Annotated in this window: 40 protein-coding genes, 2 tRNA genes and 1 pseudogene (2 of these 43 cut by a window edge); 20 read left to right on the top strand and 23 right to left on the bottom strand. The window is 41.7% G+C overall.

Features of this window, described 5'->3' with window-relative positions:
* Window positions 1–3847: the 5' portion of a CusA/CzcA family heavy metal efflux RND transporter gene (locus HMPREF0106_RS20755; RefSeq protein ID WP_009039010.1), read on the bottom strand. Its footprint begins 479 nt before the window's first position; only the first 3847 of its 4326 coding nucleotides appear in the window; it begins with the start codon at window positions 3845–3847; its stop codon lies off the left edge, out of view.
* 211 nt (window positions 3848–4058) lie between these two features.
* On the opposite strand from HMPREF0106_RS20755, the gene HMPREF0106_RS20750 reads away from it, so the two are divergent.
* Window positions 4059–4601: a glutathione peroxidase gene (locus HMPREF0106_RS20750; protein ID WP_008642023.1), complete on the top strand. Its 543-nt coding sequence runs from the start codon at window positions 4059–4061 to the stop codon at window positions 4599–4601.
* Here HMPREF0106_RS20750 and HMPREF0106_RS20745 read toward each other — a convergent pair.
* The 3 genes from HMPREF0106_RS20745 to HMPREF0106_RS20735 form a co-directional block, all read right to left on the bottom strand.
* Window positions 4579–5097, bottom strand: a complete 519-nt coding sequence (locus HMPREF0106_RS20745) for an NUDIX hydrolase (protein ID WP_004323622.1) — start codon at window positions 5095–5097, stop codon at window positions 4579–4581. The two genes, HMPREF0106_RS20750 and HMPREF0106_RS20745, sit on opposite strands and share 23 nt — an antisense overlap.
* A 44-nt stretch (window positions 5098–5141) precedes the next feature.
* Window positions 5142–6362, bottom strand: coding sequence for an S-adenosylmethionine:tRNA ribosyltransferase-isomerase (locus tag HMPREF0106_RS20740; protein WP_009039011.1), 1221 nt, complete (start codon window positions 6360–6362; stop codon window positions 5142–5144).
* 57 nt (window positions 6363–6419) lie between these two features.
* Window positions 6420–6494: transfer RNA gene (locus HMPREF0106_RS20735), tRNA-Pro, on the bottom strand.
* 463 nt (window positions 6495–6957) lie between these two features.
* Here HMPREF0106_RS20735 and HMPREF0106_RS20730 point away from each other — a divergent pair.
* The gene (locus HMPREF0106_RS20730) at window positions 6958–7827 is read left to right on the top strand and encodes a helix-turn-helix domain-containing protein (RefSeq protein ID WP_009039012.1); all 870 of its coding nucleotides are present in this window, start codon (window positions 6958–6960) and stop codon (window positions 7825–7827) included.
* A 112-nt stretch (window positions 7828–7939) separates the two neighbouring features.
* Here the strand turns inward: HMPREF0106_RS20730 and aroB are convergent, their stop codons facing one another.
* The gene (gene aroB / locus HMPREF0106_RS20725) at window positions 7940–9001 is read right to left on the bottom strand and encodes a 3-dehydroquinate synthase (RefSeq protein ID WP_009039013.1); all 1062 of its coding nucleotides are present in this window, start codon (window positions 8999–9001) and stop codon (window positions 7940–7942) included.
* A gap of 80 nt (window positions 9002–9081) precedes the next feature.
* Here aroB and HMPREF0106_RS20720 point away from each other — a divergent pair, with 80 nt between their 5' ends.
* The 3 genes from HMPREF0106_RS20720 (at window position 9082) to cls (ending at window position 14063) form a co-directional block, all read left to right on the top strand.
* On the top strand, window positions 9082–9486 hold the full coding sequence (locus HMPREF0106_RS20720) for a hypothetical protein (protein WP_004305412.1): 405 nt from the start codon (window positions 9082–9084) through the stop codon (window positions 9484–9486).
* An 83-nt stretch (window positions 9487–9569) separates the two neighbouring features.
* Window positions 9570–12491, top strand: a complete 2922-nt coding sequence (locus tag HMPREF0106_RS20715; protein ID WP_004311007.1) for a TonB-dependent receptor — start codon at window positions 9570–9572, stop codon at window positions 12489–12491.
* 132 nt (window positions 12492–12623) lie between these two features.
* Entirely contained in the window at window positions 12624–14063 is a 1440-nt protein-coding gene (gene cls, locus HMPREF0106_RS20710) for a cardiolipin synthase (protein ID WP_009039014.1), read from the top strand.
* A gap of 24 nt (window positions 14064–14087) precedes the next feature.
* Here cls and HMPREF0106_RS20705 read toward each other — a convergent pair whose 3' ends face one another.
* Genes HMPREF0106_RS20705 through HMPREF0106_RS20695 form a run of 3 tightly spaced genes read right to left on the bottom strand, consistent with a single transcriptional unit; the run spans window position 14088 to window position 16068 of the window.
* Window positions 14088–14621, bottom strand: coding sequence for an RsmD family RNA methyltransferase (locus tag HMPREF0106_RS20705; protein WP_009039015.1), 534 nt, complete (start codon window positions 14619–14621; stop codon window positions 14088–14090).
* Window positions 14612–15382, bottom strand: a complete 771-nt coding sequence (locus tag HMPREF0106_RS20700) for a DUF3822 family protein (RefSeq protein ID WP_004323629.1) — start codon at window positions 15380–15382, stop codon at window positions 14612–14614. The genes HMPREF0106_RS20705 and HMPREF0106_RS20700 overlap by 10 nt, the downstream gene beginning before the upstream one ends.
* A complete protein-coding gene (locus HMPREF0106_RS20695; RefSeq protein ID WP_004301363.1) occupies window positions 15382–16068 on the bottom strand; it encodes a hypothetical protein in 687 nt (228 codons plus the stop codon). Before HMPREF0106_RS20695 ends, HMPREF0106_RS20700 begins: the two co-directional genes overlap by 1 nt.
* Window positions 16069–16163: 95 nt before the next feature.
* Between HMPREF0106_RS20695 and HMPREF0106_RS20690 the strand changes: the two genes are divergently transcribed.
* The 8 genes from HMPREF0106_RS20690 (at window position 16164) to HMPREF0106_RS20655 (ending at window position 29324) form a co-directional block, all read left to right on the top strand.
* Window positions 16164–17582 (top strand): ATP-dependent RecD-like DNA helicase, encoded by a 1419-nt coding sequence (locus HMPREF0106_RS20690; RefSeq protein WP_009039016.1) that lies wholly within the window; start codon window positions 16164–16166, stop codon window positions 17580–17582.
* A 97-nt stretch (window positions 17583–17679) separates the two neighbouring features.
* Window positions 17680–18822, top strand: a complete 1143-nt coding sequence (locus tag HMPREF0106_RS20685; RefSeq protein ID WP_009039017.1) for an AAA family ATPase — start codon at window positions 17680–17682, stop codon at window positions 18820–18822.
* A 386-nt stretch (window positions 18823–19208) separates the two neighbouring features.
* Entirely contained in the window at window positions 19209–22592 is a 3384-nt protein-coding gene (locus tag HMPREF0106_RS20680) for a SusC/RagA family TonB-linked outer membrane protein (RefSeq protein WP_009039018.1), read from the top strand.
* 16 nt (window positions 22593–22608) lie between these two features.
* Window positions 22609–24222 carry a RagB/SusD family nutrient uptake outer membrane protein gene (locus tag HMPREF0106_RS20675; protein WP_009039019.1) on the top strand — a complete coding sequence of 538 codons (1614 nt, stop codon included), beginning with the start codon at window positions 22609–22611 and terminating at the stop codon, window positions 24220–24222.
* 24 nt (window positions 24223–24246) lie between these two features.
* On the top strand, window positions 24247–25323 hold the full coding sequence (locus HMPREF0106_RS20670; RefSeq protein WP_009039020.1) for a glycoside hydrolase family 18: 1077 nt from the start codon (window positions 24247–24249) through the stop codon (window positions 25321–25323).
* 8 nt (window positions 25324–25331) lie between these two features.
* Window positions 25332–26486 (top strand): DUF1735 and LamG domain-containing protein, encoded by a 1155-nt coding sequence (locus tag HMPREF0106_RS20665; protein WP_009039021.1) that lies wholly within the window; start codon window positions 25332–25334, stop codon window positions 26484–26486.
* Between the two features lie 33 nt (window positions 26487–26519).
* The gene (locus tag HMPREF0106_RS20660; RefSeq protein ID WP_008760902.1) at window positions 26520–27950 is read left to right on the top strand and encodes a BT_3987 domain-containing protein; all 1431 of its coding nucleotides are present in this window, start codon (window positions 26520–26522) and stop codon (window positions 27948–27950) included.
* Between the two features lie 30 nt (window positions 27951–27980).
* The gene (locus tag HMPREF0106_RS20655; protein WP_009039022.1) at window positions 27981–29324 is read left to right on the top strand and encodes a DUF4989 domain-containing protein; all 1344 of its coding nucleotides are present in this window, start codon (window positions 27981–27983) and stop codon (window positions 29322–29324) included.
* A 135-nt stretch (window positions 29325–29459) separates the two neighbouring features.
* Here HMPREF0106_RS20655 and HMPREF0106_RS0124305 read toward each other — a convergent pair whose 3' ends face one another.
* From HMPREF0106_RS0124305 to alaS, 7 genes are all read right to left on the bottom strand, one after another.
* On the bottom strand, window positions 29460–30116 hold the full coding sequence (locus tag HMPREF0106_RS0124305; RefSeq protein WP_009039023.1) for a Fic family protein: 657 nt from the start codon (window positions 30114–30116) through the stop codon (window positions 29460–29462).
* An 843-nt stretch (window positions 30117–30959) separates the two neighbouring features.
* Window positions 30960–33230 carry a GH92 family glycosyl hydrolase gene (locus HMPREF0106_RS20650; RefSeq protein ID WP_009039024.1) on the bottom strand — a complete coding sequence of 757 codons (2271 nt, stop codon included), beginning with the start codon at window positions 33228–33230 and terminating at the stop codon, window positions 30960–30962.
* A 104-nt stretch (window positions 33231–33334) separates the two neighbouring features.
* On the bottom strand, window positions 33335–35641 hold the full coding sequence (locus tag HMPREF0106_RS20645; RefSeq protein WP_009039025.1) for a GH92 family glycosyl hydrolase: 2307 nt from the start codon (window positions 35639–35641) through the stop codon (window positions 33335–33337).
* 44 nt (window positions 35642–35685) lie between these two features.
* The gene (locus tag HMPREF0106_RS20640) at window positions 35686–36693 is read right to left on the bottom strand and encodes a FecR family protein (protein WP_009039026.1); all 1008 of its coding nucleotides are present in this window, start codon (window positions 36691–36693) and stop codon (window positions 35686–35688) included.
* A gap of 34 nt (window positions 36694–36727) precedes the next feature.
* A complete protein-coding gene (locus HMPREF0106_RS20635; RefSeq protein ID WP_004310994.1) occupies window positions 36728–37285 on the bottom strand; it encodes an RNA polymerase sigma-70 factor in 558 nt (185 codons plus the stop codon).
* A 27-nt stretch (window positions 37286–37312) separates the two neighbouring features.
* On the bottom strand, window positions 37313–39550 hold the full coding sequence (locus HMPREF0106_RS20630; RefSeq protein WP_032851005.1) for a GH92 family glycosyl hydrolase: 2238 nt from the start codon (window positions 39548–39550) through the stop codon (window positions 37313–37315).
* 523 nt (window positions 39551–40073) lie between these two features.
* Window positions 40074–42692, bottom strand: a complete 2619-nt coding sequence (alaS, locus tag HMPREF0106_RS20625) for an alanine--tRNA ligase (protein ID WP_009039028.1) — start codon at window positions 42690–42692, stop codon at window positions 40074–40076.
* Between the two features lie 171 nt (window positions 42693–42863).
* On the opposite strand from alaS, the gene HMPREF0106_RS20620 reads away from it, so the two are divergent.
* Window positions 42864–43832 (top strand): M23 family metallopeptidase, encoded by a 969-nt coding sequence (locus HMPREF0106_RS20620; RefSeq protein WP_009039029.1) that lies wholly within the window; start codon window positions 42864–42866, stop codon window positions 43830–43832.
* Window positions 43833–43852: 20 nt separating this feature from the next.
* Window positions 43853–44197 carry a MerR family transcriptional regulator gene (locus tag HMPREF0106_RS20615; protein ID WP_009039030.1) on the top strand — a complete coding sequence of 115 codons (345 nt, stop codon included), beginning with the start codon at window positions 43853–43855 and terminating at the stop codon, window positions 44195–44197.
* Window positions 44198–44233: 36 nt separating this feature from the next.
* Here the strand turns inward: HMPREF0106_RS20615 and HMPREF0106_RS20610 are convergent, their stop codons facing one another.
* From HMPREF0106_RS20610 to HMPREF0106_RS20590, 5 genes are all read right to left on the bottom strand, one after another.
* Window positions 44234–46474, bottom strand: coding sequence for a RelA/SpoT family protein (locus HMPREF0106_RS20610; protein WP_009039031.1), 2241 nt, complete (start codon window positions 46472–46474; stop codon window positions 44234–44236).
* A 72-nt stretch (window positions 46475–46546) separates the two neighbouring features.
* Window positions 46547–47842, bottom strand: coding sequence for a lytic transglycosylase domain-containing protein (locus HMPREF0106_RS20605; RefSeq protein WP_004315140.1), 1296 nt, complete (start codon window positions 47840–47842; stop codon window positions 46547–46549).
* 33 nt (window positions 47843–47875) lie between these two features.
* A complete protein-coding gene (locus HMPREF0106_RS20600) occupies window positions 47876–48763 on the bottom strand; it encodes a DUF5683 domain-containing protein (protein ID WP_009039032.1) in 888 nt (295 codons plus the stop codon).
* Window positions 48764–49654: a ParB/RepB/Spo0J family partition protein gene (locus HMPREF0106_RS20595; protein ID WP_004301392.1), complete on the bottom strand. Its 891-nt coding sequence runs from the start codon at window positions 49652–49654 to the stop codon at window positions 48764–48766.
* Between the two features lie 15 nt (window positions 49655–49669).
* The gene (locus HMPREF0106_RS20590; protein WP_004310990.1) at window positions 49670–50434 is read right to left on the bottom strand and encodes a ParA family protein; all 765 of its coding nucleotides are present in this window, start codon (window positions 50432–50434) and stop codon (window positions 49670–49672) included.
* A 355-nt stretch (window positions 50435–50789) separates the two neighbouring features.
* Between HMPREF0106_RS20590 and surE the strand changes: the two genes are divergently transcribed.
* The 3 genes from surE to HMPREF0106_RS20575 all read left to right on the top strand — a co-directional run bounded on the left by surE (window position 50790) and on the right by HMPREF0106_RS20575 (window position 53672).
* On the top strand, window positions 50790–51557 hold the full coding sequence (gene surE, locus HMPREF0106_RS20585; RefSeq protein WP_009039033.1) for a 5'/3'-nucleotidase SurE: 768 nt from the start codon (window positions 50790–50792) through the stop codon (window positions 51555–51557).
* A gap of 92 nt (window positions 51558–51649) precedes the next feature.
* Entirely contained in the window at window positions 51650–52786 is a 1137-nt protein-coding gene (gene lpxB, locus HMPREF0106_RS20580; RefSeq protein WP_009039034.1) for a lipid-A-disaccharide synthase, read from the top strand.
* Window positions 52787–52880: 94 nt separating this feature from the next.
* Window positions 52881–53672, top strand: coding sequence for a NigD-like protein (locus HMPREF0106_RS20575; RefSeq protein ID WP_004310987.1), 792 nt, complete (start codon window positions 52881–52883; stop codon window positions 53670–53672).
* Between the two features lie 105 nt (window positions 53673–53777).
* Here the strand turns inward: HMPREF0106_RS20575 and HMPREF0106_RS20570 are convergent, their stop codons facing one another.
* From HMPREF0106_RS20570 to rsfS, 3 genes are read right to left on the bottom strand one after another with little or no spacing between them, the layout of a single operon-like run.
* Window positions 53778–54626: a phosphatidate cytidylyltransferase gene (locus tag HMPREF0106_RS20570; protein ID WP_009039035.1), complete on the bottom strand. Its 849-nt coding sequence runs from the start codon at window positions 54624–54626 to the stop codon at window positions 53778–53780.
* Between the two features lie 16 nt (window positions 54627–54642).
* A complete protein-coding gene (gene ftsH / locus HMPREF0106_RS20565) occupies window positions 54643–56793 on the bottom strand; it encodes an ATP-dependent zinc metalloprotease FtsH (RefSeq protein ID WP_009039036.1) in 2151 nt (716 codons plus the stop codon).
* A gap of 9 nt (window positions 56794–56802) precedes the next feature.
* Window positions 56803–57162, bottom strand: a complete 360-nt coding sequence (gene rsfS / locus HMPREF0106_RS20560; RefSeq protein ID WP_009039037.1) for a ribosome silencing factor — start codon at window positions 57160–57162, stop codon at window positions 56803–56805.
* A 264-nt stretch (window positions 57163–57426) separates the two neighbouring features.
* On the opposite strand from rsfS, the gene HMPREF0106_RS20555 reads away from it, so the two are divergent.
* Both HMPREF0106_RS20555 and HMPREF0106_RS27665 read left to right on the top strand, forming a co-directional pair.
* Window positions 57427–57497: transfer RNA gene (locus HMPREF0106_RS20555), tRNA-Gln, on the top strand.
* A 137-nt stretch (window positions 57498–57634) separates the two neighbouring features.
* Window positions 57635–57671 (top strand): annotated as a pseudogene (locus HMPREF0106_RS27665) (transposase); its annotated part runs 188 nt beyond the window's last position; the annotation flags it as partial.

Below are 57671 nucleotides of genomic sequence, written 5' to 3' on the forward strand. Positions count from 1 at the left end.
TTTGAAAGTAGGCAGTATGTGCTCCCGACAGGTTTCCATCCGAAATGCCGGTATAGAATAAGGATAAAGTGGAATCCACCGGAACAATGGGATCGTTGGAGTAGCAACTCCATTGGAAACGTGCCAATGCCATTTTCTCTTCTTCTTTTGCTTGGAACCAGCGGTTATGCAGATCGGCAGCTATGGTGGTCATCATATTTTTCTCTAGCAAGGTGATCTCTCCTTGTTGGTATCGTAATTCTCCGATGCGCTGCAGTTCTTCTGCCATTTTATCCTGATCCCGATACATTGAACAGAGATTAGTGGCATATTGGTAGTAGGCCCACGCCCTTTTCACTTCTGCTGTGATTTCTTTCTCTACCATCTGCCGATAATAGGTGTTCGTTTTTACCTGACGGTTGACTAACGCATTCTTGTAGAATGGCGTTAGAAGGGAGCCCAGACTTTGCTCGAAAGCCAGTTCCTTGTCTTTTTTGTTTTCTCCGTTAAGTTGACCCCAGGAATAGCTGAACGAGGTAGGCGTTGCTTCTATCACTTCTCCGCGAGTGGCTTTGGCTTGTTGAATAGCATTATTGGCTATTTTCAGGCGAGGATGATTTTGTTTGGCTATTTCTATCGCCTGTTCGAGACTGACTGTTTGTGTCTGTTGAGCGGAAACGAACGCGGGAAGAAACAAGAATAGGAGATACAATCCCCCGAAAGGCCAGCGCAGTTTGATTCCCGGACGTTTCCAGGTAGCAAATGAATTTACAATTTTGTAAAACACCGGAATGATGAGTAAAGTCAGTACGGTAGAAATAATCAAGCCACCGATGACCACTGTTGCCAACGGACGTTGTACTTCTGCGCCGGCTGAAGTGGCTATTGCCATCGGGACGAATCCCAGAGATGCAACCAGTCCTGTCAGGAATACAGGACGGAGCAAGTGTGGAGTCCCTCTTTTGATAATCTGGTTTGTAGTCATGGAATAGGTATTTTGTTTACGAAGTTCGTTGAAGTGATTTACCATCAGGATACCATTCAATACTGCCACCCCGAACAAAGCGATGAATCCTACTCCGGCCGATATGCTAAACGGAAGTCCGCGTAGCCAAAGTGCGGCGATACCACCGATGAGCGATAGGGGGACGGTTGAGAATACCATCAGGGTATAGGTGATGTTCTTGAATGCGAAAAACAGAATCAATAGAATGAGCATTAATGCCACGGGGATGACCACCAGTAAGGTATTGATGGCATTTTGCAAGTTTTCGAACTGGCCGCCGTATTCGAAGTAATATCCCGGTTTCAGTTTTATGTTCTTGTTCAGTGTCTCTTGAATATTGGCGACAACTTGCTGGATGTCTGCGTCACGCACATTGACCCCGATGACGATGCGCCGTTTGGTTGCATCCCGGTTGATTTGCAGTGGCCCACTGACAAGGTCGATGCTTGCTACCTCTCCAACAGGGATTTGAATTCCTTCTGAAGTGCGTACAAACAATTTATCAAGATTCAAGTCGGCCACTTTCTCCTGGTCAAGCCGGACCACGAGATCGAATCTCCGTTCGTTTTCAAAGATTACACCTGTTGACTCTCCGGCATAGGCAGTTCGGATAATGGTGTTAAGCTCTTGTATGTTGATGCCGTAACGGGCTATTTTGCCACGGTTGTATTTCACTACTAATTGGGGTAATCCCATCGTCTGCTCAACGATGACATCCGCTGCTCCCGGCACTTTTTCTACAAAGGTAGCTGCTTCTTTGGCTCTTTCATATAATTCGTGCGTGTCTTCTCCATATAATTTGATGGCAATATCTGCTTTTGCTCCCGTCATCAGCTCGTTGAAGCGAAGCTGTATCGGTTGCGAGAAGTTGAATTCGGCGCGTTCGGAGAGCGGAGCAAGTGCGTCTTTCATTTTATCCACCATTTCTGCACGGCTTCCGGCACTTGTCCATTCTTTAAATGGTTTCATGATAATCATCACATCGGCATCTTCCACCGCCATCGGGTCAGTGGGAACTTCCGCCGTTCCTATTTTGGCTACAACATGTTTGATTTCAGGGAATTTATCCATTAATGCTTTCTCTGCCAAGCGGGATACTTCGATACTTTCGGTCAGCGAACTTCCTGCGGGTAGTGTCATTTGCATGGCAAAATCTCCTTCGTCCAAAGTAGGAATGAATTCTGCTCCCAGGCGGGTAAAGAGAAAAAGTGAACCGATCAGCGCAGAGAAGGCTACGATGACGGTACGCCATTTGTAACGAAGACAGGCGCGCAGGGTGTGCTGGTAGATCTTGTTCAGTTTCTCGAAGAAGCGGTCGGCAAGGGTGGGTTTCACAACAATGGTATGCTTCAGAAAGAGGGAGGCCATCATAGGAACATAAGTCAGTGAAAGAATTAAGGCTCCGATAATGCAGAACACAAGTGTTTTGGCCATGGGGGTGAAGTATTTCCCTTCAATCCCGTTCAATGTAAGGATGGGGAAGAAGACGATAAGGATAATTAATACAGCAAAGGTGGCGGAACGTGCAACGCCGGAAGCTCCTTTTTCCACTTCTTTGTCCATCTCTTTGCGGGTCAGTGTGCGGCCTCGGAATTGTTTTCCGTAAATGTGGGCGAGGATACCTTCCAATATAACGATAGAGCCATCTACTACAATACCAAAGTCAATGGCACCGAGACTCATTAGATTGGCGGTGACATTGAATACACGCATCATGATAAAAGCGAAGAGCATTGCCAGCGGGATGACGGATGCTACAATCAGTCCGGCACGGAGGTTGCCGAGGAAGAGGATGAGTACAAGGAAGACGATAACCGCTCCTTCAATCAGGTTGTTGACAACCGTAGAGATGTTTCGGTTTACCAGTTCCGAACGGTTCAAGTAAGGTTCTATACTGACTCCTTCGGGTAATAGCTGCTGTATTTTTTCTACCCGTTTTTCGAGTTCTTGAGTCACTACATTTGCGTTGGCACCTTTCAGCATCATGGCAATTCCGCCGACACACTCGCCCTCACCATCCTTTGTCATGGCACCGAAACGCTTTGGAGAACCGAAGCGGACAACTCCTACATCACTGATATGTACCGGAATCCCATTCCGGTTGGTCACTACAATCTGTTCAATATCCTTGATGCGGGTAATCATACCTTCCGACCGGATATAGTAGGCGTTCTTTATCTTTTCAATGTAGCTTCCGCCGGTATTTTGGTTGTTGCTGCTAAGTGCTTCGAACACCTCGCCGATAGTGATATTCAAAGAAAACAGGGCGTCCGGATCGACGGCTACTTCATATTGTTTCAGGTAACCGCCGAAACTATTGATTTCTACTATACCGGGTATACCGGACAACTGACGTTTCACCATCCAGTCTTGAATGGTGCGGAGTTCCATTGCGTCATATTTCTTCTCATATCCGGGAGCTACCTTCAATATATACTGGTAAATCTCTCCCAAACCGGTGGTGATGGGCATCATTTCCGGTGTTCCGAGTTCGGAGGGAATCTCGCTTGTTACGCTTTGTATTTGTTCATTTATCAACTGCCGTGCATCGAGTGTGGGGACACTTTCTTTAAAAACGACCGTTACGACCGATAACCCGAAGCGGCTGACAGAACGGATATCTTCGACATTCATAATATTGCTCATCGCTATTTCGATAGGCATAGTGATGAGTTGTTCCACCTCTTGTGGCGCGAGTGTAGGGGATACGGTCACTATTTGTACCTGATTATTGGTAATGTCGGGCACGGCATCAATAGGTAGTGTCAGCATCGCATAGATACCTCCGATAAACAGGAAGAGAGTAGTGAGTCCTACAAATAGTTTCTTCTTGATTGAAAAACGTACAATAGCTGTAAACATGACTTTCGTTGTATTATTATTTCACAGTACAAAATTACTGCCTATCTTCATCCGTTATCACTAAGAATAAATGAAGCGGAAAGATTGTGGGGTGAAGTGACGGATTTGGGAATTGAAAGATGTAAAATCATAGCTCTTGTTTCACTGCTGAACAAACATTTCTTTCAGTTTACTCGTTTAATATAAAAAACAAACTAAATGTATATTCAGCATGAAAACATTCGTCTTGATGATGGTAAGCCTGTTGTTTGCAATTTCTTCGGAAGCGCAAAACAAGTCTTTTTATGATTTTACAGTGAAAACTATTGATGGTAAGGACTTTCCTCTATCTTCATTGAAAGGTAAGAAAGTGCTGGTAGTCAACGTGGCATCTAAGTGTGGGCTGACGCCCCAGTATGCTCAACTGGAGAAACTATATGAGAAATATAAAGAAAAAGACTTTGTTGTTATCGGTTTTCCGGCGAATAACTTTATGGGACAAGAACCGGGTAGTAATGAGGAAATAGCCAAGTTCTGTTCTTTGAACTATGATGTTACTTTTCCGATGATGGCTAAGATTTCCGTTAAAGGAAAAGATATGGCTCCTCTTTACCAATGGTTGACGGAGAAAAAACAGAATGGGAAAGAAAACGCACCGGTTCAGTGGAATTTTCAGAAGTTTATGATTGATGAGAACGGACATTGGGTGGGAGTTGTGTCTCCGAAAGAAAGTCCGTTCTCTGAAAAGATTATTACTTGGATAGAGAAGGAATAAGAGATACTTTTTTCAGCTCTTCTTCGAAGTTGGGAGTGAAGATTCCTTTACCCAGATTTTCTTTTATTTCTTCGATCTTCCAAAATCGTCCACCGTCCAGTTCGTCGCTGGGATGGATTTCTTCCTCATAAACGGTTTTGTGGACAAAAACAAGCTCTTTTTCACGGCTGGATTCAAAAACATAACTGGTGAGAAGCTCGGGGGTGAAGTCTGTGATGCCCAATTCTTCACGGACTTCTCTCTTTAGGGCGATTTCTACGCTTTCGCCCAAATCAATATGTCCGCCCACAGCCGTATCCCATTTCCCCGGTTGAATGTCTTTCCATTCGGGGCGTTTCTGTAAGTAGATGTCTCCTTGGGCATTGAATACGTGAAGGTGAACTACCGGATGAAGCAGTTTGCTACCGCTGTGACATTCTCCGCGAGTGGCGGCTCCGGTGATATTTCCCTGTTCGTCTACGATAGGGAACATTTCCTGGTTATTATCGCTTGGCATAGTGTCTTTTATATTGCGTAAAATCTTTCGGAGAGGAGGATTTCTTATGGTATTAATAAAGAAGAATCTCCATAACTTAGGAATCGGAAATCATGCGCCAGTGCATAATCATAAATTGTGCGCCAATTCCCTTTTACAAAAGCTGAAACTAAAAGCAGCAAGGTACTTTGCGGCTGATGGAAATTAGTAACCATCGCTTTCACTATTTTATAATTGTATCCCGGTGCTATGATAATCTGTGTACTGGTGTGAAGGGTTTCCAAACCATTCCTGTCGAGATATCCTAATATCTTTTGCAACGCAACAACGGGAGGAATCTGGTCGTACTTTTCATAAGGCTGCCATTGTTTGACACGTAGTTCTTCTTCCGTAGCATACGGATTTTCAGCCAATGTAACTCCAATGTGATACAGGCTTTCCAGAGTCCGTACAGAAGTAGTCCCTACTGCAATAGCACAACCGTCGTGGTCAATCAGTTTTTTGATGGTACTCCGATTGACCGATATATATTCCGTGTGCATCTCGTGACCTTCGATTTCTTCACTTTTTACAGGTTTGAATGTGCCTGCTCCTACGTGTAGAGTTAATTCTTCAAGATCGATGCCTTTCTCTTGAAGTGCATCCAATACTCGTGGAGTGAAATGTAATCCCGCCGTAGGCGCAGCTACCGAACCTTTAATCTTAGAATAAACAGTCTGATAAGTTTCCTTGTCACTTTCTTCCGTATCCCGGTTCAAGTAAGGCGGAATAGGAAGTTCTCCGAATACTTCAAGGATATCGGCAAACGTCACTTCCGGATTATCCCATGCAAAATCTACCCAATGGCTGGTTCCTTTACATTCTCCTCGGGTAGCGGTCAGAGTAATAGGGAATCCTTTGACGGTCATTTCGCGTTTCAATTGTCCGTCTTTCCATTTCTTCAGATTGCCGATCATACAAAGCCAGGCGGCATGTGCTGTCTGTTGGAAATTCAAGACATAATCGTTTGGCTGAATCGGTTCAAGACAAAACACTTCGATCAGTGCTCCCGTCTCTTTTCGAAAATGGAGGCGTGCCTGGATGACTTTTGTATTATTGAATATCATCAGACTGCCTTGCGGCAGATATTCCGGCAAAGAAGTGAAAACATCTTCACTAACTTCTTCACGACGGTATATTAAGAGTTTGGACTGGTCGCGGGTAGGCAACGGGAATTTAGCAATACGTTCATCCGGAAGAGGATAACTGTATTCACTGATATGGATATGTCTAGGATCTTCTTTCATTGTTTTCTAAAATAAAAAGAGGTTAGAACCCATTCGGTTTCTAACCTCTTTAACCAGTCGGGGTGACTGGATTCGAACCAGCGACCACACGCCCCCCAGACGCGTACTCTAACCGGGCTGAGCTACACCCCGAATTGCGGATGCAAAAGTACAGATTAATTTTTAATTAGCAAATAATCCGTTGATTTTTCTAGTATGAATTGTGCCGATTTATAGCTATTATTCTGATTATTAGTCTTTCTTGTGAACATACAAATCTTTATTTCAATGAGTTAGTAGTTTTTTTGATTGCCTCTTATGTGATATAAAAGTACATTTCTTTAATTTTGCTTGAATTAGAAAACAATCTGCTTATTTTTCATTTGAAAGCATTAATCCTTTTCTTGTCCTAAAAACACTATAAAAAACAGGTCAGTCTATAATAAAACGAAATAGGAAAATGATAAATGAACTAACAATCAGAGAGTTTGTTTATAAATTAATGCAAATAAAAGGTGTTTGACTTCCTTAGTATGATACTATATTTCCATTTTTGGTGCGTAGTAAATTAGGAAGTTATACATTTGTAAAAAGACTTAGTTTAGAAAGGTGTTAAATGTTAGACATTAAAAATAGAGAGACATTAGAGATATACGTCCTGGGTGACGATTTTAAATTTTATCAAAATCTGAAGTATCTTCCTTTGACTTCTTATCCTTCTAATAATCAATCAGCTTTGATTATATATTGTTTAGGTGGAAAGGCCAAAATTACAGTGCATGAAGATGTACATTGGATACAACCGGAGGAATTGATTATATTATTACCCGGACAATTTGTCTCATTTAGTGAGCCAAGTGAAGATTTCTCGACCGTTACGATGGTTATATCTACTTCACTGTTTAGTGATGCGTTAAGTGGTGTGCCCAGATTTTCTCCGCATTTCTTTTTCTACATGCGGACTCATTACTGGTATCCGCAGTCAGAACGAGATATTCCCCGGATATATAATTATCTGGGTATGATAAAAGATAAAGTTACCTCTCAAGATATATATAGGCGGGAGCTGATTATTCATTTGTTGAGGTATCTGTATCTGGAACTGTTCAATGCTTATCAGAAGGAATCTACCTTGATGACTGCCCGCAGGGATACCCGTAAAGAAGAGTTGGCTAATAAATTCTTTGGGCTTATCATGAAGCATTTTAAGGAGAATAAGGATGTGGCTTTTTATGCGGATAAACTGTGTATTACTTCCAAATACCTGACTATGGTAATTAAGGAGACAAGCGGGAAGTCTGCTAAAGACTGGATTGTTGAATACATCATATTAGAAATCAAGGCTTTGTTGAAAAACACAAACCTGAACATTCAAGAAATAGCGATTAAAACGAACTTTGCGAATCAATCGTCGCTTGGACGTTTTTTTAGAAAGCATACAGGAATGTCGCTTTCACAATATCGAATGAGTAACTTAGAACAATAGTGCGGACAATTGCCTCACAATAGGCAATAATATCTATAGGGATTGGGAAGAGAAAGGGAATGAAGTCTATTTCATTCCCTTTTATTATGCGGTATATCTGATGTAGGATGGGTTAAATTCCCATACATTCGCGATAGAAGTCGAGCATTTCGAAGATAGTGTCCTTATTGGCAGTCTGATTGATGCAAATGTCTCCAATATCTTTCAGTAAGGTGAAATTGATAGTACCTGAAGTATTCTTTTTATCATGCGTCATAAATGCATACAGTTGGTCATATTTCTTGCAGTCGAAAGTAAATACACCATAATTATCCTTGATAAACTGGATCGTTTGCCTCATTTTCTCTTTCGGGAAACCTACTTTGAGATGAGAAAGATACAGTTCGCACACAATTCCCCAAGCTACTGCATATCCATGTAATACAGGACGGTTTTCTGCCAGTGCCATACTTTCGAACGCATGTCCTACGGTGTGTCCTAGATTTAATGCTTTGCGAATTCCATGTTCGAAGGGATCTTGTTCTACAATATCTTCTTTCACTTGTACCGATTGGCCTACCAATTGTTTGAGAGCTGCATAATCAATACTAGAGGAATCGAAATTGAGCAATTCTGCCCAATGTGCCGTATTGCTAATCAAACCATGCTTCAACATTTCAGCATATCCGGAGAAGAAATTGTGTGTATCCAATGTGCGTAGGAATTCAGTTTCAATCAATACACTGTTTGCCGGAGCGAAAGCACCGATTTCATTTTTCAGTCCGTTGAAGTTGATTCCTGTTTTACCCCCTACTGATGCGTCCACCATAGCGAGCAGAGTGGTTGGTATATTGATATAGGAAATGCCCCGTTTGAATGTAGCTGCGGCAAAACCTCCGAGATCTGTCACCATCCCTCCTCCAAGATTGATAAGTAAAGAGTGGCGGGTAGCCCCTTGAGTGCTTAATGCCATCCAGACGGAAGCGAGTGTTTCCAGAGTTTTATGCACATCTTCTGCTCCGATACAGATTTCTACAGCATCTTTCAACAGCCCCGATTCCTTTAGAGAGGGGAGACAAAGACGCTGGGTATGCTCGTCTGTGAGGACGAATAATTTGTCATGCGGACATAGCTCAATGGCACGACCGAGGCTCGTTTCCAAGCTTTCGCAGAGAATAACTTCTTGTTTACTCATGATTCTTTTGCTTTTTTACTCTGCAAATGTATATAAAATATCTTTTTTTACTTACTTTTGTCTCATTAAAACGTTTAATCATGAAAGCATTATTACCTGTATATTGTCGTCCTTTAGGATATGTTGTCTTGTTGGTAGCTCTGTTTATCCCTTTTATTTTGGTGATGCAGGGAGTAGTAACTGATACTAATTTGCTGTTTTATAAAGAATGTACAAAGTTGTTGATGATGGCAGGATGCTTGTTGATAATCTTTGCATTGAGTAAGAATGAAAGCCGTGAAACGGAGCAAATCCGGAATTCGGCTGTTCGTAATGCTATCTTTTTGACATTCTTGTTCGTCTTTGGTGGTATGTTGTGGCGTGTTATGCAAGGAGATGTGATAAACGTCGATACTTCCTCTTTCCTTACTTTTCTGGTTTTTAATGTGCTTTGTCTGGAGTTTGGTCTGAAAAAAGCGCTTGTTGATCGATTCTTTAAAAGATAATTTTCTTTTCAATTAAACCTTTTACGATTCGATTTGTCAAAAAGACATTGTTATTGCTACTAATATAATCGTAAATAAGGTAAATGAAAAGATTTTCAGCAGGGTTGGTGCTGATGTTGCTATGCACCTTCTCAATTTTTGCACAGAATAAGGTTATTACCGTTTCGGGACGTGTGGTGGAATCCGATACTAAAGAGCCCGCAGCGCAGGCTACAGTTCAATTGTTGTCATTACCCGATAGCGCTTATGCCGCCGGTATAGCCAGTAGTAACCAGGGATGGTTTACTCTCCCCAAAGTAAAAGCCGGAAAATATGTGTTGAAAGTTTCCTATATTGGATTCCGAACCAAGCTCGTACCGGTACAATTATCTGCTAACGCCACTGATAAAAAATTGGGAACCATTACATTGGACCCTGATGCTGTCATGCTGAAGGAAGCGGTGATTACTGCTGAAGCTCCGCAGGTGGTCGTGAAAGAAGATACGCTGGAATATAACTCAACAGCTTACCGTACTCCCGAAGGGGCGATGCTCGAAGAGTTGGTGAAGAAACTTCCGGGAGCAGAAATAGACGATGACGGTAACGTCAAAATCAATGGTAAAGAAGTAAAGAAGATTATGGTGGATGGTAAAGAGTTCTTTGGCGGTGATGTGAAAACCGGATTGAAGAACTTACCGGTCAACATGATCGACAAACTGAAAACATACGATAAAAAGTCTGATTTGGCACGTGTTACCGGAATAGATGACGGAGAAGAAGAAACTGTTCTTGACCTGAAAGTGAAGAAAGGTATGAATCAAGGTTGGTTTGGTAATGCAAGTGTTGCCGGTGGTACAGAAGATCGTTACGGAAGCAACTTGATGTTGAATCGTTTTGTCGATAATAGCCAATTCTCTTTAATCGGTTCTGCTAATAATGTGAACGATCAGGGATTCTCCGGTGGAGGTGGCGGACCTCGTTTCCGGAACAGCAATGGTTTGACTGCTACCAAGATGTTAGGGGCTAACTTTGCTACCCAGACTGAAAAATTGGAACTGGGAGGTAGTGCCCGTTATAATTTCAGTGATCGGGATGCAACATCTACAAACTACTCGGAACGTTTCCTGCAAAATGGAAATTCTTATTCAAATTCGAACAGTAAGGGCCGCAATAAGAATACGAACTTTAATGCAGACTTTCGGTTGGAGTGGAAACCGGACACATTGACAAATATCATTTTCCGTCCGAATGTTTCTTATGGAAAGTCTAACAGTTATTCTATTTCCGAATCGGGTACTTTTAATGGAGATCCATTTAATTTGGTGTCTAATCCTAATGAGTTTTTGAATAAGATTTTCTGGGGAAGTACGGATGATCCTTTAGAAGCTATTCGTGTCAACGCCAGTAATAGTGAATCAAAATCTGAAGGGCAGAATCTCTCTGCAAATGCTTCTTTGCAAGTGAATCGTAGATTGAATAATCAGGGACGAAACATCACTTTCCGTGGTACATTTAGTTATGGGGATAATGACAGCGAACAGTTTAGTGAATCATTGACGCGTTATTTTGATGATAATGCAAAAAAAGAAGATGATGAGCGTAAACAATATACTACTTCTCCAACCAAGAATTATGATTATACTGCCGAACTGACTTATAGCGAACCGATTGCGAGAGCTACCTTCTTACAGTTCCGCTATAAATTTCAATATAAATATAGTGAAAGTGATAGAAGTACATACAGCTTGATTCCTGATGCAGATAAAGGACAGGATTGGTTTTGGAATTTTGGTGATGGCCTGCCTGTAGGATATGAAGAGAATAAAGATAGAGATTTGAGTAAGTATGCTCAATATAAATATTATAACCATGATATTAATGCAGGACTAAATATTATCCGCGAGAAATATAGATTGAACTTTGGAGTATCTTTGCAACCGCAGAACACCAGATTGGATTATAAGAAAGCCGAAGTAGATACTGTAGTAAAAAGAAATGTGTTCAATTTTGCTCCTAACGTTGATTTTCGTTACAGATTTTCTAAAGTCAGCCAGTTGCGCTTTACCTATCGGGGACGTGCAAGCCAGCCGAGTATGGAAAATTTGCTTGATGTAACTGATGACTCTAATCCGTTGAATATCCGTAAGGGTAATCCGGGATTGAAACCTTCTTTCTCTCATTCTATGCGTTTGTTTTATAATACTTATAATGCAGATAAACAGCGTGGCATGATGGCTCATGCAAACTTGAATATGACTCAAAATAGCATTACTAATGCCACTACTTATAATCAGAGTACTGGTGGAGTGACTGTTAAACCGGAGAATATCAACGGAAACTGGAATGCGATGGGAATGTTTGGATTCAATACTGCATTGAGAGATAAGCGGTTTACCATAAATTCTTTCTCCCGTGCTAATTATACCAATGCGGTTTCTTATCTTTTTAATGACGATACTAAAATAAATGACAAGAACACTAGTACGACACTGACTTTCGGAGAGAATTTGAATGGAACTTTCCGTAACGACTGGTTTGAATTTACCTTGAATGGTTCAATCAACTATAACTTTGAGCGAAATCAACTGCGTCCGGAAAACAATCAAGAACCCTATACATTTGGTTATGGTGCAAGTACTAATATCTCTTTACCTTGGAGTATGACGTTGTCTACCAATATCACTAATAACGCTCGTCGTGGTTATCGTGATGCCAGTATGAATAAGAATGAACTTATTTGGAATGCACAGATTGCCCAAAACTTCCTGAAAGGTAATGCCGCAACCATCAGTTTTGAAGTATATGATATTCTGCGGCAGCAATCTAATATCAGCCGTTCGTTAACAGCCGATATGCGTTCTGTTTCTGAATATAACGGAATTAATAGCTACTGCATGCTTCGTTTCTCTTATCGTCTGAATGTTTTTGGAAATAAAGAAGCTCGCGGCAATATGCGTCATGGCGGTTTTGATGGTGGTGGACCTCGTGGCCCGCGTGGTGGCTTTGGAGGTGGCAGACCACACTAAAGCAGAGTAATAGGTTTAAATAAAAACAGGAAGTCCCGGCACAACGATTCAATGTTGTTGCCGGGACTTCTTTGTTAATCCGAGAATTTACTCTATATTTGTTGTTTAGTATCCGTATGAAAGGAGATTCCTATGATTGATTGGAACTATATGCTTAGTCAGATAGCAACAGTGGCTTTTGATATTCTTTATTTTGGAGCCATTATCGGTACGATTGTCATCATCATTCTTGACAACCGGAATCCGGTTAAAACCATGGCATGGATACTCATATTACTTTTCCTTCCTATTGTCGGACTTGTCTTTTATTTTTTCTTTGGGCGGAGTCAACGTCGCGAACGTATCATTGGGCAAAAAAGCTACGACCGCTTATTGAAGAAACCAATGGCCGAATATCTCGCACAGGATTGTTCGGACGTTTCTTATGAATACTCCCGTCTTATTCAGCTTTTCCAGCAAACGAATCAAGCGTTTCCATTTGAGGGGAACCGTGTGGCAGTCTATACCGAAGGATATACCAAACTTCAATCATTGTTGCGTGAACTGCAAAAAGCGAAGCAGCATATCCACATGGAATATTACATCTTTGAAGATGACGCTATCGGGCGTATGGTCAGGGATGTGCTGATAGAAAAAGCTTCTCACGGGGTTGAAGTACGGGTTATCTATGATGATGTAGGTTGCTGGCATGTACCTAACCGTTTTTTTGAAGAAATGCGCAATGCCGGTATCGAAGTCAGGAGCTTTTTGAAAGTACGTTTTCCTTTATTTACCAGTAGGGTGAATTACCGTAACCATAGAAAGATTGTCGTTATTGACGGACGCGTGGGCTTCGTTGGGGGAATGAACCTGGCAGAACGTTATATGCGTGGCTTTTCTTGGGGGATTTGGCGCGATACGCATATCATGTTGGAAGGCAAGGCAGTGCATGGTTTACAAACAGCTTTTTTGCTTGATTGGTATTTTGTAGACCGTACGTTGATAACCGCTTCCCGTTATTTTCCGAAGATTGACTCTTGCGGAAGTTCTTTAGTGCAGATTGTCACGAGTGAGCCTATCGGGCCATGGAAAGAAATCATGCAGGGATTGACTGTTGCCATTACCAGTGCAAAAAAATATTTCTATATGCAAACACCTTATTTTTTGCCTACAGAACCAATATTAGCAGCTATGCAAACAGCAGCATTGTCTGGGGTGGATATACGCTTGATGTTACCGGAACGTGCAGATAACTGGATAACTCATCTTGGATCGCGTTCTTATTTGGCAGATGTGATGCAGGCAGGTGTTAAAGTCTATTTTTATAAGAAAGGTTTTCTACATTCTAAGCTGATGGTTTCAGATGATATGCTTTCCACTGTAGGCTCTACCAATGTTGACTTCCGTAGCTTTGAGCATAACTTTGAGGTGAATGCTTTTATGTATGACGTAGAAACTGCCCTTGAAATGAAAGAAATATTTCTTCAGGACCAGCGCGAAAGTACACAGATCTTTTTGAAGAATTGGGGCAGACGTTCGTGGAGACAAAAAGCTGCGGAGTCTATCGTGCGTTTATTGGCTCCGCTACTTTAATAAGGATGAAATTGTATTTGGATCTTATCTGAATAGTGAGAAGTTCACACTTCCATACACCCTTCTCTCAAAGAAATGTGGATTTTCTTCGAAATTATTATCTTTTCCATGCTCCAATACCAATAATCCTCCTTCTTTGAGAAGATTATTCTGAAAGATTAATTCGGGGATTGTTTCCAACTCTTTTAAAGCGTAGGGAGGATCGGCAAAAATGAAGTCGAACTGTTCGCGGCCATTCCTGATAAACTTGAATACATCTCCGCGTATCGGCAGACATTTGTCTGTCTGCACCTCTTTCATGATTTTGCAGATGAATGAGTGATGTGCAGGATCTTTTTCAATGCTGATAACATGGTCGCATCCACGGGATACCAGTTCGATACTGATGCTTCCTGTCCCGGCAAACAAATCAAGAGCTATTATTCCTTCTTCAAAATCGATATAGTTATTGAGTACATTAAACAGATTTTCTTTGGCGAAATCTGTCGTAGGGCGTGCTTTAAATGTTCGGGGCACGTCAAATCTTCTTCGTTTGTAAATACCGCTGATTACTCGCATGTTAATAAGGCTTGCATGTCAATATTAGTTGCAGGATTCATAATGAATACCTGTAGGATAAACTTTTTTAATTCACTCATTAAAACGTCTTTTTCCGGAAGTATTCCGGTTAGGTGTAACTCATCCCGTTCCTGATTAAACTCCAGTTGTTTCCAGGCGTACAATAAATAGTAAATACGGTCTTCTGTGTGCGTACATTCAAAGGAATTGGCCAGAAGCAGATGTCCTCGTTCAAAGCAATAGATGTCAATGCCGTCTTTGCGTACAGAAGCATACATCTTCTTACTGTTTCCCAGTCTGCTTTTTACAGAAAAATAATCGATGAATGGAGTAGATTGAGAATAGAAACGAGCTTCGGGATATTGTTCATTCAAAAAGGTCTGTGCGCTTTTATCTATGCCGAAGATGACAGCTACATTATTCTTTCTTAGAATATTATAGAGCACCGTTTCGTTTTCTCTTTTCTGATGATTATGATAAAACAGAAGTTCCGCCTGCCCCTCCTCAAATAAGTCTAATGGCGCAATTGTAAAACGCTTGCTTGCCATCATTATATTTACCCGTTTGTAAGGATGATTTAGGAAGTCCGATTCGTGAAAGACCGCCTTTAGATTGGCTGTAAGGGATAGAGATGTGTCTATCTCTTTCTCTATTATTGAAAGCGAATCGTCATGAATCGGGTTATAGATAGAAAAAGAAAATCCATCCGTACTAAGACGGATGGATAAAGTATATTGTTTTGATTTAGTAAAATCAATCATTATTCCCAGTTACCAGCACCATTGTTTGGAGTATCGATAGAACCTACCATCAAGCCGCTATATTTACCTAGTTTAGAATCCAGGTCTTTTAGGTTGATGATTTCTTGTTTGTCAAGTCCGCTCAAATAAGTTTCGTATGGAGCTTTCACTTCGAACAAATATACTGGAGCACCAGACTTGGCAGTGTCATTTTTCACATTCATTTCGAATTGAGCACCATTTCCGTGAGGAATATATTTCATAGAGTCGGCATTGAATCCTTTTGGATAGATAGTATCCAATACAGCTACCCACATAGTGTCACGTTTGAAGTTTTCAAGTCCCCATTTCTTAACTTCATCGTATCTACCGGTTTTCTTTGCTTTTTCGATGATAGCCATGGCTTTCTTTTCAGTCAGTCCGTCTTCCAATTGCTTGTCAGTTAACATTCCCATCTTCATAACGAACGGCAATTTTTGATTTTTAACGAAATCAATCAGTGTGTCTAATTTGGGTGCATACATTCCGCGGTGCAGCGAACGGTATTCCTGCTGTGCCTTACGGATGTCGATCAAACGGGCAATGACTGCTTTTTCTCTTTCTTTTTTTGCGTTTTCAAAATTGATAGGACCCATAATGCTGGTGTAACAGATGTAAATCAGTGCAGCAGCACAAAGCACCAATACAATATTAAATACTGTTTTCATGATAAATTATGTTTTTAGTTGTTATATTCGCATCGCAAAAATAGAATAAATAAATTTAAATACGATAGTTCCTCGAACTTTTTTCTCGTACAAAAATGATAAATAACTATTTAGAAAGGCAAATTAAGGAAAATTTTCCTTATCAGCCAACTTTAGAGCAGGAAATTGCTGTAAAATCTCTTTCAGAGTTTCTGCTGTCCACACTGGCAGATGAAGTCTTTATCTTAAGAGGGTATGCTGGTACTGGTAAAACATCGTTGGTAGGGGCATTGGTGAAAACGATGGATCAGCTGCAGCAGAAATCTGTATTGTTGGCTCCTACAGGACGTGCGGCAAAAGTTTTTTCAGCGTATGCAGGACATCCGGCTTTTACTATTCATAAAAAAATATATAGACAACAATCTTTTTCTAATGAGCTTAGTAACTTTTCGATCAATGACAATTTAGCTACCAATACATTGTTTATTGTCGACGAGGCTTCCATGATTTCAAACGAAGGACTGTCGGGCAGTATGTTTGGAACAGGACGTTTATTGGATGATTTGGTGCAATTTGTGTATTCGGGACAAGGTTGCCGGCTCTTGTTGATGGGAGATACCGCACAGCTTCCCCCGGTAGGTGAGGAGTTGAGTCCTGCGCTTTTTGCTGATGCATTGAAAGGTTATGGACTTGAAGTACGTGAGATTGATCTTACCCAAGTGGTTCGGCAGGTGCAAGAATCCGGAATATTGTGGAATGCCACGCAGTTGAGGCAACTGATAGCGGAGGATGATTGTTATTCTTTACCTAAAATAAAAATAACAGGTTTTCCTGATATAAAGATGATGCCGGGTACGGAATTGATTGATGCCATTACCAGTTGTTATGATCATGACGGCATGGATGAGACGATTGTGATTTGTCGTTCAAATAAACGCGCGAACCTATATAATAACGGAATACGTGCACAGATCCTTTGGCGGGAAGATGAACTGAATACAGGAGATATGTTGATGATAGCCAAAAATAATTATTATTGGACGGAGCAATATAAGGAAATGGACTTCATTGCCAATGGAGAAATTGCAGTCGTGCGTCGTGTCCGTAAGACACGGGAGATGTATGGTTTTCGCTTTGCGGAAGTGACTCTCAGATTTCCTGACCAGAATGATTTTGAATTGGATGCGAATCTATTATTGGATACCTTACGTTCGGACTCACCTGCATTGTCGAAAGAAGACAATGACCGATTGTTCTATACGGTACTTGAGGATTATATAGATATTCCAAACAAAAGAGACCGGATGAAAAAGATGAAAGCCGATCCACATTACAATGCTTTACAGGTGAAATATGCATACGCAATAACCTGTCATAAAGCGCAAGGCGGACAGTGGCAGAATGTATTTTTAGATCAGGGGTATATGACAGATGAATATTTGACTCCAGATTATTTCCGGTGGTTGTATACCGCCTTCACTCGGGCGACGAAGACACTGTATTTGGTGAATTATCCGAAAGAGCAGGTAGAATAGATGGTTGGAATATCAAATATGAAATCAGTTAGTTTGAAATCAACTGATTTCAAACTAACTGATTTCATACTTTATTCCTATTTTTGCACCAAAACAGATGAATATGGAAACTCCTTTTTTATATGGGCGAATAGCTGAAAACGAGAATTTTACGAATCGTAGGAATGAAACAGAGTTCTTAAAGAAAAACTTTAAAGGGCTGATAAATACTGTTATTATATCTCCTCGTCGTTGGGGAAAGGCGTCTTTGGTACATAAAGTCGCTAAATTGATATCTGAGGAAGAAAAGGATGTTATCATTTGTCAGGTTGATATTTTTAATTGTCGTACAGAAGAAGAGTTTTATACTGTTTTTGCAAATTCCTTATTAAAATCTACCACTACTGTTTGGGAAGAATTTGTCGGTGGGGTAAAGAAATACTTGGGACGGCTGGCTCCTATAGTTTCTATATCTGATGCAACTCAAACTTATGAACTTTCGTTTGGTATTGAATTTAAGGACAGTCGTTTGTCTTATGATGAAATTTTGGATTTGCCTCAGGTGATTGCTAATGATACGAAAAAAAGGATTGTTGTTTATATTGACGAGTTTCAAAATATCAATGAATATGAAGAACCATTGGCTTTTCAACGTAAACTTCGTTCCCATTGGCAAAAGCATACTTCAGTTTGTTATTGTTTGTATGGTAGTAAGCGGCATATGTTGCTGAATATATTTAATAACTATGGTATGCCATTTTATAAATTTGGTGATATTCTTTTTCTTTCAAAGATAGAACGTGCGGAGTGGGTTACTTTTATTTCTGAACGTTTTGCTGATACGGGAAAACAGATCTCAACAGAATTGGCAGGACTTATTGCCGATAAGATGAAAAATCATCCTTACTATACTCAACAATTAAGTCAACAAGTTTGGTTTCGTACGCCGGATAGCGGTTGTACGAAAGAAATTGTTGAAGAGGCTTTTAGTAGCTTGATTGCTCAATTGAGTCTGTTATTTGCTAATGTTGTTGATTCTTTAACACCCAAACAACTTAATTTTTTGCTTGCAGTAGCTGATGGGGTTTCTAATTTCTTTTCAAAAGAAGTGTTGACCAAATATAAATTAGGTACATCTGCCAATATTAAAAATTTGCGTAAGGCAACATTGGGAAAGGATTTAATTGATGTATTGTTTGGAAATATCATTGAAATTCAAGATCCTGCATTTGAATACTGGTTGAAATATGTGTATAGATAGTAAGATTTACTATCACGTCAATTAAAAAATGAAAACCACAATATTAATGTCTGCTTACTTTAATATTGCGTTTTTTCCTTGTATATTCATAAGGATTGGTATGATGCCTTTATTGGTAGTCTTTATGATTTTATAAAAATTGAACAGACTCCAATTTTTATAAAAAAATCTCTTTTTCTTTATAAATTATTGATTTCCAGTTAGGATGAATAGAAAAGATACTCATTATGGGAAAGTAAATATGAGATTATATTTATTTTTTTTCAAAATCCTCTAAGTGTTTTTTAAGGTATGGGTTGTTATATAAATGTGAATCGAGAATAATACATAGAATTTCGATTCTAATTTTTGTTTAAAAACTAATGTTTAATCTTAAATTCAAATGTATGAGAATCAATGACTCGTGTAGAGGCTCGAAGATTTTTCGGGCATTGTTGATCTTGTTGCTATTCGCCCTTCCGGCACAATCTGCAATAGCACAGTTGACAATTAGGATCTCCAATTCTTCTTTAGGAACTGTGATTAAGCAAATCCAGTCTCAATCTAAGTATCAATTTTTTTATGATGACAATTTGGCTTCAATGCGCATAGAGTCATTGAATGTTAAAGATGTTTCTTTGGTAGAAGTACTGGACAAGGCTTTGAAGGGGAAAGATATCGTTTATAAAATTGATGACAATGTCGTTTATTTGTCGAAAGCAAATGCATCTTCTACGACAAAGTCGGCTCAACAACAACAGAAAGTAACAGGTAAGGTGGTAGATGCTAATAACGAACCTCTGATTGGTGTTTCCGTCTTGGAAAAAGGAACCACTAATGGTACTATTACTGATTTTGATGGTAATTATACATTGGTCGTTACAGGTTCAGATGCAGTTTTGCAATTTTCGTATGTTGGGTATCAAACATTGGAGAGAGCTGTAGCAGGCAATACTGCTATTAATATTACTTTAAAAGAAGATGCTCAAGTCTTGGAGGAAGTCGTAGTTACGGCATTGGGAATCAAACGCTCAGAGAAAGCGCTGTCTTACAATGTACAGCAAGTAAACGCTGATGCGGTGACTGCCAATAAAGACCCTAACTTTATCAATTCATTGAGTGGTAAAGTAGCCGGTGTTAATATCAATGCTTCTTCGTCCGGAGTGGGCGGTATGTCCAAGGTAGTGATGCGTGGTACAAAATCTATCATGCAGTCTTCCAATGCATTGTATGTAGTAGACGGTGTTCCAATGTACTCCAATGCAAATAAAGTGAACGGAACGGAGTTTTCTTCTAAAGGAAATACTGAGCCGATTGCCGACATTAACCCGGAAGATATTGAATCAATGTCTGTGCTGACTGGTGCGGCAGCAGCTGCGCTTTACGGTTCCGATGCTGCCAATGGTGCGATTATCATTACTACTAAAAAAGGAAAAGAAGGTCGTGTGAATATCACTGTGAACAGTAGTGTTGAGTTTAACGCTCCTTTGGTAATGCCCCGTTTCCAGACACGTTATGGTACAGGTATTGGTGGTGTGAAAGATGATAACTCCAGTCGTAGCTGGGGTCCTAAACTGACAGAGGCCAGATATTTCGGATATAATCCTCGTGATGATTATTTTCAGACAGGTGTTATCGGTACAGAAAGCGTATCGTTCTCTACCGGTTCGGAAAAGAACCAAACTTATGCTTCCGCTGCAGCGGTTAATTCAAAAGGTCTCGTTCCTAACAACAAATATGACCGTTATAATTTCAACGTGCGTAATACTACTTCATTCCTCGATGATAAAATGACATTGGATGTAAATGCCAGCTACATTTTGCAGAAAGACCGCAATATGGTGAACCAGGGTACTTACAACAATCCATTGGTAGGAGCTTACTTGTTCCCTCGCGGCAATGATTGGGAAGATATTAAAATGTACGAACGCTATGACGTTGCACGTAAGATTTATACTCAGTACTGGCCGACAGGTGATGGTAATATGACTATGCAGAATCCTTATTGGGTGAACTACCGTAACTTGCGTGAAAATAAGAAAGACCGCTATATGTTAGGTGCAAGTCTGAATTATCAGATTCTTGACTGGTTGAGTGTTTCCGGACGTGTTCGCCTGGATAATTCTAACAATGATTATACGGAAAAGGCTTATGCCAGTACAAATACTCAGCTGACAGAGCTGTCTGATCGTGGCCTTTATGGCATTTCCAGAAGCTACGAAAAGCAGTTGTATGCAGACTTCCTGGTAAGTGTGAACAAAACATTCGGCGAAAAATGGTCTTTACAGGCTAATATGGGTGGATCGTTTACTGATATGCGATATGATGAAATGGCTGTACGCGGACCTATTGCTGATGATTCACAAACATTTGCCGGTGAAAAGGCTGGATTGACAAACGGTTTCTATATTCAAAACCTGAGTACGACTAAGACAAACAAAATGCAGACTGGATGGCGTGAACAGACTCAGTCTATCTATGCATCTGCCGAAGTTGGTTACCAAAGTACTTATTATCTGACATTGACAGGTCGTAATGACTGGCCTTCACAGTTGGCAGGTCCTAACTCCGTCAATAAATCATTCTTCTATCCTTCGGTAGGTATGTCTGTAGTGTTGTCTGAGTTGATGCCTAAATTGAATAAGGACTATCTGTCTTACTGGAAGATACGCGGTTCTTTTGCTTCTGTGGGTACAGCATTCAAAAGATATATAGCTAATCCTCTGTTTACATGGAATACTAGTATTGGTCAGTGGAGTAACCTGACTGACTTCCCGGTATATAATTTGAAACCGGAACGTACTAATTCTTTTGAAGTGGGTATGAATATGCGTTTCTTCAAGAACTTCGAACTAGATGTGACTTATTATAACGCCAAGACAATGAATCAGACATTCAATCCTGAGTTGCCGGTAGGTGAATATGCGCGTATCTACATTCAGACAGGTGCAGTTCGCAATCAAGGTCTTGAGTTAGCGTTGAACTACAATAATACATGGAAAGATTTTACTTGGAATACAGGAGTTACTTATTCAATGAACAAGAACAAGATTCTTACCTTAGCTGATAATGCCATCAATCCTATTACTGGCGAGAAATTCTCTATTTCTTCTTTGAATATGGGTGGCTTGGGTAGTACCCGTTTCATCCTGAAAGAAGGTGGAAGCATGGGTGACATTTACTCCTTGATGGATTTGAAGAGAGATGCCAATGGAGCTGTTTATATCGATGAGAACAACAGTGTTGTAACAGAGAGTCTGGAAGCTAATAATTACATCAAATTAGGAAGTGTATTGCCGAAAGGAAACTTGGCATGGCGTAACAATTTCAGTTGGAAAAACATTAATGTGGCATTCCTTGTATCAGCTCGTCTGGGTGGAGTTGTATTCTCACGTACACAAGCTGTTCTCGATAATTTCGGAGTTTCTGAAGCATCTGCTGCTGCACGTGACAAAGGTTATGTATCGGTAAATGGAAACGACCGTGTAAATCCGGAAGGCTGGTATTCAGTAGTAGCTGGTGGTACGGCTGTTCCTCAGTATTACATTTATTCCGCTACTAATATTCGTTTGCAGGAAGCTTCTATCGGTTATACTATTCCGAGAAAATGGCTGGGCAATGTGTGTGATATCAAAGTTTCATTGATCGGACGTAATCTTTGGATGATCTACAACAAGGCTCCTTTCGATCCTGAAAGCGTGGCATCTACTGATAACTTCTATCAGGGAATTGACTACTTTATGATGCCTTCATTGCGTAATATTGGCTTTAATCTGAGCTTTAAATTCTAAATAAATCAAGATAGGTATGAAAAATATAATAAATAAAATAGTACTTGGATCTCTTACCGTTGCCCTGTCTTCGTGTATCGGTAACTATGAGAATATCAATTCCAACCCATATGAAGCTCCTGATTTGTCAGCGGATGGATACGCTTTGGGATCTGCCATGAATAATCTGGCCGGTTGCGTGGTATCACCGGATGTAAATACAGCTCAGTTCACAGACTGCTTGTTGGGCGGACCTTTAGGCGGATATTTTGCCGATTCTAATGCTGGCTTTACTGAGGCTATCTCCACTTTTAATCCGAAAGACGACTGGAGCCGTGTGTTTCTGAAAAGTGATAAGATTATTCCGACATTATATTCTAATCTGACCCAAGTGAAACTGGTATCACAGAATACGAATGATCCGGTTCCTTATGCCATTGCACAAGTGATAAAGGTGGCAGCTATGCATCGTGTAACTGATGCTTTTGGTCCGATACCTTATTCTCAGATAGGTGCGAATGGCGAAATTGCTACTCCTTATGATTCTCAGGAAGTGACATATAATACATTCTTCGATGAGTTGAATGCAGCTATTGCCACACTCAATGAGAATTCTAACGAACAGCTCGTTCCTACAGCCGACTATATATATAAAGGTGATGTAAAGAAGTGGATCAGATTTGCCAACTCACTGAAGTTGCGTCTTGCTATCCGTATAGCTTATGCTAATCCGGTGAAAGCTCAACAGATGGCTGAAGAAGCTGTGAATCCTGCAAACGGAGGTGTCATTGAATCGAATGCGGACAATGCAACATGGAACTACTTTGAGACTTCACAAAATCCTATTTATGTAGCTACCCGCTACAATCAGGTACAGACTTCCGATCATGGCGGCGTACCCTGTTTGACTGGTGGTGATACGCATGCTGCTGCTGATATCATCTGCTATATGAATGGTTACAAGGATAACAGACGTGAAAAGTTCTTCACAAAATCCGAATGGGCAGGACAGGGCTATGTAGGAATGCGTCGTGGTATTGTCATTCCCGAACTGAAGACAACCGGACATAAATACTCTGGGGTGAACATTGCTCCTACATCTCCGCTTTATTGGATGAATGCAGCCGAAGTAGCTTTCTTACGTGCTGAAGGACAAGCTGTTTTCAACTTCAGCATGGGTGGTACAGCCGAATCATTCTATAATCAAGGTATCCGTCTGTCATTTGAACAATGGGGGGTAGACGGTGCAGAAGACTATCTGAAAGATGATGTAAACAAACCGACTGCATATACCGATCCGGCAGGTACGAATACTTATCAGAATGCTCTGTCCAATATCACTATTAAATGGAATGATAGTGCCGACAAAGAAGAGAAGCAAGAACGCATTATCGTACAGAAGTGGATTGCTAACTGGCAATTAGGTAATGAAGCTTGGGCAGACTTCCGCCGTACCGGATATCCGAAACTGATCCCGGTGAAAGAAAATAAGAGCGGTGGTGTAGTTGATTCAGAGAAAGGTGCACGTCGTATGCCTTATCCGTTGGATGAATTTGTCAGCAACAAGGCAAATGTAGAATATGCGATTGCCAACTACCTGCACGGTGCAGATAATATGGCTACAGATGTATGGTGGGCTTCTAAAAAATAATATTAAACTTAAAGGAAAGTATATATGAAAAATAACCTGAAATATAGATTGTCTGCTCTGCTGTTTCTGGCATCAGCTCTGACAATAACTTCATGTAGTGATTGGACAGATGTGGAAAGTCTCCAATTGAATACTCCTACATTTGAAGAGCAGAATCCTCAGTTGTATGCTGACTATCTGAAGGATTTGAACAGATATAAGTCTGAAGAACATAAGGTCACTTTTGTTTCTTTCGAGAACCCTAAGGGATCTCCCGGCAAGCAGGCTGAACGTTTGACCGTCGTACCTGACAGCGTTGATTTCATTTGTCTGAATAATCCGGAAGTAAGTCCCGAAGTACAGGCAGAAATGGTCAAAATACGCGAGAAAGGAACTCGTACGGTTTACAGTATTGATTATTCCAGCATTGAAAATGCCTGGAAGGAGAAAGTAAAAGCCGAACCGGAGTTGACAGAAGAGGATGCTCTTCAGTATATCGGTGAACGCACTAATGAGATGTTGGCACTTTGTGACAAATATAACTTTGATGGTGTTATTGCTGATTATACGGGGCGTTCACTGGTGAGCCTTCCGGAGGCAGCTCTGAAAGAATATAATGACCGTCAACAGAAGTTTTTTGGCGAGGTGATGAACTGGCAAGGCAATCATGATGACAAGACTCTGGTATTCTACGGAAATGTACAATATTTAGTGCCGGAGAATATGGATATGTTAAGCAAGTTTGACTACATCATGTTGAAAACTGCTTCTTCTACCAATGCTGATGATCTTGCTTTAAAAGCATATTTAGCTATTCAGGCAGGTATAGATGCAGTAGGCGGTACAGAAGGGGGAGTGAATCCTGTTCCTGTTGATCGTTTTATCGTTTGTGTCGAATTGCCGCAGGCTGACGATAAGGATAAAGTGAAGGGTTACTGGAGTACAGTAGATGAAAAAGGCAATAAACTAGTAGCAGCTCCGGGAGCAGCCCAGTGGATGGTTGAAGCATCTCCTAATTACACCCGGAAAGGAATCTTTATTATGAATGTCCATAATGATTATTATAACAATACTTATGGATATGTGCGTGAAGTTATTCGTATTATGAATCCTAATAAATAAGAATAGAAATGAAACTCTATAAATATTGTTTTGCGCTTTTGGCTCTTACAACAGTCACAGTGAGTGGTTGTAAGAATGAAGATATCAATGAAGAGCATCATTATGACAATAAACTCTATGTTAGCTCGGCTCCTGTTTGTGATGATTTGCTGATTAAGCCCAGTATAACTGAGGCTACCCGTGAACTTAGCTATCGTATAGCATCGCCGGCAGAACAAGATATTCAAATAAGCTTTGATGCGGCTCCCGCTATGACAGCAGCATATAATTTGATTTACAATGATAATGCAACTGCACTGGATTCATATTTTTATAATATACCAACAAAAACTACTACTATTAAGGCAGGGGATATTTCCAGTGATAATATTGTGATTGACTTTAAGAATACCAACGAATTGGATAAGTCAAAACGCTATGTATTGCCCGTCACCATTCTAGATGCATCCAATATTGATGTACTTGAAAGTGCCCGTACTGCTTATTTCATATTTAAGGGTGCTGCCCTTATTAATGTAGTGGCAAATATCAAAGAAATCTATTTCCCAATTAACTGGAAGAGCAGTGTGAATGGTCTTTCTACTGTTACTATTGAGGCTTTGGTTCGTAGTGAAGACTGGGTGGCAGGACGTGAAAATGCCCTGAGTTCTGTTTTCGGTATTGAAGGTAAATTCCTTGTACGTATTGGTGATGCTGACCGTCCACGTGATCAAGTTCAGGTAGTAGCTCCCGGTGGTAATTTCCCAGGTCCGAATGTTGTTCCGGGTTTACCGATTAATGAGTGGGTACACATTGCCATTGTTTATGATAATACGACAAAAGAACGAATCTATTATAAAGATGGTGTGCTTGTTTATAAAGACGAAGCAGCTTCAGGTAATGTATCTTTGAGCAGTGGTTGTTATATTGGTCGCGCTTGGGATGATACTCGTTGGTTGCCGGGAGATATTTCAGAAGTCCGCGTGTGGTCAGTGCAAAGAACGGCAGAGCAAATTGCCACTAATCCTTATGAAGTAGATCCTGCCAGTGAAGGACTGGTTGCTTACTGGAAGTTTAATGAAGGTGCCGGAAATGTTATTACCGACCAGACTGGACATGGTAATGATATTACAGGTTCGGGCGATCCTACTTGGGTAAAAGTAGAGATTCCTAAGATAAATTAATTGTTGGTTTAATCTTTTATTCAAGAATTCATTATGAATATGAAATATATAACTTCGGGTTTGTTCGCTGCCATGATTGTGAGCAGTACTGCATTCTTGACCTCTTGTGCTGATGATCTTGAGGTCGGAAAGAATATTGATGAGTCGGCCTACAGTGGCATTTATGAAAATAATGCATATCTGCGTGATGGAAAGTCGAACTTAGTTTCTAAGGTTGTCGAATTGCACGGTGAGACTTATGCCACTACCGTAAAAATGGGGTTGAGCAAGACACCTAATACAGCTACATCGGCAAAAGTGAAAATTGATGCTGCTTATTTGGAAACGTATAATAAAGCGCATAATACAGATTTTGCATTGTATCCGCAGGACCTGGTTACCTTTGCTAACGAAGGAATACTTACAGTGAACGCTAATACTAAATCAGCGGAGGTAGAGATGACTATTCGGGCAGGAGAAGGTCTGCAGGAAGATAAAACATATGCTATTCCGGTAGCTATCAGTGATCAGAGCAGTGATATCACTATTAAAGATGAAGATGCGAAACATTGTATTTATCTGGTGAAAGATATGCGAAATGCCGGTGATGCATATAAAGGAGAAGGTGTAATGCAAGGTTATTTGTTCTTTGAAGTAAATGACGTAAATCCGCTGAATACTCTTTCTTTCCAATTAGAGAATGGAAAACTTCTTTGGGATGTTGTTGTACTGTTTGCTGCTAATATCAACTATGATGCTGAAGCAGGACGTCCTCGTGTACAATGTAACCCGAATGTACAGTATCTGTTGGATAATAATGAAACTCTTCTTCAGCCACTGCGTAGACGTGGTGTGAAAGTATTGTTAGGACTGCTTGGTAACCATGACATTACAGGCTTGGCACAGCTTTCCGAACAAGGTGCTAAAGACTTTGCCCGTGAAGTTGCCCAGTATTGTAAGGCATATAACTTGGATGGAGTAAATTATGACGATGAGTATTCAAACAGTCCTGATTTGAGCAATCCGTCTCTTACTAATCCAAGTACGGCTGCTGCAGCTCGTCTGTGTTATGAAACCAAACAGGCAATGCCGGATAAACTGGTTACTGTATTTGATTGGGGACAGATGTATGGTGTAGCTACTGTTGACGGGGTAGATGCAAAAGAATGGATAGATATTGTGGTAGCCAACTATGGTAGTGCTGCATATCCTATCGGACAAATGACAAAGAAACAATGCTCCGGTATTTCAATGGAATTCAACTTAGGCGGTGGCGGTAGCTTATCAGCTTCTAAAGCTCAAAGTATGATAGATGGAGGGTATGGATGGTTTATGGGATTTGCTCCAAGTCCGGCTAAATATGGTAGTGTTTTCAGCCGTCTTCAAGGTGGTGGTGAAGTATTGTACGGGTCTAATGTAGCAGCACCGACTATATTCTACAAGAAGAATGATCCGACGCCATATAAATATCCGGATGATCTTTAAATAAAATAGGAACAAATAAAAAACAAGAATATGAAAGCACATTATAAACTCTTTTTATCTCTGGCAATAGGATCATTCGTTACTTTTGCTGGATGTCAGGATGATGAGGTGGTGGATTTGGTTAAATATCCGGTGAATCAGCCTACTATAACGATTGACGATGCGGAAGGAGCGTCTAAAGCGGCGTTAACTGCAGTTTACAAATCTGATGGTACATTGGAATTAGATGGTCCTGTCACTAGAACTTATACATTCCATTTTGTTGCATCACCGGAAGATGCTACAGTGACTTTTGATATTATAAATACTAATATCCCAAAAGAAAATGTAGAGATCAGTGCCACTAAAGTAGTTCTTCCTGCCGGTTCAACAGATGCTTCTGTCACTGTGGCTTTGAAGGATGAAGATTTTAGTTTTGCAGTACCCAATTATGATGCGGCAACCTACGAACTGGGTGTGAAAGCCAGTGTGGAAGGATATAAGATAGGAACTGAACCAATAGAATCTAAAGTTGTAATAGAGAAGGAAGCATACACAGCTTCATGCTCTGTGGTTGGTGAGAGCGGTAATAACGTTACATTTGAACGTGCTTTCTCTCAAGGAGCGATTGTCAATCCTGATCCTATATCCTATACTTTCAAGATGAAGTTGGATAAGCCGGCAAGAAAAGACGTAAAGGTGAAACTTGCCACTACAGGGCTGGACGAACAATTTATGAATGATATCACTGTTACTCCTGCTGAAATCATCATACCTGCTGGAGAGTTAGAATCAGCAGACATTACATGGTCTATTACCGACGCCTTCTTGTTGACAACTGCAGATCCTGAAACTCATACGCTTGTGGTGACTGCTTCGGCAGAAAGTGAAGACCCTGTTGTTGTAGAAAATAAGAAGGAGAACTTCCTGACTTTCAATGTCAATAAAGTCTTCAGAAACTTTGGATATGTATCCGATAAGGTTACTAATTGGGTTGAACTGGCTAAAACTGGTTGGTCGGTAGAATTGGATTCGAGTCTTTGGGGGAATGGTAATGTGCTTATTGACGGCAAAGGTGGAAGCGGTGGAAATGATGTCTATAAGCAGGGTGATTTCTGGTTTGTTGTTGATATGAAGTCGGAAAAGACAATGACCGGTTTTGGTATTGATTATTATAATAATGGTTCGGCATCATCTCCTAAGAAGGTAACTATTTCTACCTCAATGGATAATGAAACATGGGTTACGCAAGGTTCACTTGATACTCCTCAGGCGTATAACCATTATTTCCAATTCTTTACTCCTCAAAACACTCGCTATGTGAAGGTTGAACTAGAGGGACGTTATAATAGATTTATTGATTTAACTGAAGTTTATATCTACAACGCTCAGTAAGGTCTAGTCATTAGCATACAAGTTAATTTTAGAGTCGGGCTTCATTCAGAAAGCCTGGCTCTTTTTTTGTATTTCTATAATTCAATAGTTGATTAAATGTATAATTTATTCAACTGCTACCTTCATTATATCTACTTAGAAAACAAACCTCATCCCCCCCTTTTTCTCCGCCTGCTTGTATTTCTTAATCTCCATTGAAAGATACTTCATTTGTTGAGCAAACATGAAATTACGGATAGGGCATAAGTCCGGTTCTTCATCATCTTGAGGACATGATGCTTCCAATGCCTGATAATATTCCAGTTTATCCTCTTTGAATATAGTGGCTAGAGGGAGTTGATGATAAGAGAGAATATAATTCATCAATAAGCGTGAAATTCTTCCGTTTCCATCGGCAAACGGATGGATGCTGACTAAATAAAAATGGGCGTCGAAAGCTAACTGATAGATAGAGTCGAGTGTCTGAACTTGTTTGATACGCTGATTTAGTATTTCGCATAGACGGGTTACTTCACGTTCTACTTTTTGATAGTTTACGAAGTAACGGTCGCCTACATGTACAGAAGATTTGCGCCAGTCTCCTTTAGAAGAATCATAATCTCCTGCGCTGGAATGAATTATACTTCCTGTTGTACGCATTACGTGAACTGAAATATCCTGTATAAAAACAGGAGTAATTTCACGTTTCTTTTTAGCCTCTTCCACTATAAAACGCAAAGCTTCAAAATGATCCTTTACCATATTATAATCATACAGCGGTTTTCCCTTGGCGGTGATACCGTCTACAATCAACAGGCGGCATTCTTCTTCGGTGAGTGAAGAGCCTTTTATTGCTGTGGAGTGATGGGAAATGAAGATTTCATTCCATTCTGCACGGAAATGAATGAGAATTTGTTTTCAATTACTGATTCTCATAAGTATAACATGAACTTTAAACTCATAAATTCCACCAGTTTCACCTTATATCTGAAACATCGATGAATAAGGAGATAGCGGGTGAAAGCGTAGAAGAAATCAAGGTGAAATCTCCCGTTATTGCTTTCACTTTTCAAATTTGTTTATACCGGTTGCTGGGCATATAGAGCCACCGTACTGAATATATAGATTCAATATGGTAAGTATATAGATACAATGTGTTGAATATATAGATACACCAACTCAAGCATTAGTGGCTGAAAATTAAGGTGTTAATACCTTGTGCTCAGGCTGTTAATACCTGATGGATTATCTATTAATACCTGACAACAGATTTGCTATAAGCATATTTTTATTAGCTATAATCATATCCGGATTAGCTATAATGATATTGTTTTTAGCTCAAGGGATATTTTTGAAAAACAAGGTGAAACCGATAATGTCCAGTTTTACCTGAATTTGCCACTTGCTTTCACCCGCTATCTCTTTATTCATCGGCATTTCGAGAATCAGGTGAAATCGATGAATAGTAATGGTCTTATAGTGGCATTTATGATACTTTATCTCAAAAAGTAGTGAAAAGTAATCAAAAACAATAGCCTGAAAGCGGACTTCTTTGCTTTCAGGCTATCGCTTTCAGCCAGAATCCCGATAATTAGCTACTTTCAGAAAGAAACTGAAGGCTGAAACCGGGATGGCGACAATTTTATAGAGAAAGGATTATTGCTCTTTAGAGAAAGAATAAGGCATATCCTCTTCTTTCGTTCCTCTGTTCTTATTCGGTTGGTTACCCATATCCACTTTGATAGTGCCACCTTTGAATAAGTCTTCGTGACGGAGATAATTCTTGGTATAATCAGTACCATTAACATTCAGCGAGTTGACATAGAAATTCTTTTTGCTGTTGTTCGGAGCATCAATCACTAAACTGTTTCCATTCTCGAAGTGGAGCGTAGCTTTCTTGAATAACGGGGCACCTATGATATACTCGTCCGTTCCCGGGCAAACAGGGTAGAATCCCAGTGCCGAAAATACATACCAGGCGGAAGTCTGCCCGTTGTCTTCATCGCCGCAATAACCGTCCGGGCCCGGAGTGTACATTCTGTCCATAACCTGGCGCAGCCAGTATTGGGCTTTCCAGGGCTGACCGGCATAGTCATATAAGTAAATCATGTGCTGGATAGGCTGGTTGCCATGCGCATAGTTTCCCATGTTCATAACAGTCATTTCACGTATTTCGTGAATCACCTGTCCGTAGTAGCTGTCGTCAAAGACAGGCGGTACGGCAAATACGGAGTCCATCATTGTGATAAACATGTCTTTTCCACCCATCAGGTCGATAAGTCCCTGAGGGTCGTGGAATACAGACCAAGTGTAGTGCCAGCTATTTCCTTCCGTGAAAGCGTCACCCCATTTCAACGGAGAAAATGGAGACTGGAATGTACCGTCTTCGTTGCGTCCGCGCATCAGTTTGGATTCTTTGTCGAAAAGATTCTTGTAGTTCATGGCACGTTTGGCGAAGAGGTTAATCTCTTTCTTCGGACGTTTAAGTTCCTTTGCCAGTTGGTAGATACACCAGTCATTGTATGCATATTCCAACGTGCGTGCGGCGTTCTCATTGATTTTTACATCATAAGGCACGTAACCCAGTTTATTGTAATATTCATATCCCAAACGTCCTGTTGATGATACTTGTGGATGTACATTCTCCGTTCCGTGAATCAGCCCTTCATACAATGTTTTTATATCGTCCACTTTCACTCCTTTCATGTAAGCATCCACTAAGACAGAAGCAGAGTTGTTACCAACCATACAGCCTCTGTGCCCCGGACTTGCCCATTCCGGGAAGAAACCGCTCTCTTTATATGTATTGATCAGACCTTCCTGCATTTCCTTGTTGACTGACGGGTACATTAGGTTCAATAACGGGAATAGGCAACGGAAAGTATCCCAAAAGCCTGTGTCAGTATACATATACCCCGGTAATACTTGCCCGTTATAAGGACTGTAATGAACAGGTTGTCCGGCAGCATCCAGTTCGTAGAATTTGCGTGGGAAGAGCAATGAACGATATAAACAAGAATAGAATGTGCGATATTGATCGAGATTGCCTCCTTCTACTTCTATTTTGCCTAACACTTGGTTCCACACTTCTTTTCCTTTCTTGGCTAGCTGTTCAATATTATCTTTGCCCAACTCTTTCATATTCAAAGCTACCTGTTCAAAACTGATGAAAGAAGAAGCAATTCTTGCATGTACTTGTTCGCCCTTATGTGTTTGGAAACCAATAATGGCTCCGGCATGATCTGTTGTCTGTTCGGTAACATTTTCCTGCAGATTGCCATTGGCTACCGTAGCTTTATATGTGAAAGGCTTGTCGAATTCAATAATAAAGTAATTTTTAAAGTTTTCGGGAACTCCACCGCTGTTGCGAGTCGTGTAACCGATAATCTTGTTTTCTTCCGGAATAACCTTAATATACGATCCCTTATCGAAGGCATCCACTACAACATACGAATGATCGTTTTCCGGAAAAGTGAAACGGAAAAGAACGGCACGCTCGGTTGGAGCCATTTCTGTCACTACATCATGCTCTGCAAGATATACTTTATAATAATAAGGAGTGGCAGTTTCTCCTTTGTGGGCAAACCAACTGGCACGCTTCTCTTCATTGAATTCCGGTTTGCCTACTACAGGCATAATAGAGAATTGTCCGTAATCATTAATCCACGGACTGGGTTGATGTGTTTGTTTAAATCCACGAATCTTATTAGCTGTATAAGTGTATTGCCATCCGTCTCCCATCTTTCCTGTCTGTGGAGTCCAGAAATTCATCCCCCACGGACGGGCAATGGCTGGATAAGTATTACCAGTTGATAACTCGAAACTAGATTGAGAACCCATAAGCGGATTGACATACTGCGTCCAGTCTTTGGCTTTTGCAAAGACGATACAACTTAATGCGCATACTAATAGGAGATACTTTTTCATGGTCTTATTTATTATTTATGGCTCAATCGAATCAGAAATCGATTGAGCCAATTTATTTTTCAAGGTTTTGTTTTTTTTATTCAATTTGAACAGCTAGTACCAACTCATTCCTCTTCTTTGGAGGAGAGAGCCGGAGAGAGGACTCCCCATTTCGTAGGATGATCGGTCATCTTGATTTCCATCATTCCTCCATTCGCAATATCCTGATGGTTAAAGAATGGAATGTTTAGAGCTTTACCGTTCAGCAATACACTTTCAATGTATTTATTCTTTTTTCCATTATTCTTGACTACAATACTGAAAGTCTTTCCTTCAGGCAGATTGATAACTGCTTTGTCGAAGGCAGGACGTCCGATGGAATATACCGGCTTGCCGGGACATACCTGATAGAATCCCATAGAGTTGAGTATATACCAGGCAGACATCTGACCGCAGTCCTCATTGCCCGAAAGACCGTCTATACTGTTGGTATACTGGCTCCGGTAAACGCTATCCACCAACTCTTGAGTCCTCCAAGGATGGTTAACGTAGTTATATAGATGGATCACATGGTGACTTGGTTCGTTTCCATGTGCATATTGCCCGATCAGTCCGCTGATATCTGATGAGGTTGTCTCACCTTCAAGTGATGAATCGGCCGAGAATAAGGAATCGAGTTTCTGGACAAAAGCATCTTCTCCACCCATCAGATTGACTAATCCTTCTACATCATGCGGCACAAACCAAGTCCATTGCCAAGCTGTTCCTTCACAATAATCATCGCTGCGGTGAGTAGATGCACGCGGATTGAATGGAGTACGCCATTCACCTTTTGAATCTAATCCACGCATGAAGCGGATTGATTTGTCGAAATAGAATTCGTAAGCCTTGGCGAAGCGTTCATACTTTGCTTTGGATTCAAAATCACTCATCGCTTCTGCAAAGATAGAGATACACCAGTCATCATACGCATATTCTAACGCTTTGGCCACTGATTCGTTTTCGCGGTCACAAGGGATATATCCGATGGCATTCTTATAATATTTTGCTTTAGGCATGAGATGAGGCAATACCAAATCCGGACATTTGATGCCGGTAGTGTCATATTCGGCGGCACGCAGGCAGGCTTTATAAGCCTCTTTGGCATCAAAATTGCGATACCCTTTCATGTAGGCATCCACGATGACCGGAACAGCATGATAACCAATCATAGTGCCGGTGTAATTGGAAGCCAAGTCCCACATGGGGTATATTCCACCTTCCTGATGCTTTTTAATTAACGAATTGATAAAGTGATTATTCAGATCAGGATCAATGATAGTCATTAGCGGATGTAGCGCACGGAAAGTATCCCATAAAGAAAAAACAGTGTATATCGGATTAAGGGTGTCTCCTTGATGCACTTCAAGATCCATTCCTAAATAACGTCCGTCTGCATCAGTGAACAGATTTGGACTGATTCCCGTATGATAGAGGGCCGTGTAGAAGATGGCTTTATCTTCTTTATCGGAAGTTGTAATATCAATTTTGGAAAGATATTCATTCCATGCCGTACGTGCGTCTTTACGTACTTTCTCGAAATCCCATCCGGGAATTTCTGATTCAACGTTCTTCCGTGCACCGGCAATATCGACAGCGGACACACCTACTTTAACAAGAACCTGCTCGTCTTTACTGGTGTTGAAATGCAATAATGCTTTGCAGACAGGAAGCCGTTTGCCATTGTCCATGGTGATAGAATCCGTAACGAGCGTATAAGAGAATGGTTTGGAAAATTTAGCGTAGAAGTTGATATATTGGTCGAAAGCCCAATAAGTTGTTTTCTTATGTCCACAGATTTCCGTATCGCTTATTACTTCTATTTCCATCTCGGAGTTAGTCTGTCGTTGCAGGCTGTAATCTAGGTCGATGATAAACCCGGATTCGGCGTTTTCGGGAAAAGTATAGCGATGGATTGCTCCTCGTTTGGTGGATGAAATTTCAGCTTTCACCTGGTAAGTATCAAGAAAGACAGAATAATATCCTGGTTCTGCGATTTCATTCTTATGTGAGAAAGAGGAAGCGTATGCTAGGCGTTGGCTTTGGGGATCGGTTGTACGATATTGTTGTTTACCCACAGTTGGCATGAGCAAGACATCTCCATAGTCGCAACAACCTGTACCGCTGACGTGTGTGTGTGAGAAGCCATTGATGGTAGAGTCGGCATAATAATAACCGGAACAGGCATCCCAACCATCGATCCGGGTGTCCGGACTGGGCTGAATCATCCCGTGGGGAACTACCGCTCCGGGGAAGGTATGACCATGTCCACCGGTACCGATGAAAGGGTTGACGTAAGCACTATAGTCTTTTACATTAGTGGGGGCTGTGCAGGAGCTAAGTGTGAATAAACCTCCTAAACATTCTACTATTAGGAATGTTTTTAATTTCATGGTATTAATAGCTTTTAAGTTTTATCCGGTTCATCTTTTACTTCTTATTTGGGAGAAATGAAGATATTGTTTCCGACAATTTTATAATCAATAGGTATAGAGTTTTGCAATGATTTTAACACTGACTCGATATTCGATTTCCTTTTCAGTACACCGGAGTAAGTTTTACCCGTCTGAATGTCAGGAGACAGAATGATTTTCACATCATAGAAACGCTCCAGCGCTTTGGTGATGGTGAAGATATCTGCTTTTTGGAATGGAATCAGATTATCGTGCCAAACAGCATCCAACTTGGCATCCACTTGTTTCACGGTCAATCGTCCATTATTTTTGTTCAGTTCCGCACGTTGCCCCGGAGTGAGGATAATCTGCCCCTCTTCCTTATTGCCTTTTACTTCAATCTCACCTTCAATAAGTGTCGCCTCTGCTATTCGGCAACGTTTATTGGATTTTAAATTGAACGTAGTTCCCAATACGCGTACGCGTATTGCATCACTTTGAACGGTGAATGGCTTATGGCGGTTTCTGGTGACCTCAAAATAAGCTTCTCCTTCCAGGTAGACATTGCGTTCCTTTTCGGAGAACTCACGTGGATATTTCAAGGTTGCTGCATTGTTCAGCCAAACCTTGCTGCCATCCGGTAAGACTACCTCCTTAACAATGCCTTCGCTGGCTACTGCAACCATCATTTGTTGATTGTTTCCGCTTTGATAGAACCAATATCCGACTCCACCACCCATGACCAACATTACAGCAATCACTGCGGCATATTTCATCCAGCGATGCATGCTTAGTATTTTGCTCTGTTTACCTTTCTCTTCGTCCAGCTTTTTATAGAGTTGTTTTTCCGCACGAAGTATCCGTTGTTCATCAGTGTACTGGTCGAATTTACCCAAATGATAGATTTCTTCCATACGAAAGAGCTGGCGGGCATTTTCTTCCGATTCCTTCATCCAGGCATTAACCTCGATAAGCTCTTCTTCAGAACACTGTCCTGTCAGATATCTGTTTATTATTTCTTCACTCAGATTACTCATTTTCTTTTCCTTCATATTAGTAATACAATTCAAAACGCAAAAACACTTATTATAATCGCCATAAAAATAAGAAAAGAATCGTCCAAAGAGGATCAAGTCGGCCACGCAAGTATTTTAAAGCCTTATACATATGGGCTTCCACCGTGCGGAGTGAAACTCCGAGAATATCGGCTATTTCCTTGTTTTTCATATCATGCAGATAGCTAAGTTTGAAAACCTCTTTGCATTTGTCAGGGAGTTCATTAATTGCATCATGAATTTCCTTGCGGAGTTCCTTGTCTTCGATCCTCCGAATCACTTCGTTGTTGTCCGGTTGATAGAATTCTGCGCGTCTTTGGTTGATTTCTTCCATGGCAACACAATAACCTTCTTCCACACTGCGGTGTTTCAAGACGTTAAGGGCACGGGTGTAAACGGCACGATAGAGAAAGGCCTGGATTTGGTCGCCTATCTCTATGTGGTCTTTCCGCTTCCATAATTCTACAAATACGTCCTGCACTACATCCTCTGCTTCTTCTTCTCCCACCAGACGGGTAGCATAGAAAATCAGGCTGGGGTAGTACCGGCGAAATAGTGCTTTATAGGTTATATCGAAGTTTTCGTTCATTCTCTCAATTGGTTGTTCAGGTTTGGCTTATGGGTTATTTTCTTCGAATATGACTCCAATTGCTTTAGGGGTGTTACTCATTTCGAATTCGACAGTTGCTCCACTCATGATTTGCTCGTGAGTAAGATACGTTTTGTCATACGGTTCTCCATCTATTTTGATGGATTGGATATAGATATTTTCTTTGTTCACTTTGGGGGCCAGTACGGTGAAAGTTTTTCCATTCGCCAGATGTAATTGCATTTCCGGGAATAGGGGAGTACCTATCTCGTATTTTCCACTGACGGGATTGACGGGGTAGAATCCCATCGCACTGAATACATACCATGCTGACATCTGTCCGCAATCTTCGTTGCCACAAAGACCGGCTGGTTCGTTTTTGTAGAGCTCGTTCATCACTTTGGCCACATATTCTTGTGTGCGATTTTCGTGTCCTATAGCATTGAACAGATAAATAACATGATGGCTCGGTTCATTGCCATGCGCATATTGTCCTATCATGCCCGTGCTGAAGATAGGTAGTTCGTCATCTGCTGCTGGATGATAGGTGAACATACTGTCCAGTTTTTCGGCAAATCGGTTTTTACCTCCTACAAGGTCGATCAGTCCGTTAATGTCATGCTGAACAGACCAAAAGTATTGCCATCCGTTACTTTCGCAAATGTGTGGTGTATAGTCATCGGCTTTGAAGTCCTTGATAAAGGTGCCTTTGTCGTCACGTGGCTGCATGAAAGAAGTAGCGGGATTATATACATTTTTGTAGTTTTGAGAACGTTTGTAAAATTCGTCCGCAGTGTCTTGTTTGCCCATCTTCTTCGCCATTTCGGCAATGCAATAGTCATCGAAAGCGTATTCCAGTGTTTTGGATAACGACCAGTTTTCTGCGTTGTAGTGGTCTGTTACGTTGTAAGGTATGTATCCTAATTCTTTGTAGAGTCCGATGCCGCGGTAATTATCCAGATTAGCCGTTGCTATGCAAGCATCCAAGGCTTTCTTTGCGTCGAAGTCGCCGATTCCTTTCAGATAGGCGTCTACAATAACAGGAACAGCATGATAACCGATCATCATGTCTGTTTCACTTCCGTAGAAGTTCCACACTGGCAGACGGCCATTCTGTTCGTAGAAGGCGATGAAGGATTTCACCATGTCGTTGACACGCTCGGGTTCGGTATAAGTAAAGAGCGGGTGGGCGGCACGGTATGTATCCCATAAGGAGAAAGTGCTATAATTAATCCAGCCGTCGGCTTGGTGTACTTTCTTATCGGGACCGTAGTAAGCTCCGTCTACATCACTGTAAATAGTTGGAGCAATCATTGAGTGATAGAGAGCGGTGTAGAAGTTTACTTTATCGTTCTCATTATCACCTTTTATTTCAATCTTTCCGAGCTGGCGGTTCCAGTTTGCTTTTGTTTCCGCCAAGTATTTGTCGAAGTTATTTTCGGGGACTTCAGCTTGCAGGTTTTTGGCTGCTCCTTCCATGCTGACACCGGAAATGGCAGTGTTTACCAATATCTGTTCATCCTTTTGGGTGTTGAAATCGAAGCGGGCGATAACAGCTGTGCCGATACGTTTATTGTCTTTGATGATGGCAGTTGTGTCCAGTTCCATTTTCTCAAAAGGCTTGGAGAATCGGGTGCGGAAATAGATGTGTTGATCGCGTGCCCAGCCGTCGGAGAAACGGTAACCTTGAATGGTGACGGAGTCTACGACTTCGATATGAGAATCGTTGGTAAAATCCCAGTTCATGGCTTTCTTCAGATTTAAGAAGATAGCAGATTGGGCTTCCGGAAACGTATAACGTTGGATACCACAACGCTCGGTGGCAGTCAGTTCGACGTTGATGTTATAATCAGTCAGGCGTACTTGATAATAACCGGCATGAGCACTTTCATCCTTGTGGGAGAATTTAGAATGGATGCCAAGCGGTGCTTCCGCTTCTTTGTAGGGAAGAGTGACAGGCATGAAAGAGATGTCATACAAATCTCCCGCTCCAGTGCCGGAAAGATGGGTGTGGCTGAAACCGGCAATCGTACTGTCCGGATAGAAATAACCAGAGATACGGTCCCATCCGGGGAGTCCATTATCCGGGCTAAGTTGCACCATGCCGAAAGGAGCTTGGGCACCAGGATAAGTGTTTCCAGTGAAGTCTGTTCCGATAAATGGATTTACATAAGATGTGTAATCTATTTCGTGTTTCTCTTGCGTAGGGGTACAAGAAATGAGCATGCAGGTTAACAGCAGGCATAGATAAGCAGGTGTTCTCATCATTCTTTAGGTATTAGTGATTACTTATTTTATTTATTTGAAGGATAAGAAAAATAATTAATCTGGTCACAAAGGTAGAAAAAAACTGTGACAAGCCTAAATTATAAGCTAATATTTTTAGAAAGAGACAAATAGACTTCTATTTTTTACCGGGTTTGTTGGTTTTTGGGGGAGGGTAGGAAATATCCTTCCCCGATGCTTTTATAGGGGATTCAAAAGGGGATTCAAGCCGAAATTGTTGTTGGTGAATTCCCTTCTGTAAAATAGTGACGCTATCCGATGCAAATAGTGACGCTATACGCCAGCGATACCGTCACTATCCTGTGCATATACCGTCACTATTTTTTTCTACATTAATAGGGAGTTTCTTATGTATTTATTCAGACGCGTCTAATTTTAAGTCTTTACGTAAAAGAGGTTGTCTATAAGTCTCTTTTTAACGATTTCACCCCTATCAGAACAAACTCTGACAGGGGTGATTTCTTTTTTTCGGGGCCTGTTAGACAGCCTCTTTTATTTATTCTTAGATTCCTGCCAGCTCCAGTACTTTTTCAACTGCTGCCGGTAGTCCATCAGCATTTTTGCCTCCTGCAGTAGCGAAGTGAGGTTGGCCACCGCCGCCACCTTGAATCAGTTTGGCAGCCTCTTTTACCAGATTACCAGCTTTCAGACCACCAGCAACCAAATTATCGCTAAGCATTACTGTCAGCATCGGTTTGCCATTGTCTGTACTTCCGGCTACGAAGAACAAGTTTTCTGTGATTTCACCCCGAAGTTGGAAAGCGATATTCTTCACTACTTCTGCCGGTAGTGGGGCACAGAACTTGATTACTTTGATACCGTGGATCTCTTGTACATTTTTCAGTAGTCTTTCCTTCAAAGCTGCTTCTTTCTCTTTCATGAAGTCTTCTACCTGCTTTTTCAATCCTGCATTTTCATCCAGATATTTACGGATTGCAATTCTCAAGTCAGGAGCATTGTTAAAGAGAGCCTTCAAGTCGCTAAGTGTATCTTGTATCGTATCCAGCATTTCTTCCACGCGTGCTCCGGTATAAGCTTCAATACGGCGAACGCCGGCAGCAACAGAACTTTCGGAGATGATTTTCACCATACCGATATTTCCGGTTGCAGCTACGTGTGTACCACCGCAGAACTCGATAGAAGTACCGAACTGGATTACACGAACTCTGTCGCCATACTTTTCACCAAAGAGAGCGATAGCTCCCAACTCCTTAGCTTCCTCGATAGGAATATTGCGATATTCTTTCAATGGGATATTAGCGCGGATTCTTGCATTGACGATATGTTCAACTTTACGGATTTCTTCATCGGTCACTTTCTGGAAGTGAGAGAAGTCGAAGCGCAATGAATCCGGTGTAACCAATGAACCTTTCTGTTCGATATGTTCACCCAACACTTCACGCAAAGCAGCATCCAGCAAGTGGGTCGCCGAGTGATTAGCTGCGCAGGCAGCGCGTTTGTCGGTATCTACACAAGCCATCATCGGAGCTTCCGGATGTTCGGGTAGCTTTTTGGTAATATGTATCGGAAGATTATTCTCTTTCTTTGTGTCGACCACTTCAATCGTCTCGAACTCGCTCACCAATACACCTGTATCACCTACCTGACCACCACTTTCTGCATAGAACGGAGTATAGTCGAGTACAATCTGATACAATGTCTGGTTCTTTTGTTTGATCTGACGGTAACGAAGGATAGAAGCCTCGTATTCAGTGTAATCGTAACCAACGAATTCAGTAGTTCCTTCTTTCAGTACAATCCAGTCACCAGTTTCGATGGCGGCAGCATTACGTGCACGCTGTTTCTGTTGCTGCATTTCTTCATTGAACTCTTCAATATTGACAGTCATTCCGTTTTCACGGAGAATCAGCTCTGTCAAGTCGAGCGGGAAACCAAATGTATCATATAAAGTAAAGGCATCTTTACCGCTGATTTCAGTTTTTCCATTGGCTTTGGTATCTTCCATTGTCTTGTCCAATAGACGGATACCAGTTTCCAAAGTGCGGAGGAATGATTCTTCTTCTTCCTTGATTACTTTTTCAATCAGTGTCTTTTGTGCAACTAGTTCAGGATAAGCCTCTCCCATGTTATCAATCAATACAGGAAGCAACTTATACATAAATGCCTGTTTCTGTCCGAGGAAAGTATATCCGTAACGAACAGCACGGCGAAGGATACGGCGGATCACGTAACCTGCCTTTGCATTAGACGGCAACTGGCCATCTGTGATTGAGAATGCAATGGTACGGATATGGTCGGCAATTACACGCATAGCAATATCTTGCTGTTTGTCTTTTCCATATTCTGTGCCCGACATCGCTGCAATAGCTTTCAGCATTGGCTGGAATACGTCTGTGTCGTAGTTGGATGTTTTGCCTTGCAGAGCCATACAAAGACGTTCGAATCCCATACCGGTATCAATAACCTTGGCAGGAAGCGGCTCAAGACTGCCGTCTGCTTTGCGGTTGTATTGCATGAACACGAGGTTCCAGATTTCAATTACCTGCGGGTGATCGTGGTTCACGAGGTCGCGACCGGAGATCTTGGCACGTTCTTCAGCAGGACGGAGGTCGATATGGATTTCGGAACAAGGTCCGCAAGGTCCTGTATCACCCATTTCCCAGAAGTTGTCGTGTTTGTTACCGTTGATGATGTGATCTTTCGGCAAGAACTGTTCCCAATAGGAAGCAGCTTCGTCGTCACGGCTCAATCCTTCTTCAGGACTTCCTTCAAATACGGTTGCATAGAGATGTTCCGGATTCAGTTTTAAAACTTCTACCAGATATTCCCACGCCCAGTTGATCGCTTCTTTCTTGAAGTAATCGCCGAACGACCAGTTACCAAGCATTTCAAACATGGTGTGGTGGTACGTATCGTGTCCTACTTCTTCCAGGTCATTATGCTTTCCGCTTACACGCAAACATTTTTGCGAGTCCGCGACTCTTTGGTATTTCGCCGGATGGTTACCCAAAATAATATCTTTAAACTGGTTCATACCCGCGTTCGTAAACATCAGGGTAGGGTCATCTTTAATCACCATCGGAGCCGAGGGAACGATGTGGTGTCCTTTCGACTCAAAGAAATTCTTGAATGAATCTCTGATCTCTTTTGCAGTCAACATATAATGAAGAATTATGAATTATGAATTATGAATTATGGGCTGTGGGATATGAGAGAGGGGAAGAATCCCCAATAAATCATAAATCACAACTCATAAATTCGTAAAAACTGTGCAAAGATAGCTTGTTTTTATTACTTTTGCCGTATTAACAAGCGAAATATTTCCAAAAAGATGCGCAAAGTATACTACATCTATAATCCACAGACCCAGACTTATGATCGAATTTACCCTACCGTACGGCAGCGTGCGCTTAGTATTCTGCGTCGGCTTTTCTATGGAATGGGGTTGGGAGCAGGTTGCTTTATTGTATTGCTTTTGATTTTTGGTTCTCCGTCGGAGAAGGAATTAAGAATTGAAAACAGCCGTCTTTTGGCGCAGTACAATGTGCTTTCCCGGCGTTTGGACGACGCTATGGGGGTGCTTCAGGATATTCAGCAACGTGACGATAATCTGTATCGGGTGATTTTACAGGCAGATCCTGTTTCTCCGGCTATTCGTCAGGCAGGTTATGGTGGGACGAACCGTTACGAAGAACTGATGGATTTGGCGAATGCCAAGCTGGTGGTGAACACGACTCAAAAGTTGGATGTGCTTTCCAAAAGGCTTTATATCCAGTCGAAATCTTTCGATGATGTGATTGATATGTGTAAGAACCATGATGAGATGCTGAAATGTATTCCGGCCATACAGCCTATTTCGAATAAAGATCTTCGTCAGACAGCATCCGGTTATGGTACACGTATTGACCCTATTTATGGTACGACAAAGTTCCATGCAGGCATGGACTTCTCTGCTCATCCGGGAACGGATGTTTATGCTACCGGAAACGGAACAGTGGTGAAAGTGGGATGGGAAACCGGATACGGTAATACCATTGAGATAGATCATGGTTTCGGGTATCTCACTCGGTATGCTCACTTGCAGGGATTTAATACGAAAGTCGGAAAGAAAGTGGTACGTGGTGAGATTATCGGAAAAGTGGGTAGTACAGGAAAAAGTACCGGCCCGCATTTGCATTATGAAGTGTACGTGAAAGGGCAGGTAGTAGATCCGGTCAATTATTATTTCATGGATTTGAGTGCCGAAGATTATGAAAAGATGATTCAGTTGGCAGCCAATCATGGTAAAGTATTCGATTAAAATCTTAAAACAGGAGTGTTATGCTTAATACAGATAAAGAATTGAAGCTATATTATTCAATAGGAGAGGTTGCCGATATGTTCGGAGTCAATCCGTCATTGCTCCGTTTTTGGGAAAAGGAATTTCCGCAAATCTCTCCTAAGACAGCAGGAAGAGGAATACGTCAGTACCGCAAAGAAGACGTAGAAACGATCGGTCTTATCTATCATTTGGTAAAAGAAAAAGGCATGACACTTCTCGGTGCCCGGCAACGTTTGAAGGATAATAAAGAAGCTACGGTTCGTAATTATGAGATTGTAAATAAGCTGAAAGCGATAAAAGAAGAGCTTTTGGCTATTAAACGCGAATTGGATGGACGGGAGTAGAATAACGTTGATCGATAACGAATGTGTCGATCAATGTTATTCTTCTACGCGGCTCACCTGTTTGATATTCTGTATTTTCTTCAGATTGTTACAGATGGTTTTCACATCATCCACGTCATGTACCCATAACTGAATTTTTCCTTCAAAGATACCATCTTCGGTTTCGATGGTTAGCTTACGGATATTTACATTGAGTTGTCTGGAGATAACCTGGGTGACTTCATTCAAAAGTCCCATGCTGTCTATACCTTTTATATATATATATACCAGGAAAGATAGTTCTTTGTGTGTATCCCATTCTGTTGCTAATATACGGTTGCCATAACTGCTCTTCAGTTTGGCGGCAACAGGACATTGGCGTTTGTGGATAATGATCCGGTCGTTTTCATCCACATATCCCAATACGTCATCACCGGGAATAGGATGGCAACATTCGGCCATGATGTATTTCTTCTGCAAACTTTCTTCCGTCAGTTTGAGCACTTGCTTCGGATTGATTTTTTCTTTTTCTTGCGGCTCTTTTTCTTCTTGCTTCTCTTTATTGTTGCCGAAAGAGAAAGTCAGATATTTCTTCCAGTTACTGGTTTGCTTTTCTTTCAGTTCATTCTTGTCCGCTTCTCCCAGAATGATTGCTTTACTGCCAATGGCAGCCAACAATTCTTCTTCATTTTTTGCATTATGCAGTCTACGCAGTTTCTCGATAACGGCTTCTTCAGGGCGGATTTCCTCTTTTTTCAAAAACTCGTTAAGGATTTCTTCACCTATCTTCTGGTTTGCTTTACGCTCTTTGCGGAGGATGGCTGCTATCTTGGCACGGGCACGGGCAGTGGTTGCAAAAACTTCCCATTGCGGTTGCACACGTTGCGATTTTGAAGTCAGGATCTCAACCTGGTCACCACTTTGCAATTTATGGCTTAACGGAACTAATTTGTGGTTGACTTTGGCACCAATACAATGGCTGCCAATATCCGTATGCAGGGAAAACGCGAAGTCGAGAGCCGTAGAATTCTGCGGCATAGTCTTCAGTTCACCTTTGGGAGTGAACACAAATATTTCAGAAGCAAATAAATTAAGTTTGATGGTATCCAGAAAATCAATGGCATCCGGTTGCGGATCATCCAATATCTCCTTAATGGTTTTCAACCATTTTTCCAACTCTCCTTCATCTTCGCTGCCTCCTCCTTCTTTGTATTTCCAGTGAGCGGCGAAACCTTGTTCGGCAACGTCATTCATTCGTTCACTACGAATCTGGACTTCAATCCATTGTCCGTTATTACCCATCAGGGTGACATGCAATGCCTGATAACCATTTGCTTTAGGATGGCTCACCCAGTCGCGCAGACGGTCCGGATGAGGCTTGTATATCTTGGAGATGGAAACGTAAATGTCGAAACAGTCGTTGAGTTCTTCTTCCTCATTGCGTGGTTCGAAGATGATTCGAACAGCCAGCAAGTCAAATATTTCTTCGAAAGGAACATGCTTGGTCTGCATCTTGTTCCAGATGGAATAGATTGATTTTACGCGGGCAAGTATCCGGTATTTCAATCCCATCTTATCCAGTTGTGTACGGATGGGAGCAGTGAAGTCGTTGAAAACCTTGTCGCGTTCGGCAGCTGTGGCATTCAACTTCTCTTCTATTTCCGCATATTCTTCGGGGTGTTCATATTTGAAGCTTAGATTCTCAAGCTCTGTTTTTATTTTATAGAGGCCCAGGCGGTTGGCGAGTGGCGCATAGATGTAAAGTGTTTCGCCGGCTATTTTATATTGTTTGTTGGGCAACATGGAACCGAGGGTACGCATGTTGTGCAAACGGTCGGCTATCTTGATTAGAATTACCCGGATATCGTTCGACATGGTGAGCAGCAACTTCTTGAAGTTCTCTGCTTGTGCTGAAGCACGGTCACCGAAAATTCCGCCGGATATCTTGGTCAGTCCGTCTACAATTTGGGCAATCTTCGGGCCAAAGATATTCTCAATGTCTTCTACTGTGTAATCAGTGTCTTCTACCACATCATGCAGCAGGGCTGCACAAATGGAAGTAGAACCAAGTCCGATTTCATTACACACAATGCTGGCAACAGCAATCGGGTGCATAATATAAGGTTCGCCCGAACGACGTTTGATACCTTTATGCGCCTGATTGGCGAAGTTGAAAGCCTTCGTAATGATTTCAACTTTCTTGCGATGTTTAGTGTTGAGATAATCATTCAGTAGTTCGTGGAACGCCTGATTGATCATCTCTTCATCACTTATTTCTTTGGGGGGCAGATTATCCATAATTGTTATCCTTTCACTTGCTTAGTTCTGCAAAAATAAGCAAATTTCCGAACGATGCAAGCAGGAAGCTGTTTATTTGTATATTTTCAATCGTTTTCCTGCTGCAATTTTGGTGTTGGACATTCCATTCCACCTTTGTATATCCTTAATCGTGACGCCATACTTACCGGCGATGGTTGACAAAGTGTCTCCACTTTTTATTGTGTAGTAGGTCAGTTTGCCTTTACCGGCAACGGCTGTTGTCGTTTTGCGGGTTGAGGGGGTGATCTCCTTAACAGCAACGGTTTTCCGGTTGCGGAACAATTCGTCGGCGCGATGTGCATAGATTGTGTCTTGCTTATCTATAAAGGTACTGATAGCATCGATAGGAAGTCTTAAAGTATAAGGCTTGCTGTCACCCGGAATCATTTGCTTCTTATATTGCGGATTCAAGCTCTTGATTTGATCCAAAGGTACATTGCAAAGATCTGCAATCTGTTCGAAGTGCAGGTTCTTGTTCACTTGTACTGTGTCGGTACTTGCCGGGATATTTGTTTCCATCGGACAAATATTATGGTCACAATAGTAAGTCATCACATAATTAGCGGCGATAAAGGCAGGTACGTAACCACGTGTCTCTTTAGGCAGGTAATTATAAATTTTCCAGTAATCCGTTTCGCCATTGGCACGGCGGATTGCCTTGTTGATAGTACCGGGACCACAGTTATAAGCAGCAATCACAAGATTCCAGTCTCCATAGATATCGTACATTTCTTTGAGATAACGTGCGGCAGCCCAAGTTGCTTTAATCGGGTCGCGTCGTTCATCTACCAGGCTGTTTGATTCCAAGCCATAGATCTTACCTGTACCGATCATAAATTGCCACAGACCGGAAGCGCCTGCGCGCGACACGGCAGAGGGGTTCAGTGCAGATTCGATAATCGGGAGATATCTAAGTTCCAGTGGAAGTCCGTATGCATCCAATGCTTCTTCAAAAATCGGCATATAGAAGTTGCAGGCACTCAACATGAAAGAAACCTGATTACGCAAGCGTCCTGCATACATATCGATGAATTTGCGGATAATATCATTATAAGGCATTTCCATGATAGCCGGAATGCGTGACAAGCGGTCGATATAGACAGAGTCGCTGAATAAAGGGTTGATTTCAGCTGTACTGCAATCTTTGCCTAAGTCAATATAATTTTTGGCTTTCCAGTCGTTCAACAGACTGTCAAGTGGATATGTCATACTTTTAGGCAGGTCGATGCTTTCTTTGCGTTCAGTTCCATTTTCACGAATCACTACATCTACACTTTGCGCTTTTACCTGCGACGTTGCCACCAGTAAAAGAAAAATAATCGAACAATAGTTAACTAATTTCTTCATGCTTCAATAATAAGATCAATCTAAATTGTGTTTTTAAAATCGTAATACGCATTGCAGACCAACCGACTTGCTTTTTAAACTGCTAGAGCGGAACTGGTTGTTATTGTCGATAACAGCCGGTTCTACTTTCATGCTCAAGTCGGGGGTTATATCGAAGTTAGACAACTCTGCATCTACATAAGCGTCGATGATAGAGATCAGATAAACTCCGATAAAAGCAAATATACTAAGGTCCCGATAACGACGGAACATATCTTTTCTTCGTTTTAGTGTGTTTTTTAGCTGCTCCTCATTATAAGTGGAGTTCGGGGGCAACAAATCTTCGTAACTTTTCGTATTCGGATTGCTGTCCATAATGTCCAGATAGGCTTGCGAATAGTCTTTGTACATCTTACCGTTCCAACTTAAGGCGTAAGCACAACCAGCAAATCCTCCATATATAATAGGTAATTTCCAGTATTTACGGTTGTAAATCTGTCCTCCACCGGGGAATACGACTGCCAGCCACGTTGCTTTGGTCGGATTCGGGATAAATATTTTCTTGTTAATATCTTGAGCAGGTGGCGGCACAGTGTCGGTCTTTACAACAATGGAGGCAGGTTGCTCTATCTTTTTCAGCTCTTTCTTATTGGCTGCATCCAAGCTGTCCGCTATCTGTATTTTAGCAGCTGACAAACTGTCGATGGCCGGAAGTTCTTTGGATGGTATGATTTGGATAGAATCTTTCCTCACCGAGTCTTGTATAATCGGATCACGATGCCTTCGTGCACGGGCTTTCGGCACTTCTCGCTGTATGATTGTTGTATCTTTCCGTGCCGGAGTAACTGTGGATTGTGCATACACATCAATCCCTGCCACCTGTAAAAAACAGAGAAGCAGGGCGCTGACTAGTAACTGATATTTCTTACTTTTTCTTGTCATTTACTTCTTTAGCGTATCGAAGATTTCCATGATACGTTCCAGTTCCTCCTCGTTCCCGAAAGGAATACTGATCTTGCCTTTTCCCTTTTCAGAGCAGGTGAGTTGTACCTTGGTGTTGAAAAAGCCGGAGAGTTGTTGCTTCAATAAGTTGAATTCTTCAGGAAGTTTACCACGTTTGGGCGTTATTTTCCGTGTGCCGCTTTTCACAGCTTCTCCTTCGCTTAATGATTTAACAATTTCTTCTACTTTGCGGACTGAATATCCGTGTTCTTGTATTTCTTCGAATATTTTAACTTGTAGTTTAGGGTCGCCTAATGAAATCAGTGCACGGGCATGTCCCATGTCCAACTGCTTGTTTTGCAGGGCCATCTGTATCGGAGCCGGCAATTTCAGTAAGCGCAGGTAGTTGGCGATCGTCGTTCGTTTCTTTCCGATACGTTCGCTAAGACGTTCCTGTGTCAGTTCGTACTGATCGAGCAGATGCTGGTAGGCTAGTGCGATTTCTACGGCATTCAGGTCTTCACGCTGGATATTTTCAATCAGCGCCATTTCCATCATGTTTTCGTCGTCGGCAGTGCGTATATAAGCAGGGATCGTTTTCAGTCCTGCTCTTTGTGATGCACGATAACGACGCTCTCCCGCGATGATCTGATACTCATCGTCCGAGAGTTTGCGTAAAGTGATAGGTTGGATGATACCGATTTCCGCAATGGAATCAGCCAGTTCCTGTAATGCTGTTTCGTCAAACTCACGGCGGGGCTGGTTGGGATTGACAGTAATCTTTGCCAGCTCTATTTCATTAATGGAAGAAGACCCTTCGGTTTTCACATCATCCATTGAGAGCAAGGCGTCGAGACCACGTCCTAATGCATTTCTTTTTTGTGTTGCCATATCTTCTTCTTTCTTTTATTTATTTCGGTTGATAATCTCTTTAGCAAGAGCCAGGTGGTTTTTGGCGCCGGTAGATTCCGCATCGTAAAGGATGGTCGGGACACCGTAGCTGGGAGCTTCGCTCAATTTCACATTTCGTTGAATAACGGTGTTGAATACCAGTTCCTGGAAATGACGTTTCACTTCGTCGTAAATCTGATTAGCCTGACGCAGACGAGAGTCATACATTGTCAGTAAGAAACCTTCGATTTCTAAAGCCGGATTCAGTTTCGACTTGATGATTTTGATGGTATTCAACAATTTGCTGATACCTTCAAGAGCAAAATATTCAGCTTGAACGGGGATAATCACGGAGTCGGCTGCCGTCAGGGCATTGATCGTGATCAGTCCTAATGAAGGCGAACAGTCTATCAGGATATAGTCATATTCTTTCTTCAAAGGGGTGAGTACTTCTTTTAGTATCTTTTCTCGGTTTGGGAGGTTCAGCATTTCAATCTCTGCTCCTACGAGATTGATGTGCGAAGAGATTACTTTCAAAGAATCAATCTCCGTATCAAGGATAGCGTCCTGTACGTTGGCTCTGTCAATAATACATTCATAGATAGTGCATTCCGACTGCTTGATGTCTACTCCCAGACCGGAAGAGGCATTAGCTTGCGGGTCGGCATCTATCACGAGTACCTTTTTTTCCAGTGTAGCAAGTGAAGCTGCGAGATTAATCGTAGTCGTTGTCTTTCCTACACCGCCTTTTTGATTGGCCAAAGCAATAATTTTTCCCATATTCTCTAAATTTATTGGCAGCGAAATAAGTGATAAATCCTTAGAGCGCCTACGAAAAAAGAGAAACTTTGCAATTTCTGTTGATAAGTCGCCTGTTTTGTTAATAACTGTCGGACGAAACGGTTACCAAACTTCGACAGGTTCATCATCTACCTTTCTCTTTATGAGCTTGCAAATATACATATTTATATTGGATATTTATTTCTTTTTTTGCTCGCTTGCAGAAGATTAAGATTTGTAAACGGGTAGGAGTGGGAGTGAAAGAGACTTTTCGATCTGATGCGGGGAGGTGTTTGGTGGTACGGCTTCTTTTTGTTACTTTTGTGCGAATATAAAAAAGGAAAGGATTGAATATATGGAAAAAGAGAAGCCGTTGATACTTGTTTCGAATGACGATGGCGTGATGGCTAAAGGTATTAATGAACTGGTGAAGTTTCTTCGCCCTTTGGGTGAGATTATAGTGATGGCACCTGATGCTCCGCGTTCCGGTAGTGGGTGTGCACTGACGGTGACGCAGCCGGTTCATTATCAGTTAGTAAAGAAAGAAGTGGGCTTGACTGTTTATAAATGTTCGGGAACACCGACCGATTGCATCAAATTGGCACGAAACACAGTGCTCGACCGGACTCCGGATCTGATAGTCGGCGGTATCAATCATGGAGATAACTCTGCCACTAACGTGCATTATTCCGGTACGATGGGAGTGGTGTTTGAGGGCTGTTTGAATGGAATCCCTTCTATTGGCTTCTCCTTGTGCAATCATGCACCTGATGCTGATTTTGAAGCTGCCGGACCTTATATCCGCAATATCGCTTCTATGATCTTGGAAAAAGGACTTCCTCCTTTAACTTGTCTGAATGTAAACTTCCCCGATACAGCCGATATAAAAGGAGTGAAAATCTGTGAGCAGGCGAAAGGACATTGGACGAATGAATGGACTGCCTGTCCCCGTTTGAATGATCCGAACTACTTTTGGCTGGCCGGTGAATTTGCCGATTATGAACCTGAAAACGAGAAGAACGATCATTGGGCTTTGGCAAATGGTTATGTTGCTATCACCCCAACTACGGTTGACGTGACGGCTTATCACTTTATGGACGAACTTAATAAATGGTTTAATTAGTTGAAATTTGAAAGTTGAAAAAGAAAGCATGACGTCCTGTTAGTCATCTATCCCTACCAACTCTCAACTCTCAACTCTCAACTCTCAACTCAATGAAGTATTATCTGATTGTCGGTGAAGCTTCCGGCGACTTGCACGCCTCTCATCTGATGGCTGCCTTAAAGGCAGAAGACCCGCAGGCTGATTTCCGTTTTTTCGGAGGTGACTTGATGGCGGCTGTCGGAGGAACGATGGTGAAGCATTATAAGGAGTTGGCGTACATGGGCTTTATCCCTGTATTACTCCATCTGCGCACTATCTTTGCAAATATGAAGCGTTGCAAAGAAGACATTGTTTCCTGGGAGCCGGACGTTGTTATTCTGGTAGATTATCCGGGATTCAATCTTGATATTGCCAAGTTTGTTCATGCAAAGACACAGATACCGGTTTACTATTATATTTCTCCGAAGATATGGGCGTGGAAAGAATATCGTATCAAGAATATAAAACGAGATGTAGATGAGCTTTTCTCCATCCTTCCTTTTGAAGTGGAATTCTTTGAAGGAAAGCATCAATACCCCATTCACTATGTAGGAAACCCTACCGTGGATGAGGTGGCGGCCTATCAGGCAGCTCATCCGAAAAATAAGGAGCACTTTATTGCGGAGAATCAATTGGAGGATAAGCCGATTATTGCTCTTCTTGCCGGTAGTCGGAAACAGGAAATCAAAGATAATCTGCCGGATATGTTGAAGGCTGCTTCCGCTTTTCCTGATTATCAGCTTGTCTTGGCCGGTGCACCTGCCATTGCTCCCGAGTATTATAAACAATATGTAGGAGAAGCGAAAGTGAAAATCATTTTCGATCAGACTTATAGCCTGTTGCAGCATGCAGATGTAGCTTTAGTTACTTCGGGTACAGCTACGCTTGAGACGGCATTGTTTCGTGTTCCTCAAGTGGTTTGTTATTACACTCCGATCGGGAAAGTGGTTTCTTTTTTGCGGCGTCATATCCTGACAGTGAAATTTATTTCGTTGGTAAATTTGATTGCCGACCGTGAAGTAGTCAAAGAACTGGTGGCAGATACGATGACCGTGAAGAATGTGCAGAGCGAATTGAGAAATATCATTGAAAATGAAGCATATAGAAATGAGATGCTTTCGGGGTATGAATATGTAGCCGAACGGTTAGGACCTGCCGGTGCTCCTCGTCATGCAGCTCGTGAAATGCTGCGTTTGTTGAAAAAATAACTTTCTTTTTCTGAATAAACGTAAAGCCGATGCAGTAAATGCACGGCTTTTTTATTTATAAAGCAGAAGACTAAAATAAAGAAAGGAAAAAGATATGAAAAAATTTAAGTGGCTTTTAGGAATCTTATTATTGGCATTAGTGCCAATGTTGCAATCATGTGATGATGATGGTTATTCTATTGGAGATTTCAGCTGGGACTGGGCGACTGTTCGTGCAACCGGTGGAGGAGGATATTATTTGGAAGGTGATAATTGGGGGGTGATTGATCCGGTTGCTACTTCTATTCCTTGGTTTAAACCGGTGGACGGTGAACGTGTCGTGGCTTTTTTCAATCCTTTGTATGACATGGAAGGAGGAAAAGGAGTTCAGGTGAAGATGGAAGGCATACAGGAACTGTTGACAAAAGAAGTGGAAGATATGTCGACAGAGGAAGAAGCGGAAGAATTCGGAAATGATCCTATTCTGATTTATCAGGGGGATATGTGGTTGGGAGGAAAGTTCCTGAACGTAATTTTCCGCCAGGAGTTGCCTCGTTCGGAGAAACATCGTATCAGTCTTGTGCAAAATAAGATGGAACCGGGAGAGCCGGGCGAACCGTCAGAACCGGGAACATTGAATGTGGATGAAGATGGTTACATACATTTGGAACTGCGTTATAATACGTATGAGGATGTGACTGACTATTGGGGATGGGGACGAGTTTCTTATAATCTGGAAAAGTTCTTCCCTACGCCGAAAGATTCCTGGGTAGCACCCAAAGGGTTTAAGGTGACAATAAACTCAAGAGAACATGGAGAAGGAAGAGTGATTGTGCTTGATCTGGATCATCCGGTCGGTGTACCGGAAGCAGCAAAGGATGTTCATTCCACTTCTTCGATCCGATAACCTAACTATGATTTACTGTGTGTGAAAAAGGTCGGGATCTTCCGTAGAAGTTCCCGACCTTTTGTATTTTGTTTCAGTTCTAATCGATTGAGAAAGAATCCCCCGTTAGAACCATGTTAATGCATATAGATAAACGACTGCTGCTGGTATAGCCATCAGGGAACTGTCAAAGCGGTCGAGCATCCCACCGTGTCCCGGAAGAATGGTTCCCGAATCCTTAACGTGCAACTGGCGTTTCAATAACGACTCCGTCAGGTCGCCCCATGTGCCGAATATAACAACCGCCAGTGCCAGTCCTGCCCATTCAATCATTGACATAAATGGGAAGTAGTGAGCGAGTATAAAAGATACTCCGATTGCTACCACTCCGCCGCCGATAGAACCTTCCCATGATTTCTTGGGAGAGATACGTTCAAATAACCGGTGTTTGCCGATCAATGAACCGATGCAATAGGCTCCCGTGTCATTCAGCCAAAGGAAAATAAAGATAGATAGCGGTAGGATAGGATTGTAACTTACGCTACTGTATTCTGATCCCGGATCGTTATGGAATGCTAATACATTCAGCAAAGCAAAAGGTAGTCCGATATAAAGTTGGCTAAGCATAGAATAAGCCCAGTTAAGTACCGGGTTTTCCTTTTTCAGATACAACTCGCTAATCATCATGTAAAGCAATAAAAGCACATACGGGATGAATATCTTCGAATCGGCCGCATCAATGCAGAATCCCATGATTGCAAGGAATAGGTAAGCCCCGCCGAGCATATTAATAGTCTTGTTTATCTTCACTCCTTCTGCGCGCATATTTACCAGCTGTCCGAACTCATAAATGGTCAGTGCGCTGATAGCGGTAAACAGAATACCAAAGCTGAATGCGTCATAAAGGATGCACCCCACCAAGATGGCAACGAAGAGTACACCCGTAATAGCTCGTTTTATGAAATTATTAATCAAAATCTATTCGTTTTAATTAGTTGGACCCGTTAGCTTCTTCTTCATTGGATTTACCCTCTACGGTAACTTTGCCCTCCACAGTAACCTTTTTACCTTCTGCGGCAACTTTGGTGTCTATGGGTGCTTGTTCTTCCTTTGCGGTATTTTCAGCTTCCTCTTCTTTGATTTCTTTTTCTTCTTCTTTCAGCTTTTGGGCAAGTTCTCTTTCAGCTCTTGCGGCATCCTGGCTTTCTTTAGCAGCCATGATTTCTTCTGATCGGGAAGCCCAGGGGCGTTTACCGAAGATGCGTTCAACGTCTTCCGCGAAGATTACTTCTTTGTCAATCAGTAATTGCGTCAGTTCGTTGTGTCCTTCTTTATTCTCCGACAGAATTCTCTTGGCACGGTCATACTGCTCGTTTACCATTCTCTTGACTTCTTCGTCAATCAATTCGGCTGTCTTTTCGCTGTATGGACGGTTGAAAGAATATTCATCGTTGTTGTAATAACATAAGTTCGGCAGCTTGTCGCTCATACCTAAATAAGCAATCATGCCGTATGCCTGCTTAGTCACCCTTTCTAGGTCGTTCATGGCACCTGTTGAGATGCGGCCGAGGAATAAATCTTCAGCGGCGCGTCCTCCCAAAGTAGCACACATTTCATCCAGCATCTGCTCCTTGGTAGTGATCTGACGTTCTTCCGGCAGATACCAGGCAGCTCCCAATGCACGTCCGCGAGGAACGATTGTAACTTTAATCAATGGGTTGGCATATTCCAACAACCAGGAGATAGAGGCGTGTCCTGCTTCATGCAAAGCGATGGAACGTCTTTCTGCTTCCGTTGTAATCTTGGTTTTCTTTTCCAGACCACCGATGATGCGGTCTACCGCATCCAGGAAGTCCTGTTTGCTTACGAATTTCTTCCCGTGGCGGGCAGCGATCAGTGCAGCCTCATTGCAGACATTGGCAATATCCGCACCCGAGAATCCCGGTGTCTGACGTGCCAGCAAGTCCACATCTACACTATCGTCTATTTTAATCGGGCGCAAATGCACGCCAAATACTTCTTTACGTTCGTTCAAGTCGGGCAGGTCCACGTGTATCTGACGGTCAAAACGTCCTGCACGGAGCAGTGCCTTGTCGAGTACGTCTACACGGTTGGTAGCAGCAAGGATAATCACACCGCTATTGGAACCGAAGCCGTCCATTTCTGTCAGCAACTGATTCAATGTGTTTTCGCGTTCGTCATTTCCTCCCATTGCAGGGTTCTTGCCACGGGCACGTCCTACGGCATCAATCTCATCAATAAAGACGATACAGGGAGCTTTTTCTTTAGCCTGTTTAAACAAGTCGCGAACACGGGATGCACCTACACCCACAAACATTTCCACGAAGTCGGAACCTGCCAATGAGAAGAAAGGCACATTCGCTTCGCCGGCCACAGCTTTGGCAAGCAATGTTTTACCGGTTCCCGGAGGGCCTACCAGCAATGCTCCCTTGGGTATCTTACCTCCCAAATCCGTATATTTCTGCGGTTCCTTTAAGAACTCTACGATTTCCTCCACTTCTTGTTTCGCTTCGGCCAGTCCCGCTACATCTTTAAATGTAATCTTGATGGCTCCGCCTTTTTCAAAAAGCTGGGCTTTGGATTTTCCTACATTAAATACGCCGCCGGGGCCACCACTACCGCCTCCGCTCATACGGCGCATGAAGAATATCCATAACGCAACCAGCAAGACAAGCGGGAGTACCTGAATCAGAATTGCGGGGAAAATATCCGATTTGGGCGGATAGTCGGATGAACCGTCAAAATGACCGGCTTCCTTTTCTGCCTGCAAAAACTCTTCCAGTTTATCGGTAGACGGGGTTCTACTTGTAATGACAGGGTTGCGTCCCACCTTGGTAGAGTCGGCTCCAAAAACGGCCCCTACGGCAGTCGGTTTGAGGAAAGCTTCGATTGATTTATCTTCATAACCCAATACTTTGCTGATATAACCCTTTTTAACATAGTCCTGAAACTCGCTGTAAGTTACAGCTTTGCTTCCTGCTCCTTTTGAATCACTGCCCCACCAGAGGCCGAGAAGCATAAGGGCAATAATCATATACATCCAGTTCAGGTTGAACTTCGGCATATTAACCTTATTGTTAGGCTTATTGCTATTGTTATTATTGCTATTATTATTGTCCATAATCATTAATTAGTCTAGATCGGGGATTTGAGTAAGTTTGGCATCTGCCCAGAGGTGCTCAAGATTATAAAAAGCTCTTGCCTCCGGCAAAAAAACGTGTACCAATACATCGGCATAGTCCATAGCTACCCATTCTGCATTTCGGAGTCCGTCGATTGCATAAGGCTTGCTGTCCGCACCTTTGCGTGTAAATTCCTTGATTGAATCTACTATTGCACTCACTTGACTGGGAGAATTTCCCTGACAGATAACGAAATATTTACAGATGGTATCTTCTATGCTGGTTAAATCGGCAACAACTATCTTTTTACCTTTTTTCTCTTGAATTCCTTCTTTTATTTTTTCAATTAATACTTTAGTATCGTTCATTCCTGTAATTGGGATTAATAATTCATGTTCTCTATTTGTTTATAACAAAAAAAGGTGACCCTTTGTTTCTGATAATAAACGTGATATTTTTGACAAATATACGCTGATTTATTGGATACAAGAAAGTTATCCCTCAATTTTTGTGTTTTTTAGTGGAGATACTTTTGTTTGGAAAGCTTATTTGGACATTTTTGCAAAAAAAATATCGGATTTGTTTTGAATTCCCAAAATATTTGTATCTTTGCACCCGCAAACGAAAATCATTGGGCTATGGTGTAATGGTAACACTACAGATTCTGGTCCTGTCATTCCTGGTTCGAATCCAGGTAGCCCAACAATTTATAAGACAAAATAAGCTAAAAGCCGTTATTACTAGGTAATAACGGCTTTTTTGCATGTTTAACAGTATGTGTCTCTAAACGGCTCAGTCTGAAACCTTGGGGGATTGCGTTAAAATTCTTATTTTTGCATCATGAAAACATCCTCTTCCCAAACGATTGATCCTGTTG

The organism is Bacteroides sp. D22 (assembly GCF_000163675.1).
Lineage (GTDB): Bacteria > Bacteroidota > Bacteroidia > Bacteroidales > Bacteroidaceae > Bacteroides > Bacteroides xylanisolvens.

Excerpts from the sequence above, each read along its gene's own strand:
- HMPREF0106_RS20750 (WP_008642023.1), top strand. The coding sequence starts at position 4,059 with ATGAAAACATTCGTCTTGATGATGGTAAGCCTGTTGTTTGCAATTTCT.
- HMPREF0106_RS20745 (WP_004323622.1), bottom strand. The coding sequence starts at position 5,097 with ATGCCAAGCGATAATAACCAGGAAATGTTCCCTATCGTAGACGAACAG.
- HMPREF0106_RS20740 (WP_009039011.1), bottom strand. The coding sequence starts at position 6,362 with ATGAAAGAAGATCCTAGACATATCCATATCAGTGAATACAGTTATCCT.
- HMPREF0106_RS20730 (WP_009039012.1), top strand. The coding sequence starts at position 6,958 with ATGTTAGACATTAAAAATAGAGAGACATTAGAGATATACGTCCTGGGT.
- aroB (WP_009039013.1), bottom strand. The coding sequence starts at position 9,001 with ATGAGTAAACAAGAAGTTATTCTCTGCGAAAGCTTGGAAACGAGCCTC.
- HMPREF0106_RS20720 (WP_004305412.1), top strand. The coding sequence starts at position 9,082 with ATGAAAGCATTATTACCTGTATATTGTCGTCCTTTAGGATATGTTGTC.
- HMPREF0106_RS20715 (WP_004311007.1), top strand. The coding sequence starts at position 9,570 with ATGAAAAGATTTTCAGCAGGGTTGGTGCTGATGTTGCTATGCACCTTC.
- cls (WP_009039014.1), top strand. The coding sequence starts at position 12,624 with ATGATTGATTGGAACTATATGCTTAGTCAGATAGCAACAGTGGCTTTT.
- HMPREF0106_RS20705 (WP_009039015.1), bottom strand. The coding sequence starts at position 14,621 with ATGCGAGTAATCAGCGGTATTTACAAACGAAGAAGATTTGACGTGCCC.
- HMPREF0106_RS20700 (WP_004323629.1), bottom strand. The coding sequence starts at position 15,382 with ATGATTGATTTTACTAAATCAAAACAATATACTTTATCCATCCGTCTT.
- HMPREF0106_RS20695 (WP_004301363.1), bottom strand. The coding sequence starts at position 16,068 with ATGAAAACAGTATTTAATATTGTATTGGTGCTTTGTGCTGCTGCACTG.
- HMPREF0106_RS20690 (WP_009039016.1), top strand. The coding sequence starts at position 16,164 with ATGATAAATAACTATTTAGAAAGGCAAATTAAGGAAAATTTTCCTTAT.
- HMPREF0106_RS20685 (WP_009039017.1), top strand. The coding sequence starts at position 17,680 with ATGAATATGGAAACTCCTTTTTTATATGGGCGAATAGCTGAAAACGAG.
- HMPREF0106_RS20680 (WP_009039018.1), top strand. The coding sequence starts at position 19,209 with ATGAGAATCAATGACTCGTGTAGAGGCTCGAAGATTTTTCGGGCATTG.
- HMPREF0106_RS20675 (WP_009039019.1), top strand. The coding sequence starts at position 22,609 with ATGAAAAATATAATAAATAAAATAGTACTTGGATCTCTTACCGTTGCC.
- HMPREF0106_RS20670 (WP_009039020.1), top strand. The coding sequence starts at position 24,247 with ATGAAAAATAACCTGAAATATAGATTGTCTGCTCTGCTGTTTCTGGCA.
- HMPREF0106_RS20665 (WP_009039021.1), top strand. The coding sequence starts at position 25,332 with ATGAAACTCTATAAATATTGTTTTGCGCTTTTGGCTCTTACAACAGTC.
- HMPREF0106_RS20660 (WP_008760902.1), top strand. The coding sequence starts at position 26,520 with ATGAATATGAAATATATAACTTCGGGTTTGTTCGCTGCCATGATTGTG.
- HMPREF0106_RS20655 (WP_009039022.1), top strand. The coding sequence starts at position 27,981 with ATGAAAGCACATTATAAACTCTTTTTATCTCTGGCAATAGGATCATTC.
- HMPREF0106_RS20650 (WP_009039024.1), bottom strand. The coding sequence starts at position 33,230 with ATGAAAAAGTATCTCCTATTAGTATGCGCATTAAGTTGTATCGTCTTT.
- HMPREF0106_RS20645 (WP_009039025.1), bottom strand. The coding sequence starts at position 35,641 with ATGAAATTAAAAACATTCCTAATAGTAGAATGTTTAGGAGGTTTATTC.
- HMPREF0106_RS20640 (WP_009039026.1), bottom strand. The coding sequence starts at position 36,693 with ATGAAGGAAAAGAAAATGAGTAATCTGAGTGAAGAAATAATAAACAGA.
- HMPREF0106_RS20635 (WP_004310994.1), bottom strand. The coding sequence starts at position 37,285 with ATGAACGAAAACTTCGATATAACCTATAAAGCACTATTTCGCCGGTAC.
- HMPREF0106_RS20630 (WP_032851005.1), bottom strand. The coding sequence starts at position 39,550 with ATGAGAACACCTGCTTATCTATGCCTGCTGTTAACCTGCATGCTCATT.
- alaS (WP_009039028.1), bottom strand. The coding sequence starts at position 42,692 with ATGTTGACTGCAAAAGAGATCAGAGATTCATTCAAGAATTTCTTTGAG.
- HMPREF0106_RS20620 (WP_009039029.1), top strand. The coding sequence starts at position 42,864 with ATGCGCAAAGTATACTACATCTATAATCCACAGACCCAGACTTATGAT.
- HMPREF0106_RS20615 (WP_009039030.1), top strand. The coding sequence starts at position 43,853 with ATGCTTAATACAGATAAAGAATTGAAGCTATATTATTCAATAGGAGAG.
- HMPREF0106_RS20610 (WP_009039031.1), bottom strand. The coding sequence starts at position 46,474 with ATGGATAATCTGCCCCCCAAAGAAATAAGTGATGAAGAGATGATCAAT.
- HMPREF0106_RS20605 (WP_004315140.1), bottom strand. The coding sequence starts at position 47,842 with ATGAAGAAATTAGTTAACTATTGTTCGATTATTTTTCTTTTACTGGTG.
- HMPREF0106_RS20600 (WP_009039032.1), bottom strand. The coding sequence starts at position 48,763 with ATGACAAGAAAAAGTAAGAAATATCAGTTACTAGTCAGCGCCCTGCTT.
- HMPREF0106_RS20595 (WP_004301392.1), bottom strand. The coding sequence starts at position 49,654 with ATGGCAACACAAAAAAGAAATGCATTAGGACGTGGTCTCGACGCCTTG.
- HMPREF0106_RS20590 (WP_004310990.1), bottom strand. The coding sequence starts at position 50,434 with ATGGGAAAAATTATTGCTTTGGCCAATCAAAAAGGCGGTGTAGGAAAG.
- surE (WP_009039033.1), top strand. The coding sequence starts at position 50,790 with ATGGAAAAAGAGAAGCCGTTGATACTTGTTTCGAATGACGATGGCGTG.
- lpxB (WP_009039034.1), top strand. The coding sequence starts at position 51,650 with ATGAAGTATTATCTGATTGTCGGTGAAGCTTCCGGCGACTTGCACGCC.
- HMPREF0106_RS20575 (WP_004310987.1), top strand. The coding sequence starts at position 52,881 with ATGAAAAAATTTAAGTGGCTTTTAGGAATCTTATTATTGGCATTAGTG.
- ftsH (WP_009039036.1), bottom strand. The coding sequence starts at position 56,793 with ATGGACAATAATAATAGCAATAATAACAATAGCAATAAGCCTAACAAT.
- rsfS (WP_009039037.1), bottom strand. The coding sequence starts at position 57,162 with ATGAACGATACTAAAGTATTAATTGAAAAAATAAAAGAAGGAATTCAA.